Here is a 57,671-nt window from a genome sequence, read left to right as displayed (position 1 = left end):
GAATTTACTCGCAAAATTGGGCTGCTATTGCAAAAAGCCCGGAGGCCATTGGTTGACCTCCGGGTTTTTGATCTTTTTGAATCTTGTCTCACAAAAGGAGATAGTTGGCTCCTACTAGCCTTCTATCTTTTGGTCTCGAGGTTGTGGTTGGAGGATTCCTTATCTTCTTTTGGAGCAAATCGCGAGCGATGTGCTTTTTGCTTGGGGGCGGATTTTTGGGTTGTTTGGTTTGTTGGTCCACCCAATCTGAATCGTCCAACCAATTGAATCAGGCTATCTGAAAACCTAGAGAGGTCCTGAGCTGCTTCTTTTGTAGCCGAGGCATTGTCGGTATTTGAGCGTGCAATGCTTACGACTTCTTCAAGACGGTGGGCAATCTGACCGGAACCGTCTGCTGCAATAGAGACCGACCTTCCAATCTCTTGAGTTGTTGCCGATTGTTCTTCTACTGCTGATGCTATCGAGGTCTGTAGATCGTTTATCTTTGCGATCACGCCGGCGATAGCATTTATTGCTTCGATGGCTTGGTCAGTATCTTCTTGCATCTCAGAGATACGGTTTGCAATCTTGTGGGTTGCTTCAGAGGTCTCTTTGGCAAGATCCTTTACCTCGGAGGCGACGACAGCAAATCCCTTTCCAGCCTCACCGGCCCTAGCTGCTTCGATGGCAGCGTTCAAAGCGAGCAGGTTGGTCTGTTCGGCAATTGCATTGATAACTTTGACAACTTCATCAACCTTGGAAGAGCTCTCAGAGAGTTTGGACATTGAAGCTACGGCTACCTCGGCAGTTCCGACGGCTGTTCCTGCTACGCGAGCAGCTTCGGCGGCGCCTCGTGCGATTTCGTCAATCGAACTTCGAAGTTCTTCAGTGCTAGAAGCGACTTGGGTAACGTTAGTGGATACCTTCTCGGCGGCTCGGCTTACGTTGTTGGTTCGATCAAGCGTACCTTCGACCGACGTTGAGAGTTCGTCAGATGTTTTGGTAAGCCTTATGGAAGAGTTAGCCAAAGTGGATGAGGTGGCCGACATCTCCGTTATGGCACCCTTTACCTTCGTTATAAAGGTGTTGAGGGCAACCGATAAACTACCTATTTCGTCTTTGGATTGATAGTTTGCGCTGACAGTCAAATCGCCCTGTGCTGCCTTGCCGAGCGATCCTACGAGATCATTCAATGGAACTGTTATCGATCGAGCAGTCTTGCGCGAGATTAGGACTGAGGCCAAAAGTGCGATCGCAATGAGTGATATGAGTATCTCTTGCCGAAGGGTTGTCGAAGACGAGGCTCCATTTGACGCCGCTAGAAAGTTGTTGTCCACCGAGGTGACCACCTTATTTAGTGGAGTAGCCATGGATCCAAAGGCTAAGTTTGCAATTATCTTGCCCGCTTTATTAGTGTTCGCTGCGTTATGGGTGGATAAAAGAGAATTGATCTGGTTAGACATTGAGACGTAGGTGTCAAAGCCCGACGTTGCTTGAGTCAAAAGTTTCCTATTTGGATTCGATAGAGTGCTTGCGGTGAGAGCTTTATCCAATGCAGCGAATTGAGCAACTGCCTGCTTGTAGCTCGCGATGTCACCGCTAGCCACAGAGTTGGAGGCAAAGTCATATGCTACTGAGTTTTCCGCGAGAGCGATTTGGGTGGCAATCTGCTCTAGATCTGAGGTGGTCTTGCTGCTTATGGCTAGTTTTGTTAGTTGGTTTATGGTCGATGATCCACTTGACGTGGTATTTATTGCGAATCCCCCCACAACCAAGAAGAGTAAACCTAGAATTATTGAACCGATTGCGAGTCGTTGACCAACCCGCAATTCCTGAAATTGCCTCAAAATGGACCAACCCCTATTTTGTCATCCGTGAACTCGGCGATTCGAAAACCAACATCGATGGCTCACGAGCCCTTGATTTTCTAGTCGTCGTTTCTTATTGCGATCAAAACATGACTTTTATCCCGTTTGGGATCTTCAGTTCAGTATTGATCATCACCAGTTAGGAAGATAACTTTCTACCTTGTGTCTAGAGCATTTCGGCGCCATTTGAGCATAACTTGAGATCAACCAGATATTATTTTGCCAGCGTTGATTTTTGAGATGGTTACCAGCTAAATGGGATCCAAAGAAGACCTTTGAGATGACAGAGTTGGGCAAGAGGATAAAAAAAGAAAAAAAGTGGCCACTCCCATTGAGTTGGAAGAAGCCACTAATAAACAGTATATGACGGTTGGTAATGAAAATCGGCCAAAGGGCCAAAGTGCTTGGTTTGGCTAGAGTGCCATAGCGGCGTAAAGGGCTGCTCCTATGGCCATTGCATCTTCGTCGATGATCATTTTGTTTGAGTGATTCGGAGCCGGCATTGCCACTCCAGGAGGGGCTGCTCCTAAAAAGGCCATGGCACCTGGAAGGTTTTGAAGAACAAATGACCAATCTTCTGCTCCCATGACTGGTGTTGGCATCATTACCAGGGAATTTTGACCAAGTAGCTCTCTTGTTATTCCGGCAGTTCTCTGGGTTTCAACCTCGTTGTTTATCGTTACCGGGTAACTCCCGTGATGGAGTTGCAAGAGGGCTTCACATCCGTGTGCTTTGGCGATATTGATCACGACTCTTTCGATCAGTTCGATCGCACTTAGCCTCGTGTTTTCAGAGACCGCTCTCAGCGTCCCAAGAGCGGTTGCCTTCTCGGGTATTACGTTAGAGGTGGTTCCAGCTTCTATCTTGGATACCGTCAGAACTGCGGGATCGAATGCCGGAATGCGGCGAGTAACCATGGACTGAAGAGCTAAGACGATCTCGCACATCACAGGAATTGGGTCAACTGCATCCGAAGGCATTGATGCGTGGCCACCTTTTCCAATCACCTCTATCGAGAATTCATCCGCAGATGCCATCAAGGTACCTGATTTTATTGCGATAATCCCTCTAGGAATCACTGGCGTTATGTGGATTGCGAAGGCTCGATCGATAGTGCCAAAGTCGTTGATGAGCCCCTCTTCAATCATCACAGCCGCTCCACCGTAGCCTTCTTCTCCTGGTTGGAACATTAGAACCGCTCGTCCTCGTAACTCACTTTTTCGAAGAGCCAATATCTTTGCGGCTCCACAAAGCATTGCGACGTGTGCGTCATGGCCACAGGCGTGCATTCTATTGGGAATTTTAGAGGCATAGCCAAGGCCTGTATCCTCAGGCATGGGTAATGCATCCATATCTGCCCGTAGTAGGGTAGATGGTCCTGGCTGATCACCTTTTAGGATTGCAATAATAGAAGAACTATTTTTGCCAAGCGTTATATCGAAGCCAAGGTTCTCGAGATACTTCAAGATTAATTGCTGAGTTTCGGGCAGATGGAGTCCAAGTTCTGGATTGGAATGAATCGTTCTTCGGAGATCTATCATCTCCGTCGCGATGGACTTAGCGTCCTCTAGAATTCCGGTATTTGTTATTATTGACTCCATAATTTGCCTTTTAGTATCGTAATTATTGTAGTGATCGCTTCGGGGCACCTAATGCAACCTTTAGAATTTGGTTTCGGTATTCACCACTTCCAAGTTGGCCATAGCAGCCAATCAATAATATCTCTAAGCGAGGCGGCATCGGGGGTCAAATTTGATTTTGAGCTCATGGCTAGTGTCCCCTCTCATAATTTCCCTGAAACTGAGGAATTAATCCCTTCTAAGGTTGTTCTCCTTGGTAAGGACATAACCTTGCAAGGGAGAACGATGCAAAGTCACACCATTTCAGAGGAGCCAAACATTGATGCCAACCAGAGCAAGCCGCCCAAGAAGAGATCTGGACGACAAGCTTCGGTGGTTCCGCTCAGTCCCAAAGAACGTAGCGAATTAGAAGCAGTGGTAAGAAAGTCCACAGCTCCCATAGGACAGGTGGCAAGGGCCAGCATTGCCCTATGGAGTAACGAAGGGGTTGGAACCAACGAGATCGCGCAAAGACTTCAGATATCTACAGAGACGGTATGCAAATGGAAGCGGCGTTTTATCAACTACGGAGTGGAACTTCTCGATGACGCACCGAGAAGTGGAAAACCGAGAAGCATTGATGACGAAAAGATCGCCGAGATTCTAAGGATCACTTTGGAAGAAGAGCCCCCGCTTGCTACCCAGTGGTCGACGTCTTCAATGTCCAAGCGGATCGGGGTATCACCAGCGAGCATCTCACGTATCTGGAGAACCTTTGGCCTCAAGCCCCATGTCTTGGGATACTTCAACATCAGTACCGATCCGGCCTTTACCGAAAAGTCCGCGACATAACTGGGATCTATCTCAATCCCCCTGATGCTGCACTGGTACTATGTATTGACGAAAAGACACAGATCCAGGCGTTGGATAGAACCCAGCCACTGCTTCCCATGAGACCTTTTGTTCCAGAGCGGCAAACACATGACTACAAACGCAACGGCACAACAAATCTCTTTGCAGCACTTGATGTTGCCTCTGGCAAGGTGATCACCAACACCACAAAGGCTCATCGGGCGATCGAGTTCATAGCCTTTTTGGATCAGGTGAAAAAAGAAGTTCCAAAAGAACTCGAAGTCCACGTCATCCTGGACAATTATGCAACGCATAAAACCGATGCTGTACGGGCCTGGCTCATAAAAAACCCCAGATTCCACTTCCATTTTACACCCACCTACTCCTCGTGGATGAACCTGGTTGAGAGATGGTTCTCGGAACTGACTACCAAAATGCTCCACAGATCCACCCATAAGTCACAAAAGCAACTCGTTGCTTCGATCAACACCTGGGCAGAGCGCTGGAACCAAGACCCAACACCATTTAGGTGGGTAAAGACAGCTGACGAGATATTCGCATCGATGGCAAAGTATCTGGGGAACTAGAACTCAGGGAACTTATGAGAGGGGACACTAGGAGCCACTTTGACTTTCACGAGTCGATGTGGCTAATTTGACGTTTCAAATCAAAGGGCGAATCATGAAGGATAAATTGATTTGCACTTCGCCCTAAACATTAACTAAACGGCCCTCAGACCGATTATCCTCCACCCTAAATCATTGAATCCAACGGCTCTAGCGACGGCTGACGATGCGAGGTTTAGAGGGGAATGCAGATAGGTGGGAACGTATCCATCGTCGATAATTTTGCGTGCGCATTGGGATACCAATGCCTTAGCTAAGCCGCGACCTTGTGCTCTTTCTTCGGTTACTACTGAGATCTCACGGCCATAGTTTCCGTGGTGCTTGACCCCTACGCCAGCGATATAGTCTCCATCCTCGTCAAGGGCTAAAAGGACTTCACTCTTAAAAGGTTTCAGCCAGGTGGGAACTATCGGATCGAGATAGTCGAACCATCTCCCAGACGATGGAAATTCAATTGGAGAGTAGGTGAACCTAAAGATACCGCTAAAGTAAGTAATGTCACCAAGCTCAAGGTATTCGGGCAGGTGCTTTAGGGCATCAGGGGCACCGTGTCTTTCAACAGCAATATTGAGCGCATCTTTGAACCTCTCGAGTTGGGAAGGCGGTACCGACAACACTCCGGCCCCATTGCCTTGAACTACTCCAACGTATTTAGCGACGGTCCCGTCCCAACCTGGTAATGTTCTCATGGGCGAGCCTATTACCTCGATCCCTTCAGCCGAAGGTGGCCAAGCACCTAGAAATTCTTGAAGATGTGCGGTCAGACGGGCGATGCCTTGTGCCTGGGAGATCAAAATATTAGCCTTTCATACCACTTTGGGGGATATGGGTGTATCACTGTAAGTTAACAATTTCAAGGGCTATTAAAATTTCGAAGAGCTTGAACAATTTTGGATGGTCATGCCAAATTTCTAAAAGATCTTGTTATGGTTGGTAAAGTTGAAAACGTGGCTCTGCTCCAAGCAAGATAGCTACTGAGTTCGAGATTTGTGCATTTATCTCTACATGTAGGCCCAGGATCCAATGGCACGCTCAAGATCTAATGGCACGCTCAAGATCTAATGGCACGCTCAAGATCTAAAGACAGAATCATATGGAGCGCTGTTTTGATTGGATATTTTTTGGGGCTGAGATGGTTTTAAATCGCTACTTCAGCTGGATTTATCCTCTCTTTAGCCGTGACCTTTTCTGTCTTTATCTTCCTTTGTCCTCGGTTGGCCTGGCCCGGTGCTAATTTGATACCATTGGTCGACGAATTGTTTCCTAAAAGGTTTATCTAGACACCTTTGAGATGTTCCTGCGTTGGCCCATCTTTCGCAGATTTCCCGAAAAATCGCCCCAATTGGCCCCTTTTGAGTTGATTTTTGAGGATTTTCGGCTTGTGTCATTTATAGATGCCCTGGTAGATGGGTATTAGGTCTTTTTGGGTCGCGAATGTAGTGTCCTAATTTTTGAGTAGTTTTGATTATGACTTGCATTAGCTCTGACATGGTGCTATTGTCTTGTTGTGTTTATCCGTGAAACTCCAACAGTTAATAAAAAGACCGGCGTTAGCTACAGTAAGTACCAACTCGTTGAGTCCTACCGCTGTGAAAAAGGTCCCCGTCAACGTATAGTAATGACCTTGACCGAACTGGACCTGGATAAGTCATTGTGGCCAGCTCTGGCCAATGCAATTGCCAATGCTATTACCTGGGACTCTCTGGAGTAACCTCACTCTTTGAATCAGATCCTATTATTGCCAGATACGCAGATCTAGCAATCACTAAGTATGCAATTCGTTCCGAAGTTGCAGCCGCTAAAGAAACAAGAGCTACTGAGGCTGACCTTGAGATGGTGGATCTCTCTAGTGCTAAGACTATCAATAGTAGAAGTATCGGTCCAGAACTCATAGGAAACTCGTTCTATGAAGCTCTTAGCTTCGATAAGATCCTAGAGAGTGCAGGTCTATCGGGTGAATCCCTTGGTATTGCCAAGGCAACGATAATAGCTCGTCTTATTCATCCTGGATCTGATCGAAAGACCTATTCGTATATCAACTCCAACTCTTCACTACCTGAGATATGTGGTATCGATCTCTCTAAGTTTCACAAGGATAAGGTCTATGCAATTGCAGATAAGCTCTATGACGCTAAAGGCGTCATAGAGCCAGCACTCTATAGAGCTAGCTCTGATCTCTTTAGGACGAATACCAGGCTCTTTCTCTTTGATCTAACCAACACCTACTTCGAAGGTTCTACTAAGGGGAACTCCCTAGCTAAACATGGACATTCCAAAGAGAAGCGTTTTGATTGCACATTAGTTTCTCTAGCACTACTTGTTGATCACAGGGGACTACCCATCTACTCAGAGATACATGAGGGCAATACCTCTGAGCCTAGAACTCTCATTAGCGTACTTGATGCCTTGGAGTCTCTATCGGATGGATCTCTCTTTGGGGATGTTGTTCCTACCATTGTGATGGATAGGGGAATTGCTACCAAGGCAAACCTAGAACTTCTTATTAAGCGCAATCTCAACTACGTAGTAATTGAGAGAGCTAACAAAAAGAGCCTCTATCGAAGCCATTTCATGGAGATGGAAGGCTTCACCGAGATCTACGATGCCCAAGGATCCCCAGTACTGGTGAAAAAGCTACAAGTGGAACCACAAAAGCCACACGGGCGAGTGAGAACACAAGTACAAGGACAAGTGAAAACACAAGTACAAGGACAAGTGCAAACGCTAGAAGAAGACACCGGCACTGACGACAATAACAGTTACACCACCTCCGGCAACACTAGCAACAGTATCAGCAACAGCGACAGCAGCACCGGCACTGACGACTATATCCGTAATGGTGTCACCGGCAAGAATACCGGCACCGATGACACCAAAATCATCAAGAGCGACAGTAGCACCGACACTGACGACTATATCCGTAATGGTGCCACCGGCAACAATATCAGCGACAGCACCGACACTGATACTAACGCCACCTCCATCTCCTCCTCTTCCACCTCCATCTCCTCCTCTTCCTCCAACAACAACACCACAACCGTGGTGTTGTGTCGTTCTTTGGGGAGATCCAAGAAGGAATCAGCGATCTCTAGTCAAGCTAACGAGAGATTCTTAGTAGATATCACTTCGTTGAATACCTCAATCACAAAGGGTTCTATATCTAAGACCACAGTTGTCTCAGAGCGTATCGGACGCATCAAGGCCAAGTACCCAAGTATTGCTTCCAAATACGAGATATCCCTTGAATATCATCAAGACCATGGCAAGATCATCAAAAAGAGACGCTTTGACAAAGTAATCAATCTCACTATTACAGAAAAACCCACTAAAGCCAAAGATGATAATCTCCAAGGAGCCTACGTCATAGACACCAGCCATAGCGAGCTAGATGCAGGTGAGATCTGGAATATCTATACGACTCTCACTAAAGTAGAAGATGCCTTTAGATCCCTCAAGAGTGATCTTGGACTTCGACCGGTCTATCATCAACTAGCTAGCCGAACTGCTGCTCACCTCTTCATCTCAGTACTTGCCTATCACCTCCTTAGTGCTATTGAGCTGACCTTGAGGCAAAATAACGATAAGAGAAGATGGTCAACCATTAAAGAGCAACTCAACAGTCACCGCCGAGCCACCATAGTTCTTACATCAGATAAAGGCGTTGTCTATCACATCCGCACTAGTGGTGTTTCTGAGCCGGTTCACAAAGAGATCTACCGTCTCTTAGGAGTTAGTGATCCCCTTAAACGGATAAAGACCATTGCGACGCATTTGTAGTGTCCCAACGTAAGACCACATACTCAAATAGCTGGGAGAATGGTTTGATTTTTGGAAAGATGGGTTGGGGTCGATAGAACCATTTTGTCATATAGCTGCAAAGGTCAACGGTGCAAATTGTAGATATGGTCTATTTGAGGTGTCCGAGCTAGAAATCTAGAAATGAGGTCATCTATGGCTGTCGAATCGTGCCGAGCCATTGCAAACTTAGTTTGACCTCACTGCTCTATGGCACTTTTAAAAGGTCAAGGAACTTCCTCTGCCAAGGACTTTTACTTAGGAAATGTTGATAGTACCTTTGAGCCTTCTCCACTCAATTTTTTCAACTGGGCCTATGTGGCCCGCGACGATGATGAAATCGACCAAATCGGCATTTTTTGCAGTGCTTCAAATGTGAATTGAGTGCTTTTGGGTTAGCGAGACTGTTTTGGAGGTTATAGAAATCGAGCATTAAAAGGTAGCGTGACTAAATACCATTTATGCTGATTAGGTGATTTGATCGACTGCCATGGCTGTCGAGCTAGGTATCAGGGAGATCTTAGAAGATGTTTGATAATCTTTCCGAGCGTCTCGAGGGCGTAGTAACGAAGATGCGGCGCAAAGGCCGCCTTTCGGTTGTGGACATTGAAGCGGCACTCAAAGAGATTCGTTTAGCGCTTCTAGAGGCGGACGTCAACTTGGAGGTGGTTCGCAAGTTCACAAGTCGCATTCGCGAGGCTGCGGTCTCAGAGGCGACGTCCCGAGCACTTACTCCGGCACAGCAGATTGTGAAGTTGGTGAATGAGGAGCTGAAGGCGACTCTTGGTGGTGATGCCTTTAGACTCACCTTCGCATCGTCGCCTCCAACGGTAATTATGTTGGTCGGACTTCAGGGTTCTGGTAAGACCACTGCTGCTGCTAAGTTGGCACTTCATCTGCGCCGCCAAGGTAGACATCCACTTTTAGTGGGTGCGGACCTTGCTCGCCCTGCCGCTGTTGAGCAATTGCGAATCTTGTCCGAGAGCGCCAAGGTGGACTTTTTTTCTGAGACAACTTCACCCATTGAGGTGGCACGTGCGGGTCTAAACCGAGCTAAGTCCCTGGGCCGAGATATCCTGATAGTTGACACTGCTGGCCGCTTAGCGGTCGATGCAGATTTGATGGCTGAAATGGTGGCAATCGAAGACGCCGTCTCTCCGGATTATGTCTTTTTGGTGATCGATGCTATGACTGGTCAGGATGCGCTAAATACGGCAAACGCCTTTGCCGAGGCGGTAAATCTCTCGGGTACCATTTTGACCAAGTTAGATGGTGACGCTCGAGGTGGAGCTGCACTATCTGTAGTTGAAGTTACTGGTAAGAAGATCGCTTTTTCTTCTATAGGCGAGAAGCTGGAAGATTTCGACAGCTTTTATCCAGATCGGATGGCAAATCGAATCCTAGGTATGGGCGACGTCCTAACCCTTATCGAAAAGGCCGAACGAAATCTGGATAAAGATGTAGCCGAGCGCGGTGCTAAAAAGATTCAGGCGGGCAAGTTCGATCTTGAAGACTTTATGGAACAGATGCAGCAAGTCAAGAAGATGGGCCCTCTGAAGGGAATCATCTCTATGTTGCCGGGTATTCCAAAGGAGATCAAGGATGCTGATATCGACGAGGGCGAACTGACCAAGATTGAGGCGATCATTTCGTCGATGACCCATCAAGAGCGACGTGACCCCGGCCTAATTGATGCAAGCCGGCGCAATCGAATTGCCAAAGGATCTGGAAGTACCCCTACTGCGGTCTCCAATTTGTTGAAGCAGTTCAGAGATATGCAAAAGATGATGCGACAGATGGGCCTCGGCGGACCGAGTCCAACGAAAAAAAATATTGCCTCAAAGGGTGCCAAAAAGAGGCGCGCAAAGAGATAAAGAGATAAAGTGCACCAAAGTGTGCCGAAGGACTCTAGAATTTAGAGGCTGTAATTAGTCGACACTTCCAATTGCTCGAGGACAAAATTTCTCTCTCGTGTGTGTCGAATATTTTTTAGGAGATTTTGTGTCTGTAAAACTACGTCTAGTCCGTATGGGAAAAAAGAAGCGCCCAACTTACCGTGTAATTGCTGCCGATGCGAGGTCTCCTCGTGATGGTCGTTTCATCGAAGTGTTGGGTACTTACAATCCCGTTACCAAAGTCGTAGTCGAGGCTGATGGCACCGGTCCTAGCTCACCAGCAGATATAAAGATCGACTCTGAGAAGGCTCTCAAGTGGCTCCGACAAGGTGCCCAGCCTACCGAGCGCGTTCGCAAGCTTCTTGAAATTAGTGGAACTTGGGATCAGTTCAAGGGCGGTTCTAACTAGTGGTTGACTATGATTCAAGCTCGGAGTCGAATGAGACTATCCAGGCGGGCGAGGGTGATGGAGCCACTACAGGAGCTCCCACTGCTTTACGCGTTTTAGATTATCTTGGCGCTTCACTCACTCAAAGGAGCGATCGTGTTTCGGTTAGCGAGACGATCGAAGGGAGCGGAAAAGTTAAATTGACCCTCCACGTAGATAAGTCTGATATGGGACGCGTGATTGGTCGCCATGGTAAGATCGCCGGAGCAATAAGAGCAGTCGTTCGTGCCGCCGCTGCCAAAGACGGCTGTGACGCCTTTATAGAGATTGTTGAAGCGAGTAATTAGCTAGTCTTTGTTGGTCAAACAATGTAGCTAAGAGTTTTAATCAGCTAAGTGATTATAAAGTGATTATATATAGCCCGGTCGTTTCCTTACGGCCGGGCTATATATCTCTGGGAGCATGCTTGATTTTCATGGCGCCATGCATGCTCAACGAGAAAATTAATACTAAGGCCCTATTGTCGTATGGGTAGGAACGAGAAGTTGGTTATTCGTTGCTAGCCGTCGAGCTAGGTCTACGTCGAATGTGAAGGAGTTCAAAATTACTGATGACCTTTTAGAAATAGGTAGAATTCATCGCCCTCATGGGATAAAAGGTGAGGTTTCGGTATCGTTTGTCTCCAATCGGAAAGAACGTAGGCAAGTCGGTGCGCGACTCTTCGTTGGCGGACAATGGTTAATCGTGGCGTCGTCAAAGGTTCATCATGACCGTATCTTGATCGGCTTTGAGGGTTATAGCGACCGAAATCGCGCCGAATTACTTTCGGGGATGATGATTTACGGAGAGCCCATCGAAGACGATGAAGCGCTTTGGATTCATAAGTTGATTGGATCTAGCGTCTTAGACCAAGATGGCATAGATCGGGGTGTGGTGATTGAAGTTATCGAGAACCCCGCCAGCGATCTGCTCTCTCTTGCCAGTGGAGCGCTTGTGCCACTTGTATTTGTAAGTCGATTTGACGCTGCTTCATCAAAGATTTACATAGAGGCGCCAGAGGGGCTATTTGTGGATTACCCGTCTAGTTCTGAGCCCCAAGGTTGAACTAGGTTTTCTTTGCTTTTGGAAATGTTGGACTCTAATTATCTGATGTAGGCCAAAGATGGTTGCGGTCCAACAGATCGATCGTCGAGAGTGAATTAGAAGGAGCACGTTTGAAGGTAGTGGTATTTTCGATCTTTCCCAAAGTCATCGAGGACTATTGTTCAGTTTCGATCCTTGGTAGAGCTCAAGACTCTGGTGCGCTAGAGCTTTCATGTATAGATATTCGTGACTTTACCCATGATCGTCATAGGAGCGTTGACGATCTCCCATATGGCGGGGGAGCGGGAATGGTTATGCGACCGGAGCCGATCTTTGAGGCAATAGAAGAGACTAAACCTCCTAGGCCCCTATTTTTGATGGCTCCATGGGGAAGGCCGTTAGATCAAGGTTTTGCTCGTGAACTCAGCGAATTGGAAGGTTTCTCCTTGCTTTGTGGCCGCTATGAAGGGGTCGATGCTCGGGTTGAAGAGCATTTGGTGGATGGGGCGATCTCTTTGGGAAATTTTGTTTTGGCAGGGGGTGAAGTTGCAGCCATGGCAACCATCGAGGCTGCCGCGCGACTTCTTCCAAACGTCCTTGGAAACCATGAGTCTCTCTACGAAGAGAGCTTTTGTAATAATCAAGTTGAATATCCGCAATACACACGTCCGGAGCATTTTCGAGACCTTTCGGTTCCAGAGGTGCTCTTGGGTGGTAACCACGCCGAGGTTGCTAGGTGGCGCAAGGAGAGCGCTTTAGAGCGCACTCGGTCAAAGAGGCCGGATCTTCTACCCCATCTCGACTAGGATGTTTACTCTGTGTCGTTCACCGCATCATCGCTTGGTGGTGTTTTGGCGGTATAAAGTTTTTCGAGCGATTATGATTGATTGTCGCTAATTTAGTCAGGAGAGACGTAGTGAAGCCGACCGATTTAATCGATGTTGATAGCCTAAAGGCTGATAGGCCCAAATTTTCCCAAGGGGATACGGTCAAAGTACACGTTCGAGTTGTAGAGGGAAGCCGCGAGCGTGTTCAGGTCTTTCAAGGTGTTGTTATCTCCAAAAGAGGCGGAAGCGTCCATGAGACCTTCACGGTTCGTAAGGTAAGTTTCGGCGTGGGTGTCGAGAGGACTTTTCCTCTTCACTCTCCAATTATTGCTAAGATTGAGTTGGTTTCGAGAGGTGACGTTCGTCGCGCTAAGCTCTTTTACCTTCGTGATCGAATTGGTAAGGCTGCCAAGATCAAAGAGAAGCGCGATTAATATCCCTTGGGAGATATTGATGCTCCTAAAGGAAGACTCCTTTAATTCAAACGTCCAACTCGATGGCGCTATGGCGCTCAGTTGTGTTGGCGAGTCTCGATTGTCTTTTCATGAATTTTTGGAATGACACTAGGATCGCTAGTGAGCCAATCCGATCTGACATTGAGGAAGAGATATGAGTGCTGAGGAACTAGAAAAGTTTGAGTCTGAAGTAGAGCTAGCTCTGTACCAAGAGTACAGAGCTGTTTTGCCTATGTTTAAATATGTTGTAGAGACAGACAGACGGTTTTACCTAGCAAATGAAGTCTCGATTTTTCCGGTCGTATCTGGTTCGGCAATGCATATCGAGGTCAAATTGAAAGACGCTTGGGTGTGGGATATGTATAGGCCGGTTCGTTTCGTCGAGTCCGTTTCGGTAATTAGTTTTAAAGATGTCAATGTGGAAGAGCTTCCCAAGAAAGAGGCGATTCATTGAGGTCCGTTGCTTGACTTGTCGCCATTAAGCTCTTAGTCATAATTGCCATATGACGACTGATTCGGGGCTTTAATGGAACAGGCAAAGAACACCAAGAGCGTTCATTTGGGGCGCCCACAGCAATATCCCGGATCTCCCCTAAATGTCTCTCCCGTATTTTCAAGCACCTATATAGCTGGGGGAGAGCGAATCTACTCACGCTCTTCTCAAGAGGCCGTAGAGGCCCTTGAAGAGGTGGTAGGGGGATTAGAAGAGGGTAAGGCAGTCGCGTTTGCTTCCGGGCTGGCGGCCTGTAGCGGCGTCATCGATTCGCTTAGCTTTTTATTTCATCGCCCAATCAGCGTGCTTGCGTTGCTCGGCTCCTACACGGGAACTATTAATCAGTTCGAGGCCAGATTTCGATCAGGCCAGATTCTCTATAAGGGCGTTGACGCTTCCTCAACCAAGGGCTTCTGTGATGCTATTGAAGCTAGTAGTGGCGTTGATATTGTATGGATGGAGACGCCCACTAATCCTTTGATGTCGATCTATGACATTGAGGCCATCGCCTCTAGTACTCATTTAGTTGGCGGGCGCCTGTGTGTCGATAACACCTTTGCGACACCGATCTCCACAAATCCCCTTGAGTTAGGGGCGGACGTCGTGGTGCATTCCGCGACTAAATATCTCTCTGGCCATTCAGATGTCCTAGGTGGCGTGGTTGTCACCAAAGATCGAGAGTGGCACGGATCCTTGGTCACCCTTCGGACCCTAAATGGGGCAATCCTTGGCCCAATGGAGGCGTTTTTAATATTAAGGGGAGTCCGGACCCTAGGTCTGCGGATAGAGAGAGCTTCGGGCAATTCTCTATCGTTGGCCAGCTTTTTGGCCGCTCAAAGCCAGGTCATATCGGTGAACCACCCATTTCTGGGCGACGAATCGTCAATTGAGATCGCTAAGAGACAGATGCGATTTGGTGGTGGCATGTTCTCGTTTGACTTGGGTCCCAACCCATATAGGGCTGAGTTGTTTTGTGAGAGTTTAGAGATCGCTCTTAATTCCACGAGCTTGGGAGGGGTGGAGACTCAAGTGGAAAGACGAGCTAGACAAGATGGAAAACGAGTGAGTGAAGGATTGATTAGAGTAAGCGTCGGAATTGAATCTATTGATGATTTGATTGATGATTTTCGTCGTGGCCTTGGTCGTGCCTTTGCTTTTTAGTCTTTTTGCGCTTCCGCCCCTTTGACCTGTTTGAAGTGGCTATCTTTTGCGAAAGCGCCCGTTTGAGACAACTTTCGTGCCAGTGACGACGCTGTGTGGGATCAAAGTCGGGAACTACTACAAAGTGGCCGATGCCATGGCCAATCTCATAGCTACATGCGGGACAAAGGTAGATTTTGGACGCTTGAAAAGGCTGAACTTTGCGACACTGTGAGAGTTGATTTGTTGATGGATCAACTATCCTTCCGATCGGTCCGATGTTGCGTTCGAGCACTGAGGGAGGCCTTTCCTCTTTTGCCTAAGGTTCCTTAAGACAACTTCAACAGTCTAGGTCCAAGGGGGTTGAATTAAACGTTTTCTAGCTTCATCTCAGATTGCAACGTGTGGTTTTGGAGATTGCAACGTGTGGTTTAGGATTTGAGGAGGCGGGCGGTTGTTCTTGTTGTCGATAGTTGCCTTTGCGTGTGGTTTGGAGCTATCTAGGCAGATATCGAGGATTTAGATACCCACTTTAAAAAGTTCGCTTCTTGGATTTCGCTTTGTAATCTTGGCTTTGTTTTAAATTACCATTTAGGCAGGGATGGACTACGGACAAGCAATGGTATCCACATCTCAAACAGATAGATAGCGCTTGCATGATTGAATTGCGAGTCCATGATATCTGCTGTTCCTTGGTGAGATAAAAGGGGTGGTGACGGTCGATGATTTGGTATTTGAGGCAGAAAGCCAAATAATTTCGCATGTGTTTTGTTTGGAGTCTGCGTTAAGTCGAGGTGGTCACAACTCTTCGGTCCCGGTAGCTTCCTTGTTCTAGCTTCTAAATGAGAAGGTCGTGTTTTGGCCTTGGCGACGCTGGCGATTTAGAAATTCTTTAGCTTTATTGACGACTTGGTGTACCAGTGATCTATTTACTGCAAATATAAAAATACTGGTTGTTCTTTGAAACGTCCCAAGAAAAGCCCCGGCTTTTCTTGGGACGTTGCCCCCAAGGTGGATCGATTCCGCTCGTAGCTAAGCAAGGTCCCTCACGCCCAGCAATGGTGTAATTTTCAAGGTAGTTTTTTAGCGTACGGTTCGACTTCTTTTATTAGGGTTTTATTAGGGGTTATTGTCATTTATGACTGAGGCGGAGCTATATAGGGTTGCAGCGAATGGGCCAAGATTGGAAGTGGCATGGACTGTAACCAGATTTTGCCGGGTCCGGTCAGTGCTACTAGATGGTATCCGTCGCCACCGAAGAAGATGTTGGAGAGTCCTTGGATGGTTGTCATCTGGAAGGCGACTGTATCTTGAAACATCCCCACATGGCCAGGATGGACTAGCAGACTCTGTCCGGGTTGGAGGTCGTATGTGATTGTCTCCCCAGATAGCTCGATCCAAGCGGTACCGCTGCCCTCAAGACGTTGCAACACAAAGCCATCTCGCCCGTAGAGGCCCGCCCTAAAAGATTGTTGAAGGCCGATGGTCGGAGTGATTCCGGGTGTGGCGCAGAGCCAGCCATGTCGATGTACTAAGTATCCTGCCCCTTGGGTAATCTCGACTGGAAAGATATGGCCCGGCATTTTGGCCGCAAAGGCGACGCTTCCTGGGCCATTGGCGGCACTATATTTGGTTACAAAGAGGGATCCACCTCCGGCCACCCTCTTTATACCAGCAAGAAGTCCTTTTCCTCCTCCGCCTAGCCCGGATGTAGTGTTCATTGTCATGTTGGGAGTCATCCAGGAGAGCTCGCCGTGTGTTGAGATTATCGATTCGCCGGAATCAAGCCACATCTCGAGAACGGGCATCGTGGTTCCCTTTATTTCGCTTCGCATATAAGTGCTTTTCCTCCAAAAATTAGCTCACAAGGTCGATCACTAGTTCGGCCAACTTAAATCTAACAAAGTAATTTGTCGTTTTTGAGAATGAATGATATTTTTCTAGCTTCATCTCGGAAACGGCAGTTGATGGATTTATATCGCGTTGGTAATTAACTTTGGCGGTGACTGGGCGAGGTTTGAGGAAGGATTGATTTCCGGGTCTATTTGGGTGCGGGGGATAATTGGGTCTCATTTGATTAATTTTTAAGCCCTCGACGGTTCCTTGTGTTATCCTTTGTGGGTTATGGAAACTATTTTGACAAGCCGAGACAATGAAGGTGTGGTTGAGCTGATTCTCAACCGCCCTGAGAAGAAGAACGCGATCAACAATCAAATGTGGATGGAATTGCGTAAGACTCTTGTCGCCCTAGAATCAGATGTTACAGCCAAAGTCCTGGTGATAACAGGTGCGGGCGGTGCCTTTTGTTCCGGTGCTGATCTCTCTGGCGGCGAGCTCGTCGGTGGTGATGGAATGGCCCGAATGAGGGAGATTAACGATGTCGCCCTCATGCTACATCGTTTTTCTAAGCCCACTATCGCTAAAGTTACTGGAATAGCTGCGGGTGCGGGGTGCAATATGGCCCTCGGCTGCGACTTGATAGTAGCCTCCCCTCAAGCTCGCTTCTCGGAGATCTTTGTGAAGCGGGGGCTCTCGATTGATTTCGGCGGGTCTTTTTTGCTTCCTCGACTTATAGGACTGCATAAGGCGAAGGAGTTGGCCTTTTTCGGTGATATCCTGAGTGCCCAAGAGGCGTTTTCAATGGGGCTGTTGAACCAATTGATCGACGAAGACGAAATCGATTCTTTCGTTCGTGATTGGGCCCTTCGGCTGGCTCAGGGACCTCCTATTGCGCTCTCTTTGATCAAATCACTTTTGAACGATTCATTCGACTCAACCATGGTCGGCGCCCTTGATTCCGAGGCTAAATCCCAGGCCATTAATTTCAAAAGTTTAGATACCAAGGAAGCTATCACGGCTTTCGTTGAAAAGCGTTCGCCGAAATTTCAAGGTAGATAGTTACGCCAAGCTGGTTTTTTAATTAGCCCTTTTTCGATAGTATAAAAAGTTAACAAGGCTAATTGATTGCTCATGCTCTGATGGAAGTCGGATCGTTAATCATAGGCATGTTTGAGATATTTCTCTGGATTGGTAGTACTATCTTCGGTTTTTATTTCGGTAGTCCCGATTGATCGACTTTGCAATTACCGTCTTTAATATCTCGTTTGTTCCTTCTCCTATGGCTAATAAAGGGGCGTCGCGATAGAGTCTCTCTACTTCGAAGTCCGTGGAGTATCCATATCCACCGTGGATACGCATCGATTCGAGTGAGGTCGATAAAGCGAGTTCTGAGGCGAATAGCTTTGCCATTGCTGGTGGTTGGTCGAGTCGAAGGTCCCGATCGACTGCTTCGCTCGCCCAGTAGGTAAGTAATCTTCCGGCCTGAATGTTCATGGCCATTTCGGCGAGCTTAGCCCCAATAAGTTGGAAATCGGAGATGGGTGAGCCAAAGGCGCTTCTGTCGTTTGAGTATTTGAGGGCCTCGTCGTAAGCGCGTTGTGAAAGACCAATTCCGCGCGCCGCAACATTTATACGCCCAAGTTGTAACGCCCAAAGCGCTTGGCTCAGACCATGGCCAGTATCTTCACCTAGCAGTTGAGAGTCGCTTACAAAGAGATCTTCAATTGCAATTTCACAGGTTTCAGGGCCAATGTATCCCAGCTTGTCGATGTCTCTGACTATTGAGAATCCCTTGGCTGGTGTCTCTATGAGAAATATAGACATCCCGAGGTGCCTAGGTGTCGCTTTGGGGTCGGTCTTTACGAGGATTGGTAGGGGATTTGCGTGGCGCGCATTCGTTATCCACATCTTGGAGCCATTAATTATGTAGCCTCCGTCGACTTTTACCGCAGTTGTATTGATCGCTTGGAGGTCGGAGCCTGCATTCGCTTCGCTGAGTCCGATTCCTGTCCTTTTTTCACCGCTGGCTAGCTTGGGTAGGTATCTCTCTTTTTGCTTAGGCGTTCCAAATTTGGAGATCATTGCGCTCGATAGGCTATGGGTCCCTAGCACCCCAGCTAGTCCCATCCATCCACGTGAAAGTTCTTCAAAGACGATAGCCATCGACACACAGTCAAGGCCAAGTCCGCCATAGCTTTGGGGGATAGTCATTCCAAAGAGGCCCATCTCGGCCATCTCCAGAACGAGATCTTCAGGATATGTTCTACTCTGCTCAAGTTTTCGAGCGTTCGGAATTACCTTTTTGTCTACGAACGCTTTTACTCGAGAGCGAAAGAGAAGTTGAGATTCATTTAGATCGAAGTCCATCTAATGACTCTAGATTACCGGAGCTCTCGAATTTAATTTGTAGATCGATTTTGTCTAAATGATCTTTTTCAAGCAGTGCAACTCTAACTCTGGGATCAGATTGGGGTCATCTTCGAGTATCAAGACGACCTGCTTTTTAGCTCTTGATAAAGACTTGAGATTTTATGCAGCGACGGTGCGACGCAGCAAAGCTTGAATGACATTGTGCTCTCCATGGAAGTTCGATATGAGTATTTGGCGCAAATGTAGTCGGATCGATTCAGAGTAGTCACACTCTTCGAGAATGCTAATGGTCAACTCTTCAATCTCATCGGTTAGTTTAGGATGTCGACACAGTAATCCAGTTAAAGTAAATTTCACATGTAAGCTCGTTTTGTATTTATTGCGAGCAATTAATTCAGCAAAGAGAGCGATATTGCTCGGATGGCTATGGGAAAATTCATTAATAGCTACGTCGGTTTGGGGCACATTTGTGTTTCTTAATTGATGTCGAATTGATTCTGGAATTTGTTCATTTGAGAGAAAAGATACCCATGCATAGTTCGGTTGGTTCTCTATCGCATCAGCCATTTCTTCAGGTATGTAATAAAAAGGGGAGTGGCTATTTGTAGTCGATATCCTTCGCACTGAGGAATCGCGATCGTCAATGATTTTTGTAAATATTGGTAGAGGTAGAGCCGAGTTTTGGGCTAGACGGTACCGTACCACGTAATCCTCCTCCTCTAGCAATTGGAGCATTGTAGGATGTGGGGTGCGCGGGTTCAAGGCGATCGCGGATCTCACAGAGGCTAATGGATCGGTGGCGAGTTTGACAATGACCTCATTTTTTGCAAAGACCGATCTCCCTAAGGCATACCTAACTCTCCAGTCAGCATCTTCGGCGAGCTTAAATTGAAGTTGAAGTTCCGCGCCGGGGTTGTTTGCGATCGTTATTCTGGTGTCGGCTGTTTCGGTAGCAATAATCGCTTCTAGAATCTCGCCGGGAACAGAGGGGTTTTTTGCCAGTCGCCGTTCGGCTGAACCCTTGTCACGTTTGAAAATCTTCTCTAGATACTTTTTAGGAGTGGCTGGATTTTCAGCTAAAAAGCCACGCAGTTCGGGTGTTGATTCGAGATAAAGTTCCACTAGCGTTTCAGGTGGCGTGTTTGGGTTGCCTGCAACGGCTACTCGTACCGCGCGATGAGGTGATTGTGCCAGGAAATTGAGCGTTTCGACGGTGTTATAACGATTGGACGCTATTTCGCAAAGGTATTTAGCATTATTGATCCGAGCTAGTGCTTCTAGGTCTATCTCCTTCTTTTTTCTGGTGGATTCCAGCGCAGCCCGTCCTTGAGAGAACGTGGTGAGGAATTCATACACTCGGTTATCGGGAGGTATATCAGCATTGATTGAAAGTACTTCTTTTACTTCGTTTGGGGTAAAGCCAGCATCTAAGCAACGATTGATGACGTCATCGGTTGAATGGGCTTGCATTCGACACCGATAGTGGTGCTCTCGGGAGAGGTTAAGGTCGCAATCGGTGTCCCAGAGTTCGTAGCATTTCATAGTTTGTCGGTATCCACAACACTAGCTTTAAATTTCCGAGAGAGATTCGGCCCTTGGCTGTACCTTAAATGGCTCATCGAGCGTCTCTGTGATTGATCGGGTTCGTCGTCTTGGCGTTGGGATCTTGCGTATTGTTTCGATTGACGATTGGCGATCGAAGTTTCGATTGATATGTTTGAGTTTGAAAAGCGCATTGTTCGCAGTGATCGAAGCTCGTGAAGCTTGAAGAGTTCGATGTCAGCCGTTTCCGGGATTATGTTTGATCCGACAGCTCCATTCCTTGCTCGATTCAGCAGTGCTATCTGGGAGCGGCTTTGAAAATCTATAATCTCAGTGAGTAGTGGTGGACCCGGGGCCAAGTTGGGATCGTCTTTAGGCGGTGCTTTTTGTGGGAAGGGGAGTATCTTGGCTGTGGTGGGCTCGCTCGCAAAGGCTAAAAGATCGACTGCGCCTTTGATATCTGGAGCATGTCTCTCTAGTGAATTCTTGGCGATTTGGGTCTCTAGGTATACGAGATGCTGTGCCGTTTCCGTGGTCTGCGAATCATAGGCGGCCTTCTCTTTAATTAAGTCACTATTGGTGATGTGCTGATCTTTAGTGGAATGAAGTGCATTCTCTAGGTTCTTGCATTTTACCATTTCATTACCCGTTCCTGTAAAGATGATTTTAACGCCTAGTTGAATATCGTCACTAAGAGTGGTTTTCTTTAGTGTGACTACCACTGGATGGCCATTAATGACCACAGACAATATTTCTTCCGGTAGGGCGCGAATTATTCCATCAGGTATTAGGTCATCTTCTGATTTGGTCATTGCCTCCGATTTAACATCGCACGACCGGGAGTTTATAACGCGTTGGCCTGGATAAATGAACGGTGAATGTCACTGCACCTAGGCTTGGCAAAGCAATTGGTCATTTGTTCGGCAAGGGTTCGGGGACTTCAAATTGGTATTGGGAACGTCGGCCAAATCACCATTAGCTAACCATTTCGGTATTTTCCCTTGTGGGAGAGTAGTATTTCTATACTGACTTGCCAGGGGCATAGGACTAGTGAAAGTCCACTTGGGAATAGTTTTATTAAATGTGCATCCCGTTTTCGGCGATATCTATGTATCATGTAGATAATAAAAGATCTCCCTTCGAAGCATGGCACTGGGGGTGCAGGGTTCATGCAGTCGAAGGGAGAAACTTTATGATCACTTCCTTAGTCGAAGGTGATCTGATCTTTCATAAGGTAATTATTAAGATCTAGCTTTTTGATTGATTTTTCTTTCGTATTGGCATCCTCCCTGTTTTAGTATTGGGATGTAACGCGCGCCTCGTTGCTATTTTTTGCTAGCATGTGCTCTGATTGAAGCGCGTGCAGCTTCTCTTCCGGAAGCCATTGCCTCGACTACACTGGACGGCCCAACTAGGGCGTCTCCTACTACAAATACGTTTGCAGCATAGGGGCTTCGAGCGGCGGCAACGGCGACTTCTCGCTTCCAAGACAGATCGGCTATCGACCGATTGTGGTTATGGTTACCGGAGAAGATACCACTAGTGATCCAGTTGTCGTCAGGCTTTGTGGATTCGCTGGCTCTAAAAGGTGCCTGTGGTGCAAGTTGTCCGAATTCGCTTCCAAGACGATATCCAAGTGCCAGAACGACGATATCCGCATCGACGATCTCTTCGGTTCCCGGAATCAGCTTAGGTAGTACCTTTGGATCGCTCTGTTGGGTTGTCACCAAAGTAGCTTTTCCGTCGGTTATCAATGTAGCGGTAGTGTTGAACCGGACGGATACCCCTTCATGTCGTGCCTCTTCGAGCTCGTCACTTCTAACACGAGCGAACGATTCAGTTACCCATTCAACACAAGTCGGAATAGCTCCGAAGCGGATTGCAATTCGTCCAACATCCATTGCTGTGTTGCCAGCTCCGATGACGAGGATCTTCTTTCCTTCAATGGCATTGGTGTCGTTATGTGCGCCAAGCTTTTCGCCATAAGCTGCAAGAAAGGCCATAGCATCGATTACGTTCGGCCTGTCCAACCCTTGGACTGAGGGCCTTATCGGTGATGATGCTCCATTTGCTAGGACGATTGCATCTAGCTTTTCGGTAAAGTCTTGAAGATCGTCTTGGCTAACGCGGTGATTTAGTTCAACCTTCACGCCTGCGTCGCTTAGAGACTTCCAAACTTCACTAACTTTTTCACTTGGAAGAGTAAATTCCGGGATGCCATGGTTCAATAGTCCGCCTGGAATTGGGTCGGCCTCATAGACCGTAACTTCAGCTCCGGCTTCAACGAATTCCCATGCCGCAGACATTCCTGCAGGACCGGAACCAACTACTGCGACCTTCATCGAAGAGGAAGCTTCGATATGTGGAGCATGGATCTCGCTATTGTCGAAGACGAAACGTTCAAGAAGGCCAATTGCCACCGGCTCATTACCAGCTAGTTTCCACGAGCAAGCTCCCTCGCATTGGACAGCTTGATTGCAAACTCGTGAGCAGATCGATCCAAGATGGGTAGTGGCTTCGAATATTGATCTAGCTTGATCTAGGTTGCCCTCTCGGATCGAGGCAATCATTGCTGGAATATCATTGTGCGCTGGGCATCCGCGAACGCATGTTGGATCGGGACAGCTTAGGCATCGTGATGCCTCGGCGAGAACAGCTTCGAGGTTAGAGAAGCCGGATCTGGTCTCTTCCCAAGGGGCGATAGCGGGTATGGCTCGGTTCTGAAGGTAATGGCGCTCGCTTGGTGCAACCTTTGGCGTTCCGTCGATTGTAATTGCTGAAAACGGGCAAGTGCGCTCGCACTGTCCGCATCCTACGCAAAGTGCTGAATCGACAGTGACGATCCAGTTGTCGGTGTCTAGGCCAATGGCTCCCGTTGGGCAGCGAATAAGGCATTCCTGACAGCCCGCACATCGATCAGTTAGGACTTCGATGAGAAGTTCGCTTCCTAGTGTGGGGACCTCTGGGGCTTCGCTGTGGTTTTTTGAAATCTTAGTTGGATTGAAGGTAGTTGTCATCTTGTAGAACTCCTTGATGGCTCCGGCTTTTTATCTTTGTTAGCGTGGAGCAGATGTAAAATCGAATCAATTCTGTAGGGCTGATGTTGTTTGACCAAGAGGCGAACTCGATCAGCCCTGATGCATTTAGTTTGCGGCGTGCATTGGTATGTAGAGCAAGGTCATTGGGATGGACATTGCGAGGATTGCTACCGCAAAGTAGGCGTATGCGACCTTTGAACCCTTGTTGGTCAAGACGAGATCCCTCTTGGAGATCTTCGCGGCTGCATAAAGAGACGCTAGAGTTCCAATGATCATGATTGCGACTTGAACCATCACGATGTGGGAGTCCGAAAGAAGTCGGTAGTTGTAGAGTGCCTTTGCGGTGCCACCGAATGGGTGAGCAACTGCTGGGACGATTCTGGTTGCATGCTTGAAGAACTTTGGAAGCTGACGAGCGAAGTAGTCAGCACCAATGGCTGGGAGCAGGGCGTATGAGCCAGAGATGAACCAATTTCTGAATTCGCTTCTCTTGGTCATGAAGGTGCCGTCAGTAGTGGCGATCGTTCCCTTAGAGAAGAGAATTGCGCCTACTTTGTAGATTGCAACAGGAACCAAGGCGAAGAGAGCAATGAAGCCTACGTAATCGATTGGATTTGGATATTGTGGGAAGTGGGTTTGCTTATTTAGCCAATCGTCCAACGATGTGAACATGCTGAGTGCATTTACTTGCTGGAAGACGACGAGTCCCAGAAGAATAGCGCTTACAACGGCGATGTCCATTCTCTTTTTGTTCGGTTGGATTACTGAGGTGAGAGGAGCTTGTGCATAGAGGCCAATGTTGTCAGTTGGGCAAGACTTGTAGCATTCGGTGCAAAGACCACAAAGTGAGTTGGAGTCCGCGCTGCCGACCCAAGTGTACCATGGGCATCCGTATCCCTCTTCGCCGCCTCGCATGCAGGACTTGGTTGAGCAAGACTGGCAAGCGTTACGATCCTTTGTGCGGAAGCCTGCGATCGATCCCATCGATCCGACGGAACCAATTAGGGCTGATAGTGGGCAAAGATAGCGGCAGAAGGTACGACGTTCGAAGACCAGGAAGGTTATTGTTGCGAATGCTACGATGCCAAGGACCATGTATGCAGTGTCATGGGGTGCTCCTGGACCAGCTATATTGAAGAACTCTTCAATATAGGTTAGTACCAAGAAGCTGACCGCTGAGGAGACCAATCCGTAAGCAGCTAGCTTCTTTGGATACTTGAGGCCAAAGCCTAGTGATTTCTGGGTCTTCTTGAAGAAGGTCTTACGTTGTATCCATTCGCCGAAGCCGCCGAAGGGACACATAACACACCAAGCTCGTCCTACGACGACCATAAGGACGAATACGATGCAGAACCAGATGTACCATGTAATTGCGGTTGCGAAGTTTAATCCTGGTACTACGGTCCCGATCAAGCCGGAAAAGATAACCAACCAGAAGATGAGCTGGTTTGGAACGATCAGTGCGAATTGGAGCCAACGCTTCTTGAGGATAGCTTTGACTGGCTTTGTGCGACTGAGGTCTAGCTTTGGATCGCTAGGAGCGAAGTGAGATGCCATGTCGGTCTCGACCTTTGGTCGCAGCCGAATCGCGACTGCGACTGGGTCGAGCCGTCCCTCACTGGTAACGTTTTTTCGAGGATCATCCTCATCCTTGAAGGGCATAGCCTTCGTTTTTGGATCAGTGACGTAAGTCATCGATCTGCACCCCCTATTGTGCTTTTGTAATGTTATGTACCTTTAGTAAAGTACTAAACGTAAAGTTTGTCACTGTAGAATATAAATGTCAAGTCAGATTGTGAAAAATTGGGAGTTAATTTTGAATGTGACGCTATCGAGAAGGGGTGATTATGTACTGCGAGCTGCTATTTGTCTATCGCGAGCGTATGTCGATGGAACTCCAAAAAAAATTCGAGAAATTTCGGAATTTGCTGTTATTCCAGTGAGTTTTACTCCTCAAGTTCTTGCTGACCTAGTTAGAGCTGGCATTGCTATCTCAAGAGCTGGTCGAAGTGGAGGGTATTGGCTATCTCGGCCACCCACTGAGATCTCGCTTTTAGAGGTGATTGAAGCCGGCGAAGGCGATATTCACTCTGATCGGTGCGCGATGGGTGACGGACCTTGTTATTGGGAAAAAGTTTGTCCACTCCATGACTCTTGGAAGGGCGCATTGAGCTCCTTTAGGGATGGATTGGCCGCTTCGACTTTGGCAGAGGTTACAGAGCGCGATATAGCGATAGAGTCCGGGGAGTATTTGGCGCCGATCGATAGTCATCGGGGTGGACGTGTCGTCAAGCTTTGAAGTTTTTGATTTTGCTGTGAAACACCGAGAGCTCTGATGCTCTGAGATTTTTCTAAATTATTTGCTTGAATCTCGGCTATGCGGTTTCAAGTCGAGGCTATGCGCTATGAATTTTGTTGCAAATAGTATGAGAAATCTAATCAAAGATTGCGGTATTTGGGAAATAGGAGCCTAGTTTGTATCTTTGCGCGATCGGATTTTTCGACGTATCACTATGGCTACCTGAAAATAGCTGTGGTATTGTAGCTGCGGTTTTATAGCAGTTGAGATCAAGTTGTTTGTGATGTCATAGCCGTGCATCCAGTAACTTTGAGTCAAGGAGTTTCTATGAGTTTCGAAGTTGTGATTGAGGTTCCAAAGGGTTCCAAAAATAAGTATGAGATCGACCATGAAACCAATGCGGTTTGGTTGGATCGGGTTCTGTTCACGCCTATGGCATACCCTCTCAACTACGGATATATCGAGGGGACCTTGGGTGAAGATGGCGATCCCTTGGATGCGTTGTTAGTATTAGATGCGGAGTTGGTGCCAGGGTGTCACCTCAAGGCTAGAGCAGTCGGCACGTTTGTGATGTCCGATGAAAAAGGGCGCGACATCAAACTGATTTGTGTCATTGATGGTGATCCAAGGTTTGATCACATCCACGACATCGAAGATGTCTCTTCTTTTTTGAAGGACGAAATAAGCCACTTCTTTGCACACTATAAGGATTTGGAACCTAAAAAGTTTGCCACCATTGAGGGATTCTCAAACAAAGCAGCTGCTCAAGTTGAGTTAGATGGTGCGATAGAACGCCTGCACTCGGACCATTAGTCCCATCTTTGGATATGGAATCTCTTGGTCAATTACTCCTATAGCGATAGTAACAATTGCTCGGGTGGACTAAGATGTTTTCGTGACTATAGATCAAAGCACCTTTCAGGATAATGATAGAACTCGAGACGTCTTTGAACTCATAGAGATGATCCGCCCGGCTGTTCAAGCAGACGGTGGCGATTTAGCTCTAGTTAGTGTTGACGTTGAGGCGGGAGTCGTTGAGGTACAGCTCCAAGGTAGTTGCTCATCTTGTGCAATCTCATCTGTAACCCTACAGGCGGGAATAGAGCGAATAATCAAGGGTCGACTCGATTGGGTGACCGAGGTCCGTGGCGGCGTCGATGAGAGTTTAGATTTTGAATCTAGCTACTCGCTAGGACGTGGAGGCTACGTCCCTAGGGGAGATTATTAAAGTTTATAAATACGTTTGTAATACAAAAGGCGCCTTATGCTTGGCGCCTTTTGTATGTATTTAGATTCCGTCTTCTGCTGGCGATTTATAAGCGTTTCTTCTGGCCGTTGGTTTCTATATTTGGTTATTGAACCTGGTTGGACCTTGCCGTTGCCGCTCCGAAATACATATACATTCATATGCACCTCTTTTGTTTTCGCTCTCCAGACGCCTTTGCGTGTTCTGCCCCATCCACGGGGACAGAACTAGGGCGAGTCGGTGGTTGCACACCTCCCACGTCCAACTCGCGTTGTCGTGGTATCCTTGGAGTCCTGCCGTGAGCGCTATCCTTGGCATCTTCGAGGATGTTCCGGCTTTCCATTTAGCGTGGGAACCTCGCGTCAAGAATCTTTCTCACTTCCGTGTAGGGAGTGAACCGGTCGATCTGGTGATCTTGGATCCTTGATTTGATGTTCATGGAGGCTACGTGATCTGCATCGCCCTGCCAATTGCAATCCCAATAAGGGTTACGACAGTGAAACACATCCCCGCTTCGGTTGTCGAAAGAGACATACCCACACGTTGGATTAGGAGATGTTTGGCTGGTGTAGGCCGCGTTGACCGTTTTAATGCCGGAACCTCCGACATGCGCATGTACCATAATGCGTTCTTGGTTCTCGTCCCTTGCCCACGATGAGCAGAGTCGAGATATCTTCTTAGACTTAGCCTTACCCCCTAGGTGAGACAGATCTTCGGTGATGATTTCTTTTGGCCGTTGTGATGGATGTTGGGGAGCTCGTCCATTAGCTCTGGTGCGATTGCCCTCTCCGTAGACCACTTCTTTGATTGCAGCGCCCGAAATTGTCTGTAGTTGTGCCTTTGCACGCCTGAGTCGAGCTTTTTGTTTCTTGGTCCCTAGGTTATTTCGTGAGATGTGCTTGGTTCTTCTGGAGCCAGCATCTCTCTTTGATAGAGCGTGAAGTTTGTTCCTTGCCTTGGCGGTCTTATGCCTGCGCTTAGCCATGGAACTAAGCGCTCGGCCATACTCGTCGCCATGATGAACTCCCGAGTCATCAGTGCAGACCTCGGTGATTCCCCAGTCGAGCGATACAGCGGGGCCGGTGGCCTTGGCTAGAGCTGCAACGTCGTAGCTAACGTGAATGAAGGCCCGCTTGTTCTCTTCATCAAGTACGACCCTGACATTCCCCGACACACGAGAAATGCCAGACAGGGGTAGCGAGATGCGTTTGTTGCGAGTTGAGCTGACAACTTTGACATAGCGTCTGGTCTTGCCTTTAGCTGTGTCGTTGTCGACCACTGAATACAAGGTAGAGTCCAAAGACATAGAGTGAGACTTGATAACGGTTGGCCAGCTACCATCGAGTGCATCTCGAATGACGCGATGTAAGTACGAGGCTATCTTTGCACCCGTTTCGGGGGAGGTAGTCACAGTGGAGATCTCTGGCACGCCGCCACCCATGATTTGGCCAATAGCCGAGTATCTCGTTAGACAAGCATAGGCATAATGCCTCTCATCTTCGTCTGTGAAGCGTCTCCACACCCTTGCCTTGACGTTAGCTCTTACAAAGCAGGACTCGATGTGGCGAATACAGGTATCCACGGCGTCAAAGGCAGCTTGGTCTACCAAATGGACGTTGATGCCCTCTGGGTATAAGCCCTGTGCCTTTGCATAGTCACGAAAGCTTTTGCTTCTATCAAGCAGCCTCCATAGGCTAGTCTGGCGCAGATGAGCTACAAAGACGCGCTTTGCGTCGCTATAGTGCCCAATCACAGAGCGCGTCTCGTCATACTTGTTCTTGTTCAGTGGCAACGTGGCTAGACGTACCGTGCGCTTCATAATGCTAACCATAGAGTGAGGCTCGGAGATCGGATCATGGAGTTACCTCTTTGGCCACCTCTTGAAGCCGTTCCATAACCTTTTTGTTTTTATGGTTACGCGATCCATATAGCCAGCCCGAGAAGACGGTTACGATTTCAATGACATCGTTTGTCAGATCTTCTTCAAAGGTTGAATCCTCGCTAGCGTTGATAATGATTACTTCGACTCCAAAATGCTCACAAAGAGACAAAACAAGCTCTGACCCAAAACGAAGCAGTCTGTCCTTGTGACTGAGCACCAGCCGCCCAACCTCGCCGGAGCAAATCCAAGAGATAAGCACTTTTAGTCCACGCTTATGGTAGTTGAGTCCTGACCCTACATCGGAGATGATCTCATAGCTCCACCCGTTTGCGGCGCAATAGCTCTCTAGGAGAGCCACATGGCGAACCAAGTCGTCTTTTTGAGCGTTGGTTGACACGCGGGCATAGGCGATAGTAGCTCTGGTGGATGGAGCTTTATGAGGAGTAATAGCACGAAGCTTAGATAGGTCATAACGCCTTCTGTCTCCTTGTGTGCGTATAGGAGGATCGATACGTCCTTCTGCTTGTCATCTCCGTAGCGTCATGGGGTGTACCCCAAGCTCCTGTGCTGGCACCCCAATAGGCACTAACCTCGTCATATAGGCATTATAGTAAACTTCGTTCAAGAGTGCTCAGCTGGAGAGTAGCAGTAGCGAGCCCCAAGTGGTTGTCTTGATTCGGTGCGAGTAAGCTCGGATTGGTGTCCTTTGTTGGATGGTATTGCAATGAGCTAAGTCGCTCCTTCTAATTTGGTGCCTTCGCATCTAAATTCAAAACGAGGTTTTTACTGTTTTAGGGCTCGTGCGATTTGTTCATGGAACTTTGTCAGTTGAATCGTTTAATTGCCAAGATTGCTTTGCGTGATAGTTCCAATTGTGCCTGATTGAGCACGATCTTTTTCGGGTGTGGAAAGTCTATCTCGATGGTGAGAATCCGCTTTTTGTGAAGCTGTCGATTTGGTTTCTGAGAATGAGTCAAGAGAATTTGAGTATGAGCTGAGAACGGCGATGCCTATGATTTGCAATTTGGCGATATGATTGGTTTCGACCGTTCGGCTTAGATTTTAGCCCAACCTACCGACGAAGATGGGGCTCTGATCTCGAATCTCGCCTTTTCGTTGGTGTCAGCTATCTATTGGGGTTTAAAAGATTATATGGGCTTTAGGGTTCTCAAGTATATTTTCGCGCTGCTAGTCGGTGGTGTTTTGTTGGGTGCGGCAGCTGTTTTGCTAATTCCGGCAGTAGGTAACCTTTCGATCTTGAAAGAGCCAGGAACGTTTTCATCTCCGTTGGTCCTAAGACCTCTTTCTGTTCCCTCTAAGATTCTCGATTCAAAAGGGAATCTGCTTTATGAAGTTCAAAATGGGCAATATCGAACTCCGGTGACCTTGGCACAGGTACCGCCTTTGGTTCGCTCGGCAATTTTGGACGTTGAGGACCACACTTTTTACCAACACGGAGCGTTGGATATTCGCTCCATAGGACGGGCTTTGATTGCGGATTTTTCGGGTGGTGGAGGACTGCAAGGTGGGTCCACTATTACCCAGCAGCTAGTCAAAAATGCAATTTTGACTCCACAGCGTACACTTTCGCGGAAATTCCAAGAAGCAATACTCTCCTATCGTCTACAAGGCGTCATGTCTAAGAACCAGATCTTTCAGCGCTATCTCAACACCATCTATTTCGGTGAAGGTGCTTACGGGATATCAGCTGCATCTGAGACCTATTTCGGTCTGCCTATGAACAAGCTTGATATCGCTCAGTCGGCTTTACTTGCCGCTTTGATTGAAAATCCCAGTGGCTATGATCCGTTTTATTATCCTAAATATGCTCTTTTCCGACGTAACCTTGCGATTGATCAGATGCTTCAATATGGAACGATAACCAAGGCTCAGGATGTTGCTGCTAAGGCAGAGCCGCTTCCTACGGTTTCGCACCGTTTGGTCTTTAGTTCCCCATCTTCTTTTGTTACAGAAGTTATATACCGCATTGAGACCGGAGCTAAGTACAGTTTTCTAGGAAGCGATCCCACCCAAAGATATGCGGCACTTGCAAACGATGGCTACGTAATTAAAACAACACTTAATTCGACAGATCAAGCCGCTGCCAATAGTGCTGTTGCAAGAGTCCTACCGAATACAAATGGGAAGTTCACCTCTGCAATGATCTCGATGAATCCTTCAAATGGCAACGTGGTTGCTATGGTGAGCGGAAATCCCACTAAGGGAAGTGGAGGCTACAATGTTGCGACCGGACGCGGAGGGACTGGTCGGCAGCCAGGATCGTCATTTAAGATTTTTACTTTAGCTGCAGCTCTTGAGCAGGGCTATAGTCCTAATGATATTATTGACGGTACGGGTCCTTGTAAATTCACTGTTCCGAATACGAAGCCCTTTCCTTACATTGTCTCCAATGCCGAACCTGGATACGGCCTTATGACAATAACGGATGCGACAGCTAATTCAGTTAACTGTGCTTACGTTCGGCTTGGTGTCAAAATTGGCCTTCAAAATGTTATCAATACTGCAAAGGTGATGGGTGTAACCACTCCTCTCTCAGCAGTTCCTTCGGTTGTGATCGGCTCTGAAAATGTAACTCCGCTTGAAATGGCGACTGCCTATAGCGTCTTAGCAAATGGTGGATACCTGCATCCGGCAAGGTTTGTAACTTCGATAAAAGATTATTCCGGCGCCAATGTTTATAGCCCGGTGGTTTCCTCTCGACGAGTTCTTTCTGCGAGAATTGTCGCGGTTGAAGATCAAATTCTTCAGCAGGTCGTTATTAGAGGAACTGGAACTGCAGCACGCCTCTATGGGCGGCCGTCAGCGGGAAAGACTGGCACGACCGATAATTTTACCGACGGATGGTTTGATGGCTTTACGCCTCAGCTGGTTACGACGGTTTGGATGGGAGATCCTGCTGGGTCTGTGCCGATGTTTGATGTTGGTGGAGCACCTGTTTACGGAGGAACCTATCCAGCGCGGATTTGGCACGATTATATGACTTCAGCATTGGCTTCTTATCCTGTGGTTCAATTCCCATACGTCAACCCTGCTTGGATACCGCCTTCTAAGTTCATTGTACCGATTGATTCGCCAGGCGCGATTACCTCGCCAGTTGGCACTACAACGACTTTGCCAACCACTATTACAACTTCGCAACCCGTTTCGTCGACAACCACAAGCGCTGTTGTTCCCCCCACGACAACTGCGACAACTTCCACGACAACTGCGGTTACACCTCCGACAACTGCGACAACTGCGGTTACACCTCCGACAACTGCGACAACTGCGGTTACACCTCCGACAACTGCGACAACTGCGGTAAGTCCTTCGTCGTCGCAACCTGGTTAGTAATGATAACTTTTTGTAGCCTTTGAACTAGACGGAGTTTTAGCGTGGTTATCAGTGGTGTGGTTCTAGCGTTGCAATGGTTAGGGTGATAGGTAAGCGTATATTGATGAGGTCGCTAAAGTATGAGTTCAAAAAGTTTTTCTTTGAGTGCTGAGGATATCGAGGGTCTCTACCTTATTTCTGATTTGGCTAGCCGCGCCCATCGAAATAATTTGCGTATTTCCAACGGCCCAGAGGCTTCCGATTATAGATCTAAGGCTCAAAACTATAAAAAACTTAAAGTAAAAGCTGAGATTTTGGTTGAGGAAGAGAGTGCTCTCGAAGAGGAGCGAAAGATGCTCGAGAGGGAGTTGGACCGCTTTTCTACATCCCTAAAGGTCTCTCGTCAACGTCTTGACGGTGGACAGAACCTTGATTATAAATCCCTTCCTGCCCTTCGACTCGAGGTTGCCAACTTGGAAGCCAAAGTTCTTGAGTATACGGGTGCAGAACTGGGAATGATTGAGCGGCTCGAGGAGCTCGCGAGGGATCGATCAAAATTAGAAACTATGGTCAAGGAATTGGCTCAGGAGGCAATTGTTGCAAGAGATAAGCTAGAGGAGTTGCGACGGGATGTGGCTTTGCAGGATGGGCTCTTGCAGGAGGAGCTGACTCAGGCCAAGATTAAGGCTATGCCCGAGGTTATCGCATTGATCAATAGAGTGCCGTCTTCGGTCATAGACAAGGTTGCCTATGTCGTCGATGGAAGTTGCTCTGGATGTCGTCTCCGGCTATCTTCGAGTCTCGGTGATAGGATTCGGAGATTTAGCTCCGAAGTTCATTTTTGTGAGGATTGCGGTCGGATTCTGCTACCACCAAGAGGGTAATCCTTTTAGGTGGCGCGTTTTTTAGGCTTTAGAGGGCCCGGTTCCACCATTGGTAACACAAGCTCACCAGATTTGTAAAAAGAGGCCATTCGATGGCTGTTGGTGCAGAGTTAACCTGTAGGCGGGGTTCTGTTTGAATCGTGAGATTCGCGGTAGCCATCCATCTAAGCGATCTACCCGGAACTCGACGAAGTTTTTATTCATCGCGACGGGCCGCCACTAGTTCCAATATGATCTTGCTTCGGGTGGGGTTTACATAGCCGCTTTGATTGCTCAAAACGCTGGTGCGCTCTTACCGCACCGTTTCACCCTTACAGATCGATCGTTTAGTTTGTTGGTACAAGTTGCACGATCGATTGTGCGGTATACTTTCTGTTGCACTTTCCGTCAGGTCACCCTGCCTCTAATTGAGCACCTTGCCCTGTGAAGCCCCGACCTTCCTCAAGCATAACAATGCTCGCGACTACCCGGTTAACTCTGCCCTAGATACTCTAGTTCGGGATTTTCTTTATTTCGTCGAAGCACTGATTCTATATTTTTATCATTGGTACAAGGATTTAGAGAGATGCGAAGTTGATAGTTCGATAGATTTGTCGCAGAAGCAACTTTGGATATTTCTAGGTACCTAAACGATCGCGATAATGTGCCATTCGCTGTCTCAGTCATGCGAACGAAAGTTTCAACCTGAGTTTATGAAGCGCATTGAAATTGCTTTAAAGATTTCAAGTGATGGTTTTGCAAAGTATGGCTAGTTACGACTTGGATTTACCTCGCTAGTTACTTTCTGACTTGATTTGCAATCAGATGAGATGAAAGATTGAAAGGCGCCGAAAGCTTTAATCAATCATTCGTAAGTCCCTAGAGCCCGAGTTTTCGAGAGATCCAAAGGAGAGCACATTCAATTTTCAACCTTTTAGGCGTTTTATCAATGGCTGGCATCAATGGCTAAGAGATCCGGCTAAGGATAGCGCTTTGTCGTATCAGTAGTGTCATTGAATTTAGGCCGGAGTTTGACCGTAGCGCCTCTGGAAGGGCTGGTACTTTTGGGTCAGTTGATATTTCTCCGTAATGGGAAAGATGAGATACGTGTACGAGATTACTTAGAGTGATATTAGAACCTTCTTATCTTTGGCCTACCTAGCTTATCATCACGATAAGTAGTATTATAGTGATGATTAATGGTAACGGATTACGATTTCAGCCAAATATTGAGTGGCTCCAAAGAGGGTGATGTTGATTCATTAGCCCAACTTTGGAAGTGGTTTAATCCAATGCTAGTGAAATATTTAGCTGTAGTAGCCCCCACCTTGGCTGACGATATCTCTCAGGACGTTTGGATTTCAGTTTCCCGCTCGGTCAAGGGTTTTGAAGGTACCTCGAATTCTTTTAGAAACTATCTACTAACAGTTGCAAAGAACAAGGTGACCGACTACCGCAGAGCAGGTATTCGTGGGTCACGCCTCATCTCAAGGATTGAAACCCAGGTAGATACAATCTCTAATGATAGCTTAGAGATTGATCGGATTGGAGACGGCGAACTGATCCAGGTGCTCCAGCGGTTTCTTCCACCGGCACTTGCCGAAGTAGTTTTCATGCGCTATTTGATTGGTATGAGTGTTGACGAGGTGGCGGTTGTGATAGGCAGGTCTCCTGAAAATGTTCGGGTCATCTCTCACAGAGGTCTTTCGCGTTTGCGCGAACTTTACGGCGCGAGAGTTCCAGGCGTGGTTGCTATGGTTGGGGAGCCGCAGTAATTCATCTCATAATCTCTCAAGGGTTCTATGTTGATCCAAGTTGATGATTTGGCACCGCTTGCTCGCTTCCCCCCCCTCCTGATTTGTAGGTAGGACCAAATGGAGACCGAGAAGCATCCCATGGAACCTAGGGGAAAGGTAATGGTTATTAGGCACCTGTGAATTGATAATTTAATTGCTCGATATCTCCTACCTAAATGAAAGCAATTTCATGGTTTTCATAGGTCAAGGCATGTAGAAAATAGGATCCACGTCAGATATCGGTCAATTTTGAGATGAGGCGTTTGGGTAAGGGCCAAATCCAGCTTGGGTGCGCAGTCGGTAGTTCTCTCCTTAGCAGAGATCGATACCTTACTCAGATAGAGATTCTGGCCTCGAGGGCGACTTGTAACTGGTCTGCTTTAACCTGGATCCACCGAAAATTTAGCCGCTCAACTTTGATTTAGACATAGAAAGGGTGCTCTGAACTGGTGGAATGATGTTTGAATACAATTCAAATCCATCAGTTCAAGGAGCACCTTTTAGATGCAAGCATCTACTAGTGCTTTAGAGTGTTTGATAGTCACCTTTGACGATTCGAACGCAGTTTCCAACAGTGGGTTAATACTCCCTATCACCCTTGCTGAGAGACTTGGCCTTAGGGATCTCTTTGATTTACACATTGACCTAGAGGATCGTCCTGGACGAGCAAATGTTGGCAGAAAAGCTATGGCTATCGTCGCATCTATCTTGGCCGGTGGTGATTGCATTGATGACACTGCAATCCTTGAAAGCCCAAATGCACAAGTTATCCTTGGTCAGATAATGCCAGCACCATCTAGGTTTGGTGTCTTCTTGCGTAGTTTTGAGACCAGTGACATCGCAGATGTTGAACGAGTTGCGGCTTTGTTGCTAAAACGAGCCTGGCTAGCTGGAGCAGGTCCAGGTGATGAGCCGCTCACCATTGATGTTGATTCCACAATATGTCAGGTATATGGAAACAAAAAAGAAGGAGCTTACTTTGGTTATACCAAAGTAAGGGGGTATCACCCACACCTAGCAGCTGTTGGTAAAACAGGTGACATTCTTGGAATAGTGACACGTGAAGGCAACGCCAATACCGCTCGTGGTGCCGGGGAGTTTGTAACCCAGGTAATCAACAATGCCAGAGCCGCCGGAGCAACTGGTGAAATAACCATGCGTTTTGACTCTGGGTTCTTCTCAAGAGCCGTAAGAGACGCAGCTAGCGCGGGCAATGCTCGCTTTTGCATTACAACACGGATGTCAAAACGATTGAAGCAGGTTATTGCAGCCATACCAGAAGAAACATGGACTTCAATTCCTTATTGGCTTGAAGGTGGAGCTGATGTAGCAGAAGTGAAATACCGTCAAATACAGTAAATTGCGCATTTGCAAAAGATTTACAAGACGTTCGTCTTATCGTAGGAAGAACAAAGCCTACTCCCGGGTCTCAGCTGGCACTATTTAGAGACTATGACTATCACGCATTTATTACCGACCGACAAGGCGAAACGCTTTTCCTTGAGGCTGATCACCGAGCACATGCCCAGATCGAACTAGTCATCAAGGATCTCAAAGGAGGTTCTAGGTGGAATCATGTTCCATCCAGATACATGAACGCTAATGCCGTTTGGTTAGCTCTGGTCTGGTTGGCTCTGGTTTGGTTAGTTATTTGTGTAACTACATAACCTGGCGCGGTGCAACTGCACAACCTGGCGCGAATAGGTGCTATTACAGAAACTGTTATCACCACACCAAAGCTTCGACGGTGTTACTTTCAGATCGCAGGACATATCACTCGTTCAGCTATAAAAGTAATACTGCATCTTGAAGAACACTGGCACTATAAGGATAAGTTCTTAGAGGCTCTTGATCGGATCAGAAAGTTTGAGATCGCCATCACCTGAACATCTGGTTACCTAACACACTGAATATTACTTGAAGGAACTGCTCTAGAAGACAAGGGATTAGGTCACTATACCCAAAATGAGATTTCACAATCTCAAAAATGACCAAACAGGCTCAACCACAAAGGGATTAGGTCATATTTGGCACTCTGAAACCAGATTTAAACCATAGACCCTCCGTCAAACCTAAATCAGTTCCGAAAAACCGACTCAGAGTCACACCGAAGGGCTCAAGCTGGTCCATTTCTATGGATTCAGGTTTAGACAAAAGATGGCTCTTGATTCTGCACAGATAGAGAGTCAATACTGTGCTTCTGTTTGCATCTTACATGGGTGTTGTGAGGCCTTGCATGGTTCTTGCAGAGGTTAATTGGAGCTTTCGATCTGGTTATCTGAGTGCTGACCCTTTAGGAGTCGAAATGGAGTGATCGACCTGTGAATCTCAATAAATGTGTACCTTTGAGTCGATGGCAGCGATGGCTTTTGATTTGGCTTTGTAGCCATCGAGGTTCTGGTAGTTGTTTTCCCGGTTGTTTGATGTTCGACTTCGGTATTTGAGGGCAGTTGGTAAATGCTGCAGAGGAGTTAAATCTTTTAATTTCTGTAACGCCTCTATCGCAAGCATCGTTTCTATAAGCAGTTGTGAATGATGACTTTTTAGTAGCGAGGTTAGACAAAGGACTTTTGCTCCTTGTGGCGATGGTGAAGGATCGACGACATAACTCACTAGGCGTATCGCGCATTGATGGTGTGATGGTGGATCGATATGGCAATTAGATAGCCAGGGGAACACTTTTTTTGCGATGAACATGGAAATTAATGACGGGACGGACCTAATCAACGCTCCGTTTGAAGGGAAAATAAGATGAACTTGAAATTTTTAACGACTAAGGCTGTCTTGGCTGGGGCCTCAGCTGTTATGGTCACAGCGACCGCGGCCGCGGCCGCTACCGGTGCTTTGCCAGGACCAATTCAGGGTGCTATGTCGCTTACTGCAGCGAGCATAGGGATCTCATTGCCATCTGGCAGTACTACCTCAACCACCGCAGCACCGACTACCTCAACCACCGCAGCACCGACTACCTCAACTACCGCAGCACCGACTACCTCAACCACCACAGCATCGACTACCTCAACCACCGCAGCATCGACTACCTCAACCACCGCAGCACCGACTACCTCAACCACCGCAGCACCGACTACCTCAACCACCGCAGCATCGACTACCTCAACCACCGCAGCACCGACTACCTCAACCACCGCAGCACCGACTACCTCAACCACCGCAGCACCGACTACCTCAACCACCGCAGCACCGACTACCTCAACCACGATCCCTATCGTGTCGTGTGCTGGTTCTGGTAGTGGTGGTGCATTGACGACAACCAGCGGTTCAAGTGCTGGCTCGGTGTTAGTGGTGAATCCTGCCGGTAAAGAGGTTGAGTGTGACAATGCGCCCAAGGTTAGCGGTGGCGATGGTCATTCGAAACACCAACAGAAGGATTCGACTGATCACGGTAATTCGCCTTCGTCTACAACTACTACTGTTCCAACGAGTACGACAACATCGTCTGTCTCAACTTCAACTACATTAGGATCTGGTTCGTCCTCAAGTGATAACTAGTCCATGTAGAGAAGAGACTTAACCTTTGAGCTATGCCTGAATCACTTTCTTAGATTTTTAGATCGTGATTCAGGCATATTTTTGCTAGTTAGGGTCCAGTTGGGCGTCCTTGGCAAGTGAGGTTTGCCGATTGAATTGGGCGTATTCTATGAGCTTCGACTCGATTTTTTTGTCCCCAATAGATAGGATTCGAAGCGCTAGAATTGCCGCATTGGTTGCATTGTCAATTGCAACGGTAGCCACTGGGACACCTCTTGGCATTTGGACGATCGACAATAGAGAATCTAATCCATCGAGTCGTCTGAGTGAAACCGGAACGCCTATCACTGGTAATGTAGTAGCGGCTGCGATCATTCCAGGGAGGTGCGCTGCGCCACCAGCACCGGCAATTATCACCTTGACCCCCTTGGCTCGTGCATTTGTGGCAAAGTCGAGCATCTCAAATGGCGTGCGGTGGGCTGACAGAATTCTCAACGTTGAGGACACCTCGAAGGCCTCGAGTACATCCTTTGCAACTTTCATGATTTCAAGATCGCTGCCAGATCCCATTGCTATGACGACGTCACTAATTTGTTCGTTCACGTAATCGATCCTTATCTTGTAGTTTTTTTATTTGTCTATGGCAAAAATAATACGGCTAGGTTCGCAACATGTTACTCGCACAGAGCAAATTCATGATTTGGATTGAAACCCTCATATATTTAGGATCTTTTGGATGGTCATTTCTCCGTCAATTATTAAGGCTAGAACGATTGTCGCCGAAGGAAAGATTGCGGTATTCAAATTTGGTAGTTTGAATACGATACTGTTATCCGATTGTCGTATAGGTGGTCGTTGAATTGAAGTTGACTAGGAATATTGGCCTACTCTCGAAGATGGATCTTCCGACCCGCGAGCGGGCTGGCATCTTTGGGGCTCTTCAACTTATTGCATTGAATTTAATCGGACTTTGCCTCCTCCCGTCGGTGGATTATTTTGGTGCGAATGAGCCTTTCTCGCTAATTATTTTGCTAGTTGGTCTATTTGTGGGAAGCATTTTTTTGGGGCTACCGTGGCGCAAACTTGACCAAAGGGTTAATCTTTTGATTTCGATTGCAGCCTTTATCGAGATCGGACTCCTGGGACCGCTTTTTAGGGGTGGGTTTTTTGTTCTTCCACCACTTATTTTGATGATTTATGTATACATTGGACTGATGCAGGATCCGAGGTTGATCGTTGTAAACGCAGCGATTGCTTTTTTTGCTTCAATTCCATTACTTTCGGGATTGCAAGTCCAAAGATGGCTCGCCGTTGGCGTTATCTCTCAATTGGTTGGCCTCGAAGTTGCCCTCTCTCTAGTATTACTTCGTTCGCATGAGATTCAAAAGAAGCGGATCAACGATTGGCTTCTGAGCGGATTCTCTGATGTTGCTAAAACGGGGCGAACTATTGATACCATGACCTATGTTGCTAAACACATCGATGGATTGCTGTCAACTTTTGGCGTTGTCTTGGCGATCTGGCAGAAAGGCTCGAGGTTTGGTTCGATACAGTTTGCAACTTCCTTTCCTGAGCGGGAGACATCGAAGTCTGTAACCTCCAATTTAGTGAGTTCCGATGGTAGGTCGGGTTTTATTGAAGCCTCTAGAAGCAAAGAGACGATCTTTGTTCCTAATACTGCATTGTCGGATCTGGACCGAAGTGCGGTAGAGATCTTCGGCTATTCAAGTGCACTTTTTATGCCGCTCGCCACCGAGACTGTTCTTAGTGGAGCGGTTGGTATCTATTGGAAGCGAAGTGCTCCAAAGCCCGAGGCAGATTTAATTGCGGCGATCTCATCATTTTTGGGCGAGGCGGCCAGGGTGATTGCCACTCAATATGAAAATGAGGAGTTAGCCACTAAGATTCGATTTGATGAGCTTACCGCGCTCTATAGCAGGCGAGCGTTTTTTGGAGAGTTGAATAATCTCGGTGACAATGACTCACTCGCTTTTTTTGATCTTGACCACTTCAAAGTATTAAACGATACTTTGGGCCACGCCCAAGGCGATCTCGAGCTCTATGAATTTGGTCGCATATTGCTTGGCGAGGTTCGTAATGAGGACTTGCCATGTCGCTACGGAGGCGAAGAATTTGTTGTCATTTTGCGCAATTGCGACGAGTCGGACGCGAGACTATTTGTGGATAGAGTTCGAATTAGCTGGAAGGCCGTAGGCAGAGTAACCTTTTCTGCTGGTATAGCGTGCATGCAACCGGGTGCGGCGCCGCCAAGCGTTTTGCTCGCAGCCGACAGGGCAATGTATGGGGCTAAATCGCGTGGTCGTAATGCAACTGTTGTCGGCAGTATCTCAGCGATTGACCAAACAGGTTCGATTCCGTCAGAGATCTCATTTAGAGTTTGACCGCACGAAGTCTTTGTTAGATTCAATCATGCCATTGCGATCCAAATCTTCGAAAAGGCGAATAAATGGGGCCTAGATTTCCACCTTACTTAAGCTGAAATGACTGATTTGCATAAAGCGGTTTAGTTTTGTAGTGCGTCGGCAATAGCTTGATTTGCCTTTGCGAGTGCATCTGTGGCGGTAGAACCTAGAGCAGTAATGTGGCCCAGTTTACGTCCATCCCTGGGAGTTTTGCCGTAGAGATGCACTTTGATATCTGGAGTTTTAGTAAGTTTTCCCAAATCGACTTGATAAGGAAGGTCGTTTTGGTTGCCTATGATATTTACCATCGCCGCCCCTTGTCGTAGGTTGGTCGACCCAAGCGGCAGATCCAAGATGGCTCGCAGATGATTTTCAAATTGCGATGTCACGCAAGCTTCGATTGTAAGATGGCCACTATTGTGAGGCCTCGGAGCCATTTCGTTGATTAATATCTGATCGCCAACGACAAACATCTCGATGGCGAGTATTCCAACCGCACCAGTCATCTCTGCGATTTGGAACCCTAGATTAGAGGCTCTGTCGATAAGTTCTTCTGGGATTGAAGAAGGTGCGGATACATGGTGGCAAATTGAATTGATTTGAAAGGTATCTAAAACCGGGTATGAGACCATTTGGCCGCTTCTAGCTCGTACTATTAGTACAGCTATCTCCTGGGTTATATCGAGTCGTTCCTCAACGACTACTTCAAAGTCACGAGGTAGCTTCGAGGATAATGACTCTAATTCAGATCGATTATTTACATAGAAGATTCCGCGGCCATCGTAACCTCCATGAGAAGATTTTATGACGCAAATTCCGCCAAGATCTTCAATTGCGAGAGTTAATTCTTGGAGGTTATGAGCTATGTGAAATTTGGGGGTAGGCAGCTTGTGTTCGGCCATCATCCGTCGCGAAACTGATTTACGTGCAGCCAATTCTAAAGTATTTGCACTGGGGAAGAACTTGGTGTGATGGTCATCAATTTGTCGCAGCGTGCTAGCTGGCACTAATTCGTGGTCAAATGTAATCAAATCACAATCGGTGGAAAATTTTGAGAGCTCTTCGAAGGTAAATTCTTTCACTCTCGTCGTCCGCGGTACAAAGTTCGGTGCAGATTCATCTGATTCAAGTGCTAGGAGCCTGAAATCAAGACCAAGAGAAATGCCAGCTTGGACCATCATTTGAGCTAATTGGCCGCCTCCTATGATTCCTACGACAGTCATATCTCTCGATCTTTCCTTTTACACACGGGGTTATAGTTTATGCGAATAATTGTGCGTGTAATGAAGCGATTGCATTCCTAAACCTGAATCTTTATCTCGGCACGACAATGTAAGTGACGATCCAAGATAATTTAAAACGAGACGTCGCTTAGCTCTGGAACCGATCGTAGGCTCTTAGCCTTGGACTCCTTCCACCTCTCTCGTCGGTCGATCCATTCCTTGGATTCCCTTTCGATCTGTGGGCGTAACATCACTGAGCCTCGTTGTAATTGATGAGAGTAATCTTCAATTGCAACCTCATTTAATTGCGAGAGGGCGAGTATGGCCGAGCCAAGGGTCGTAGATTCGCGCATAGGAGAGATGTTCAATGTCAAACCCGTTGCATTGGCGACCAGCGCGAGAAAATTCTCATTGAGTGTCATCCCACCGTCAACTCGAAGGTCGTTGATTGGGAGGTTGGTATCTTTTTCGGTCGCTTGCACTAAGTCGGCGGCAATTTGAGCGATGCCATCGAGAGTGGCAGCTAGCAGTGCCGTGCGATCGGTCGATAATGTGAGTCCCTGAATTGAGGTGCGTGCTCCGAAGTCCCACTCCGGAGTGCCAAAGCCCGCGCTTGCTGGAACAACATAGGTCCTAGAGGTATCCCTAAAGTTTTTGTCAAAGTTATTTGCATCTTCAAGCGATTTAATTATTCCAGTTGAGACGAGCCAATTTATGATGGATCCTGAACCTAGTGCTATGGCCTCACTCGCCCAATTGACTTGATCCATATGGGTATATGCAACGACAGGGAAGGTGCCGTTTTCTAGGCGCCTGGTTGTTGGCGGGGGAGTCTTGCCTTGATTTTGGTCAAGCATCGTACCTGTCCCAAAGGTTATCTTTGTGTCGCCCGGTTTGAATCCACTTTGGCCAATTAGCGATGCTTGTTGATCTCCAATGGTTCCAAGTATTGGTAGAGTACGTGCATCAATAGTCGCATCCCCTAGGTGCGAAGCACTGGGAAGCATCTTGGGGAGACATTCAAGATTGATCCCGACGTTCGCAAGGACCTTGGTGCTCCAAGAAAGATCTGTCTCTTGGATGAAGCCGGTCATTGCAGCGTTTGTGTGATCGGTTACGAATGACTTTCCATTGGTTAGGTGCCATATCAAGTAGGAATCAAGTGTCCCGAAGCATAAGTCATCGTGTTCGGCTGGATCTACAAGCGAAAACAGATATGCCGCCTTGGTGACACTTTGATTTGGAGCAATTGGTAGACCATTTTGGGCTAGCGCAATGCAAAGGGGGGCAGTGCGTAGGTCCATCCATGAGAGGATGGGGCCAACGCACTGGCCGGTCGATCTGCGCCAAACGGCAGTCGTCGCTCTTTGATTGGCTATTGAGATGGCATCAATCGAATTAGAATGGGTAAGGCCCTTTGAGATGACAGCTTTGGCGCTCTCGATGAACTCTTTGCCATCATATTCAACAAAATTCGGTATTGGAGTCTTTGGCCATATGGGAGTTGACCAAGCGGCACCTACTTGAAGATCATCAAAGACAATGGAGGCTTTGATGCTGGACGATCCGATGTCCACGGCAAGAATTTCATGTCGATTCAACATCGCGTCTTTAGGAGTCCTTCCAATTGGTAAATTTCGGCGTTAATATATGCAATTTGTCGTTGCCCTAATTTTGCATAAGGATTCTAGGGCAATTTATGCTTTAGAACTATCGAGAATTTCAGGTGGTAACTCTCTTGCGAGATCGTTGGAAAAGGCCATCGATAGGTTATCTTTTTCCACTTTGGTCAATTCAAGGATTTCGCCAAGGATTTCTAGGACCGGTTTTGAAAGCTCCATTGCAGCGCGCTGGTCCAAAATTCCAACGCGAACACGCCTAAGAAGAATATCCGAGAGCGTCAGAGCATCAGTCTCGACTATCAGCGCGACTATATCTTCCCGAGAGATGTCCCATCCGATCCCTGGAACTAACGATTTTCTTGCAGAATCTGGCGTTGGACTCTGTGGATCGATATGGGCAGGTGATCTTAACTTTATTCGCTTTGAAATTGACTTTGTGGCACGTCCGTCTTTTGTATCCAAGGCATCGATAGCATCCGAAGCCATCTTTCGATAGGTTGTGAGTTTCCCCCCAGTAATAGAGATCATTCCCTCGGGTGATGTGACAACCTTGTGGCGTCTTGATAGATCTTTGGTTCTCTCACTGAGCGCCTTTGAATCTTTCGGTTGTGAGACCAGGGGCCTCACGCCGACCCAAGCGCCTGTGATGTCAGACTTTGAAAGTGGGGTGTCTAGTGAGTAGTTGACTGCCCCTAGGAGGTACTCAACGTCGTCCATGGTGGTTTCGACCCTCTCTTTCCCAAGGTCAGTGTCTGTCGTTCCAACGTAGGTATAATCGCCCCAAGGCAATAGAAAGATCGTTCGAGAGTCATTTGGAACCGGCAGGACGTAAGCGACCTTCGCAGGTAGGACCTTCTGCGAAAAGACTATGTGAACGCCTTTGGCCGGTCGTATCTCAAACGGTGGTTTCTCTTTTAGTTGCGCCATGATCTGGGTGGCCCATGCTCCCGAAGCGTTTATGATGGTCCGGGCGCTTATCTCAAACTCTTGGCCTTCATCCTTGGAGCCCGGTGAATTATCACGGACGCGGTAGCCTTTGATTTTGTTGTTTTCTCCAAAGATGGGACTTATCGCTTCGACGTAGTTTGCAGCAGTCGCGGAATATCGAGTCCTGGCGGTATTTATGGCCGCGAGGGTAAGGGCTACATCATCTGCCCAGGCGTCATGGTATAAAAATGCGCTCGAAAAATTGTCACTGCGAAGGCGAGGAAACATTGATTTCGCGATCGATTTGTCCATGCGCTTGTGGAACGCTCCGATGCGAAAGCCGCCGGTTAGGTCGTATCCCCATAGCGCTGCCATGTAGGCTGGGGCCCCAAAGGGACCAAAAGGGCTGGCGGTCTTTCTGATCGGCAAGACAAAATCAAGCTTTGAGACCAGTTCTGGGGCGTTCGAAAGTAGTCGCGATCGTTCGGCAAGATTTTCATAAACTAGGGCGATTTCGCCTTGAGCTAGGTAACGAAGGCCACCGTGAATCAGTTTTGAAGACGCTGATGAAGTGCCGGAGGCAAAATCTCTTGCCTCTATCAGTGCTGCGCTATATCCGCGCGAGGCTGCCTCCAAAAGTGCACCCGCACCAGTTATTCCGCCACCGATTATCAGGACGTCAAACTTCTTTTTCGACAATTCATCTAGTGATGCGCGCCTCTTTGGCGATGTGATAGACAATGTATCCTCTCCGATTTTTGATTTTGGCGCTAGCCTAAATTGTAAATCAATTTTGGTATAGATATGCCAAATCTTGAAAATGATGGTCGGTATCTTCCTGAGAAGGTACACGAAAACGAACGTGACGTTTTATTTACCTAAGTTGTAAAGTGTCATTTATTTTAGCCAATAGCCTATCTCGGTGGCGACGGCTCTCATTTTGGATAGATTGAGCGATGGCGAATCGGCCCCCCCCAAAAAAAAGGCCTACAAAGCATCTCTTTCCCGGAGCAATCGATATGGAAGTGTTTGTGCTTTTGGCGCATCGCTGTTTGTCTTCTTTGGAGTTGCTTCCAAATCGCTTAGGATTCTTTCCTAGCGGGAGCTAATTTCGGGATACCCCTTGGATGGATTAAATTGGAGTTGGCCCTGATTTGGATTTTCATCTTTTACCATCATGAGACGCCTTAGTTGCTTGATTCGATATGAAACTGCGATGAATCGACTTCGACTAGTTGGTCCAACATAGCACCTGTGGCTTTCATGTTGCTCAAATGGTCCCTACGTAACTGAGGTTATCAATGGCGATTATTCGTCGATGGACGACGGAACGAATGTCAATTCCAGATAGGTGCTAAGACCTTATTGTAGCTGAGTGGTTATTCAGTCACTTTGATTGCGGCTTGGCTCAACTGAATCTTTTGCTCTTTTGCCCTGTTCGTGTAATCCCACTCAGACTTTGTTGGTCATGGTTTTTTGCACTTTGGTCTTTTGCTTCTATGTGGTGTTCGCTTTAAAGTATGGGGAGAAGATAGAGTTGAGGACTGGTCCTTATATCTGTATGGATTATCGTTTGTGAAGTTGCGCACTCGGGTCTGGGCCGCATGATCGAGATATTTGGACGAGGGAATCTCAAGGGACTTAGGCCTTCGTAGCACGAAATGATTACATGGAGAATTAATTAAATTTCTATCCCAAGGAATCTTATCTCTTGTCGACAGGTTATAACAACGGTCATTTATTGACATTTGTTAGTGAACGTAAATGACTGTTGATTAGATGGAAAGACAACTTGATGAAGAGCCCATCCGAGCTGACAGATGCTTTTCGAGCTGCTGGAAAAAAAGTTACACCTCAAAGAGCCAAGATCTTCCAGATTCTTTTTGAGAACCCAAATCACCCAAGCGCGGAGAGTGTCTTTGGTGAATTGGTAACTGAGATGTCCACCGTCTCGCTAAAGACCGTCTATCAAACTCTTGGTGAGCTCGTTGAGATGGGTGAGCTGAATGCTATTGATTTAGGGATCGGAGCTTTACGTTTTGACCCGAACCTAGATCAAGAACATCAGCACATGGTATGTTCGGTGTGTAAAGGTGTCTTCGACGTTGCTATTGAAACTCCAAAAGACATCGGCGTCCTTTCCCACAGAGTCGGTTTCTCGGTGGAGAGCGTTGAAATTACGGTTCGTGGAGTTTGTAAAACTTGCCGTAGTAGTAATGCTTCGAGCAATTGAGCTATTGTTCATTAAACCATCTAATTTAAATATCGCAATAAAACTAACTACAGCTTTCGAGTTGTTTTGAACAAGATTAGGAGAACTGAGCAAATGGCTGAGCTAAAAGGGACAAAGACCTCAGAGAATTTGAAGGAGGCCTTTGCAGGCGAATCCCAAGCAAATAGGCGCTATCTCTATTTTGCACAAAAGGCAGATGTTGAAGGATATCCAGATGTTGCATCTCTCTTTCGCGCTGTCGCAGATGGCGAAACGGGTCATGCTTTTGGCCACTTTGACTTTCTTGCTGATGGTGTAGGTGACCCAGTTACTGGAGTCGCTGTTGGGGCTACCGAAGACAACTTAAAGTCTGCCATTGAGGGTGAGACCTATGAATATACCGAGATGTATCCAGGCTTTGCGCGTACCGCTCGTGAAGAGGGATTTGACGAGATTTCTGAGTGGTTTGAGACACTTGCAAGGGCAGAAAAGAGCCATGCGGGTCGTTTTACTCAGGGACTTGAGTCACTGGCTTAAATAAGCTTTATTTTTGTAAGTTCTTAAAGTAGCAGCTATTTGAAAGACCATTGGTCTAGCCGCCTTCGCGGCTAGACCTGGTCTGATTATCTTGGAGAATGTACTTGACCATCACCTATGATCCAAAGAATCCGAAATACCACGATGAAGTAGATTTTCGTGGTGAGCTCGAGAGGGTATTTGACCTCTGTCACGGTTGTCGCCTTTGTTTGCACCTGTGTCCTTCTTTCCCGACACTATTCAATTTCATAGATTCATACGACGGTGACGTGGCCGCGATGACTCGAGCGCAATCCGATCAGGTCGTAGATGAGTGTTATCAATGCAAGTTATGTTATGTCAAGTGTCCATATGTGCCTCCTCACGAATGGGCGCTCGACTTTCCTAGACTGATGTTGCGAGCTAAGACGATTCGCAAAGAACGTGGAGAACAGACATTCATCGAAAAAGTCTCCGATAAGGTCCTTGGAAATACAGACCTGATCGGAATCGCTTCAGTGGCATTCTCGCCACTTGTCAATAAGTTGACAGATGTCCATTCAACCGCCAGCCGAAATCTTATGGAGAAAGGTTCAGGTATTGCAGCCGCTAGGGTCTTGCCACCCTATGCGAAAGAGAGATTTACTACGTGGTTTCGCAAGAGGCCAAGACCCTTTGTCTCAAATCGACGTGCCGATGCATCAGTCTTTCCAACTTGCTTTATTGAGTATATGGATCCCAAAATAGGCAAAGCGGTGGTCTCGGTCTATGAGCACAATGGGATTGGCTGCACTGTTGCTGAGCGCGCTAAGTGTTGCGGGGCACCTTGGCTCCATAGCGGTGATGTTGAAAAGTTTACAGAAGTTGCAAAGGCGAATGTTGAGGTACTAGATGCTGAAGTTCGAGCTGGTCGGTCTGTCGTCGTTGCCCAACCGACCTGTTCATATGTGATCAAGAGGGATTATCCAATCTATGTGGATACCGAGGCAGCTAAGAGGGTCTCTGAGGCCACCTATGACACCTCTGAGTTCTTCATGAAACAGTATCGACAGGACAAAGAGTCCATTGACCTTGAATTTCCCGGTGAGATTGCCCCAGACATCACCTATCACGCTCCTTGTCACCTTCAGGCTCAAAATATCGGCCTCAAGAGTCGAGATATGTTGAAGCTGACTGGTGCAAAGATCTCCGTGGTTATGAAGTGCTCAGGGATCGATGGGACATGGGGATATCGTGCGAAGAACTACGAACTCGCTAAGAAGGTCGCAGGTGGGCTAGCGCGTGCGATAGAAAAGACGCCGGCCACATCGATTTCGGGCGACTGCCACCTGGCCAACTATGCAATCACCGAAGAACTTTCTAAAAAGGTCGACCACCCAATGGTCATAATGGCTCGGGCTTATGGAATGAAGATCGATTAGCAGGTGAATCTATCTTTTTTATTGGCACTATCTGCTTGGACCGCGATAATTCCATAATTTTATTTATTCAAGATAAGCGTCAAAAGATATCAACTGGAGAATAGATGCAGCTTTTAACATTGGACGACATCGCTGATTTACGCGAGTATGAGAGAGTTCGAGATCAATATCGAAAAGAGATTATCTCACTAAAGAAAGATCGCCGTGTCTCGGTTGGGCCACTTCTTACCTTGATTTTTGAGAACCGCGAGACTATGAGGTTCCAAATTCAAGAGATGGCTCGCGCGGAGAAGATGGTTAGTGATGATCAGATCGAAACCGAATTGGCAATTTACAATCCTTTGATCCCAGCTAAGAATGAGTTGTCGGCTACCTTATTTTTGGAGCTTAGAACTCAGGAGGAATTGATGGAGTGGTTGCCAAAGCTAGTCGGAATTGAGGAGTCGGTAAAGCTTCAGATAAGCTTCGATGGCCAAGAGTATGAAGTCAATGCCACTACCGATCCAAGTCACAAAGAGCAACTAACTCGACAAGAGATGACCGCGTCGGTACATTACATTAAATTCAATCTTTCCCAGGAACAAGCTGATGCCTTTGCTAAAGGCGACGTCAAAGTTTGCTCTGGTCACCATTTTTATGATTTCGAGACACACCTATCGCCCCAATGCGTATCTTCGCTAGTCAAGGATTGGCAATAATTACCCTTGGGGGATTTTTTATCAAATCACGATTTTTCATTGGCTAAACTACGCTATTTCGGCTTTGGATCTCCGATAGAGGGTCGCTAAAACAACTATGCCATTTGTCCATTACTGCTATCTCAGAGATCGTCACACCGACGATCTCTGAGATACTTAGTTTTAGGGCCGTTTGCTGAAGGTTATAGCTCTTTACGAATGCACACTTTGGCCTTTTTAGCCTTGGCTATTGGTTGTCTGTTAATCAAAACATTCTCAGCAGATAAATTTGGAGATCGGAGTCTTTTTTTATTTGATTCCAGAGATGTTTCTTGACCTTTGGGCGTTACCGGGTCCGCCGTATGGGTAATCGCTAGCGCCAGGATCACTTGCTAGATTGAGTTCTTCAATTGAATCGTTGTCAAGGAGAAGATCTCCTGCGCCTAGGTTGTCATTTAACTGTTCTACGTTTCGACAGCCAAGTATTACGGAGCTGACAGAGGGGCGATCTCTCAACCATGCCAATGAGACTTGTGCCATTGTTGCATTAAAGTTCTTTGACGCTTTCTCTACGGCGGACAATACATCCCAGGTTCGTTCTTGACTGGAGCGTCGATAGTATGATTCAACTCCTCGATTCGGATTTTCACCAAGGCGTGTTGACCCAGTTGGGATCTGGTCTCTCTTATATTTGCCCGTAAGCCATCCGCCACCTAGCGGGGACCAAGGAAGAAGACCAACTCCATTTTCGAGGCAGGCTGGGATGATTTCCCATTCGATCTCTCTCGCAAGCAAATTATATTGAGGCTGGAGGGTCACAGGTGTATCGAGATGTCGATTTAGAGATAGATCTACAGTCTTTTGAAGTTGCCAGCCGGTGAAGTTTGACAGGCCGAAGTATCTGATTTTCCCAGCTGATACTGCATCGTTGAGGCACGAAAGAGTCTCTTCCAATGGTGTCCATGGATCCCAGGCGTGAACTTGGTAAAGGTCTATTGTCTCCAATCCAAGGCGCATCAGCGATGCATCGATGGCCTTTGTCAAATGACGACGGGAGAGACCAGCATCATTTGGTCCGCTTCCCGTTGGGAACCGACCCTTAGTGGCAATTATCACCTGATCGCGTTGGAATGGCGTTGTCTTTTTCAGCCATCTGCCAATGATCGATTCGGATTGGCCCTGTGTGTAGACGTCGGCTGTATCTATAAAGTTTCCTCCGGCCTCCATAAAGGTATCCAACTGCGCAAAGCTCTCGTTTTCGTCGGTCTCGTTTCCAAAGGTCATGGTGCCCAAGCAGAGTACTGAAACTGAGCATCCACTCGATCCCAGGGTCCGGTAGTTCATCTTTAGAGTCTCCTTAAAGTGGCTTTCTTTTTCAACGAAACTAGCGCAATGGCAGGTCTCTTGAGCGGTTTTTCTCGTTTTATACGTAATTAATTTCACTCTTGGCGAAAAGGCGGCCTCGCTTGTTTGGCGATGGCAAATGTACGGACCTTTCACGTTTAGTGAAAACAATGCGTGCAAATAGTAAAAATCAACCATTTATCGTTAAAGATTTGTTTTAATTGCGATTGCCTCTTTACAATGAGTGAAATCTGTCACATAATCGTGTTAATGATGAATTGCGCTGTGCGATGCATTTTTCGCTAGTGGGTGCACAGTGGATCGTTTTTGGGGGTAGTTGATGCAAGTCCAAACGTGGCGAGAGAACGCCGCATGCAAAGGGGTACGGCCGAGTCTTTTTTATCCGGAAGACGAATTGGAAGAGCGCAAAGCCAAGGCTATTTGCAACCTTTGCAGGGTGAAAGATCGTTGCTTGGAGTTCGCTCTGGCTAGCGGGGAGTCAGAAGGGGTTTGGGGCGGTCTGAATACTCGTCAAAGGAGACGACTCGCAAGAGCCCGTCGCGAACTTAAGGTGTACGTTGGGCTTTGAGCGATGCTAGCTTCGGAGCGGTAATTTGCGAAATGGGTTGGCTCTTTGAAGCGCCGTTTTTTTTATCGATCGTATCCCAGTAGCAATATATCTTGTAGAGCTGTGAGGTTTCTACTATGTTATCTGAAGCTCCCTTATCTTGCTGATTGGTAACTGGGCTCTTAACCCAAGACCATGGCTGGAGAATTTTGCGAAGTCGGGGTTTTGGCGATTTTGGGGCCCTGCGATAGGGTATTTTGGATTTCATGGCGATGGCAGTTCGAGCCATTCGATTGCCATGGGGAGTTTGCTTTGAAATGTTTGTCTCTTGCACAATTGTCAAGGCCTCTTTGTTATCGCGCAATAGTCAGTCTGGCAACAGATTCGAAGCCCCCAAAGTGTTAGCCTAATTTGATGTTCTGCGAGAGTTAGCTCTATGTTGATCAGAGATTCTCCAGTAAAACTGGAAATGGGTTGTCCTTTTTGACCTAGCGTTCAAAAGGTCTGTGGTTTGATGAAAGGGATGGTAGGTAGATAGATGGTCGGATCCAAGCGTATATTGAACCGAGAGCATTTGAGGGGCTTGATCGCAGAACAAGAGGTTCAGTTCTACGATAGAACCGCAAATTCCAGGGCCCTTTTTGAAGAGTCATCCAAAGTGCTCCTTGGGGGAGTGCCAATGAGCTGGATGAATAAGTGGATCGGCGGATACCCGGTTTTTTTCAAATCTGCTACTGCCAATAGGATCTTTGACGTTGATTCCCGCGAATATATTGATTTTTGTCTTGGGGATACTGGGGCCATGGCAGGTCATTCCCCGTTATCCACGGTTAGCGCAATTACTCAGAGAATTGGCCTACTCGGCGGTATCACCACAATGCTTCCAAGTGCCGATTCCGTGCTCGTAGGCAAGAACCTCTCAGAGCGCTTTGGACTGGATTTGTGGCAGTTCACCCTCTCTGCTACGGATGCAAATAGATTTGTAGTGCGTTTGGCGCGGCAGATTACAGGCCGAGGCAAGGTGATGGTCTTTTCCTATTGCTATCACGGTACCGTTGATGAAACCTTTGTGGTCTTAGAAGACGGGGTTACTAGATCGCGGGCCGGGAATGTTGGACCAAGTGTTGATCCATCTTCGACAACTGTCGCTGTTGAGTTCAACGATTTAGATGGCGTGAAAAAGGCGTTGGCAACTGGCGAGATTGCATGCATTTTGATGGAACCCGCCATGACTAATATAGGCATTGTCCTACCAGAAGATGGTTTTGTAAAAAGCGTGATCGAGGCGGCCCACGAAGTTGGTTCGTTGGTTGTAATTGACGAGACCCACACCTTTTCTGCTGGTTGGGGCGGCTGTACCCGAGAATGGGATCTGCATCCTGATTTTTTGACGATTGGCAAATCTCTAGGAGGTGGCGTTCCCTTTGGTGCTTTTGGGATTACTACAGAGGTTGCTGAGCGAATTAATTCTCAAACTGGTGTGGACTATGTAGACACCGGGGGAATAGGAGGCACTTTGGCGGGGAATGCCCTATCTCTGGCCGCAGCGAGAGCGACTTTGCTTGAAGTCTTTACCAAGGAAACCCAGGAGGCAATGAATGCGCTCTCAGCACAGTTTGCATCCGGGGTACAGCGCGTCATAGACGGGGCCGATCTTCCTTGGACAATTTCTACTTTGGGTGCTCGTAGCGAGTATCGATTTACTCCAGTGCTTCCAGTAAGTGGTGGTGAGTCAGCTGCTTCAGCCGATGAGGATCTTGATACCTACATGCATCTATTTATGGCAAATCGAGGGATTTTGATGACTCCTTTTCACAACATGGCACTCATGTCCCCTAAGACGACTCTTGAAGATGTTTTGTTCCATGGCCAAGTCTTTGAAGAAGCAGTAAGTGCAATCGCATGGATTTGAAGGATCTGGTATCTCGGTTTTCGTATTTGTGGATTGATTGGTCCAGAGTCCTTTTTTGGACGTCTCGTCGTTCGAGAAAGCCTTTTCGAACTTCGTTTCTCAACTCTTGGATGTACCAAGGTGAAACTGTTTGTGAGTGGCTAGCTAGTTACCTCTTACTTGATACGCGACTAAGGTTATTACATAACCGTATACAGATAATTATATCTGTATACGGTTATTCGCGGAGATGACTCAATGAGACCCGACACATTTTCATTACCGAGCAAGCTTAAGGAGCTTCCTTGGTTCACCTACGCCGATGCCAAGAAAAGTGGCTTACCACGGCAGTCGCTTTACCATTTACGAGATAAAGGAGAAATCGCGCAGTTGGCCCGTGGTATTTACCAAGCAACGGAAGCTAGTGACACAGATCCTTCCCTCATCGCTGCTGCAGCGTTACGTCCCGAAGCGATGCTATGCCTCCAGTCAGCTCTCGCTAGACACGACTTGACAGACGAGATTCCGAGGACGATTGACCTGGCGCTGCCTCGAAGCAAGAGACACCCGGCAATCAACGGACCAATCCGGTGGCACTCGTTCGATGTGGGTACCTTCGAGATCGGACGAACAGAGATTGAGATTTTCCGAGGAATTTTGATGGGCATCTATACGCCTGAGCGCTGCATTATCGATGCGTTCCGGCTGCGCGGAAAAGAAGGATACGAGACGGCGAACGAGGTTCTAAAGTGATGGCTTAAGACGTCTGGTTCGCAACCATCAACGCTATTGCGTATGGCGCAGACGTTCCCGAGGACCATCGGGCCACTTCGACATGCGCTTGAAATACTACTATGACCTTTGACCCGACGACAATATCAAAACTAAAAGCGTTCCGGGTGTGAAACTGGTCCTCCACTTCTTTGGGGGCTCACGCTACCCCAAATCCACACCGACTAGCGAGGAGACCTTATCTTGTGTAACTCCCGGATTCTCCCTAATACCTGAATCCGCTAGCGCGTTTTTTTTTCAAGCGTCGGTAGCGAAAGCAGTCTTGCCTTGAAGCGCTTGGTCATAATTGTCAGCCCAATCTCCGCCGTGCGTCATGAATGAAAGAGGTTGTAAATCACCTACAAGCTGATAACAATCACACTGCAATGCTACATAGATGATGGAACTACGCCCTCCGGGATCGCCTTTTGGGAGGAGATTCCAAACCACCTTATCGATAATGGCACGGGGCATTAGCTAAAGAGCGTTGTTCAAAGAGCGTTGTCCAAAGCGGTACTAAAAAAGTTAGAGCAATGACTCTTTCAGGTATGAGTTAAGAAGACGAGTGAAAACAAACCACTGACGAAGCGTTCGAAATTGGTATGGATGATGTCGAAACCGAGGGACGTCGAACTTTCGGGACAACTTGGAGACTAACCCAATTAGTGCTCCCCTTGGCTATATGGGGGCATCCGGCGTGTAGGTGGCGTGAGCTTAACATCAGGCGTTTATGTGGAACATGAGAACCCAGTCCTAGACGTTCTTGGCTAAGCCCACATGGGCTAAGCCCAAAGATGAGGAAAAACCTACAAGTTGCAGATCAACAAGAGGGAAAGTACCAAATGCCTATGGATTGGGGGCGGACCATCCCGTAGTAGCTACGAAGTCCTTGTAATGAGGATGTAAGCCAAAGAGATGGAGTAAACAGCAGATCTAGTTGTAATTGGCAAATGAACAACTTCTCAAGGTAAAAGTTGAGGGGGAGGGATCAAATGTCAAGACCACGACAAGAAAAAGCTTTTGACAAAAGACAAGTACGTCGTACTTAAAGCATACAAAGAGGCAAAAGCCAATCACAATAGACACAAAGCGAGCACCAGGGATTGATAAGCAGTCCATCTCAGTCTTTGAGATGGATCTAAAGAACAATCTCTACCAACTCTGGAATCGAATGGCTTCTGGAAGTTATTTTCCAGCGGCAACTAGATATGTCGAGATAGACAAGTCAGATGGCGGTAAAAGAATCCTAGGTATTCCAACCGTCAAAGATCGCATCGCCCAAGGGGTAGCTAAAGCCTACATAGAGCCAAGATTGGAAGAGGTCTTCCACGAAGACTCCTATGGTTACAGGCCGAATCGCTCAGCCCATGATGCCATTGAAAAAGCACGCAAGAGATGTTGGAAGTACGATTGGGTCATTGATCTAGATATCAAGGCCTTCTTCGACACAATAGATCATGAACTGCTGCTAAAAGCTGTCTCTATGCACGTATCAGAGCCATGGATAATTCTCTACATCAAACGTTGGTTGAAAGCTCCAATGCAAAACAAAGATGGACAACTAATAGATCGAGAGCAAGGATTACCCCAAGGAGGCTTATGCGAAGCTTCGCATAAGCCTCCCTATGTGAAGTAAACGATTATGCGAAGTTGAAAGACATACCCGCATTTCACGGTGGTATTTGGGTCTGATTTACTTCGCATAACGCCATGGTGTTCCAAAATGGAGTGGCAGATCTTTATGATCCCATAGTCCATTGAGGAGGCACTAAATTGATTCCTGAATCATTTTCACAATTGACAACTGACTTGGAAGCCGAGCTATATCGGCTGCACTATACCCAGGCGACTACCAACTACTATCGCCGCATGTGGAACCATGTGGGCGGCAACGTTTCTTGAAAGTAAAGAGCCGAGCAGTTCACTGAGGAATTAGGTCTTCGATTCTTGGGGCATGTAGATATTTCCACTACCGAGATTTATGCCCGAGCCGATACCGAGTTGAAACGCTAAGCTCTCGAAAAGGCGTATCCCAACATGATCTCGCCAGATTTGCTCGAATGGAAGGACGATGCTGACCTCCTTGCCTCCTTGACAGGTCTTTGAGGAATTGATACCCGATTATGCGAAGCTAGTGCACCGGTAGATACCCTGTGAAATGCGGGTATGTTTTTCAACTTCGCATAATCGTTTACTTCACATAAGGCGGGGCGATTTCTCCGATTTTGGCGAATCTGTTCTTACATTACGCTTTTGACAAATGGATGGTAAAGAACTTACCCTATGCCCCGTTTGAACGATACGCGGATGACCTTTTGGTACATGTGAAAACAAAGAAACGAGCCGAAGAGATCCTAGAGGCTATAGGTCAGAGAATGACGCAGGTCAAGTTGGAGTTACATCCACAAAAGACCAAAATCGTCTATTGTAAGGACTCCAACCGTAAAGGAGAGTTCGAACAAATACGCTTTGACTTTCTAGGATTTACCTTTGCACCACGCTACGCCCGCAATAAGTTCAAGCAGCAGTTTAACAACTTCCTGCCAGCGGCTTCAGATAAAGCGGTAGAAGAAATGGGCAGAGAACTTAGGCGGTTTCGTATTCACCTCCAAACAGGCCAAACCATAGCCGAACTCGCCAGGCTTTACAACCCGGTGATCTTAGGCTGGATCAACTACTATGGACGCTTCTACAAATCCAGATTAGGCCAACTCCTCCGACGTATCAATATCTATTTGATTAGATGGGCACGCAAAAAGTACAGGCGACTTAGCATACGAGCAAATGCTTGGAAATACCTATCTCAAATAGCCGAACGTGAACCCAATCTTTGGGCTCACTGGTCATTTGGGGTAATACCAAAAGTCGGTTCGCTAGGAGCCGTGTGAATTGAGAGGTTCACGCACGGTTCTGTGAGAGCGGGGAGGGGAAGTTCCTCCCCGCCACTCGACAAATTCCCGGAAAATCGCACCAATTGGCTGCTTTAGCCATTGGCCAAAGGCCCTCTGGGGCAACTGGGAGCCTTCCACGTTGGTTTTCATGGCACAAATAAGCCATGGCGTGAAAGTTTGGATGAACAACTTGCATAAAACCGTTAGTCTGGATTCATGTCCCAGGGTTCAAAAATTAGTAGTTCTGCTTCCAGTCCTTCAATTGATTGGAAAAATATCCTCGGAACCTTGATGGCGGGTCAATCTTTGACCTATGAAGAGTCATACAGTGCGATGATTTCGTTGCTTGATGGAGAGCTCAGTCCGATTATTGCATCAGCGTTTTTGGTGGCGATTCGAGCCAAGGGAGAGACCGTCCAAGAGATGACAGCCATGGCGAATGCCATGGTTGATGAGGCAGTCATGTTGGACTATCCTCATGACTTGATAGATACCTGCGGTACCGGTGGTGATCAAAAACACACAGTC

General features: G+C 47.3%; 49 protein-coding genes, 1 other RNA gene and 2 pseudogenes (1 of these 52 cut by a window edge). 31 read left to right on the top strand and 21 right to left on the bottom strand.

Annotated elements, in window-relative coordinates; genetic code table 11:
• Nucleotides 1-122: 122 nt before the first annotated feature.
• Together ACIDITHRIX25_RS93010 and ACIDITHRIX25_RS93005 are read right to left on the bottom strand one after the other, a co-directional pair.
• Nucleotides 123-1,826 carry a methyl-accepting chemotaxis protein gene (locus tag ACIDITHRIX25_RS93010; protein ID WP_201732897.1) on the bottom strand — a complete coding sequence of 568 codons (1,704 nt, stop codon included), beginning with the start codon at nucleotides 1,824-1,826 and terminating at the stop codon, nucleotides 123-125.
• Nucleotides 1,827-2,260: 434 nt separating this feature from the next.
• Complete coding sequence (locus ACIDITHRIX25_RS93005) at nucleotides 2,261-3,448, bottom strand: M20 metallopeptidase family protein (RefSeq protein WP_201732896.1); 1,188 nt, start codon at nucleotides 3,446-3,448, stop codon at nucleotides 2,261-2,263.
• A 297-nt stretch (nucleotides 3,449-3,745) separates the two neighbouring features.
• Here ACIDITHRIX25_RS93005 and ACIDITHRIX25_RS93000 point away from each other — a divergent pair.
• Nucleotides 3,746-4,845 (top strand): annotated as a pseudogene (locus ACIDITHRIX25_RS93000) (IS630 family transposase).
• Between the two features lie 134 nt (nucleotides 4,846-4,979).
• Here the strand turns inward: ACIDITHRIX25_RS93000 and ACIDITHRIX25_RS92995 are convergent.
• Nucleotides 4,980-5,678 carry a GNAT family N-acetyltransferase gene (locus ACIDITHRIX25_RS92995; RefSeq protein ID WP_201732895.1) on the bottom strand — a complete coding sequence of 233 codons (699 nt, stop codon included), beginning with the start codon at nucleotides 5,676-5,678 and terminating at the stop codon, nucleotides 4,980-4,982.
• Between the two features lie 713 nt (nucleotides 5,679-6,391).
• Here ACIDITHRIX25_RS92995 and ACIDITHRIX25_RS92990 point away from each other — a divergent pair.
• The 10 genes from ACIDITHRIX25_RS92990 (at nucleotide 6,392) to ACIDITHRIX25_RS92945 (ending at nucleotide 14,981) form a co-directional block, all read left to right on the top strand.
• Nucleotides 6,392-6,595 (top strand): IS1634 family transposase N-terminal domain-related protein, encoded by a 204-nt coding sequence (locus ACIDITHRIX25_RS92990; RefSeq protein ID WP_201732276.1) that lies wholly within the window; start codon nucleotides 6,392-6,394, stop codon nucleotides 6,593-6,595.
• The gene (locus tag ACIDITHRIX25_RS92985; RefSeq protein WP_201732894.1) at nucleotides 6,538-8,661 is read left to right on the top strand and encodes an IS1634 family transposase; all 2,124 of its coding nucleotides are present in this window, start codon (nucleotides 6,538-6,540) and stop codon (nucleotides 8,659-8,661) included. Before ACIDITHRIX25_RS92990 ends, ACIDITHRIX25_RS92985 begins: the two co-directional genes overlap by 58 nt.
• Before the next feature lie 545 nt (nucleotides 8,662-9,206).
• Nucleotides 9,207-10,553: a signal recognition particle protein gene (gene ffh, locus ACIDITHRIX25_RS92980; protein WP_201732893.1), complete on the top strand. Its 1,347-nt coding sequence runs from the start codon at nucleotides 9,207-9,209 to the stop codon at nucleotides 10,551-10,553.
• A gap of 127 nt (nucleotides 10,554-10,680) precedes the next feature.
• Complete coding sequence (rpsP, locus tag ACIDITHRIX25_RS92975) at nucleotides 10,681-10,983, top strand: 30S ribosomal protein S16 (protein ID WP_052606411.1); 303 nt, start codon at nucleotides 10,681-10,683, stop codon at nucleotides 10,981-10,983.
• On the top strand, nucleotides 10,983-11,309 hold the full coding sequence (locus ACIDITHRIX25_RS92970; protein ID WP_052606412.1) for a KH domain-containing protein: 327 nt from the start codon (nucleotides 10,983-10,985) through the stop codon (nucleotides 11,307-11,309). The genes rpsP and ACIDITHRIX25_RS92970 overlap by 1 nt, the downstream gene beginning before the upstream one ends.
• A 241-nt stretch (nucleotides 11,310-11,550) precedes the next feature.
• Nucleotides 11,551-12,066, top strand: coding sequence for a ribosome maturation factor RimM (gene rimM / locus ACIDITHRIX25_RS92965; protein ID WP_052606413.1), 516 nt, complete (start codon nucleotides 11,551-11,553; stop codon nucleotides 12,064-12,066).
• Between the two features lie 110 nt (nucleotides 12,067-12,176).
• Nucleotides 12,177-12,851 (top strand): tRNA (guanosine(37)-N1)-methyltransferase TrmD, encoded by a 675-nt coding sequence (gene trmD / locus ACIDITHRIX25_RS92960; protein WP_201732892.1) that lies wholly within the window; start codon nucleotides 12,177-12,179, stop codon nucleotides 12,849-12,851.
• Nucleotides 12,852-12,961: 110 nt separating this feature from the next.
• Complete coding sequence (gene rplS / locus ACIDITHRIX25_RS92955) at nucleotides 12,962-13,306, top strand: 50S ribosomal protein L19 (protein ID WP_052606414.1); 345 nt, start codon at nucleotides 12,962-12,964, stop codon at nucleotides 13,304-13,306.
• A gap of 175 nt (nucleotides 13,307-13,481) precedes the next feature.
• The gene (locus ACIDITHRIX25_RS92950) at nucleotides 13,482-13,781 is read left to right on the top strand and encodes a DUF2469 family protein (RefSeq protein ID WP_201732891.1); all 300 of its coding nucleotides are present in this window, start codon (nucleotides 13,482-13,484) and stop codon (nucleotides 13,779-13,781) included.
• A 72-nt stretch (nucleotides 13,782-13,853) separates the two neighbouring features.
• A complete protein-coding gene (locus ACIDITHRIX25_RS92945) occupies nucleotides 13,854-14,981 on the top strand; it encodes a trans-sulfuration enzyme family protein (protein ID WP_201732890.1) in 1,128 nt (375 codons plus the stop codon).
• Here the strand turns inward: ACIDITHRIX25_RS92945 and ACIDITHRIX25_RS92940 are convergent.
• Together ACIDITHRIX25_RS92940 and ACIDITHRIX25_RS92935 are read right to left on the bottom strand one after the other, a co-directional pair.
• A complete protein-coding gene (locus ACIDITHRIX25_RS92940) occupies nucleotides 14,923-15,255 on the bottom strand; it encodes an Rv1322 family protein (RefSeq protein WP_502756202.1) in 333 nt (110 codons plus the stop codon). The two genes, ACIDITHRIX25_RS92945 and ACIDITHRIX25_RS92940, sit on opposite strands and share 59 nt — an antisense overlap.
• Before the next feature lie 841 nt (nucleotides 15,256-16,096).
• On the bottom strand, nucleotides 16,097-16,795 hold the full coding sequence (locus ACIDITHRIX25_RS92935; RefSeq protein ID WP_052606417.1) for an AIM24 family protein: 699 nt from the start codon (nucleotides 16,793-16,795) through the stop codon (nucleotides 16,097-16,099).
• A gap of 289 nt (nucleotides 16,796-17,084) precedes the next feature.
• On the opposite strand from ACIDITHRIX25_RS92935, the gene ACIDITHRIX25_RS92930 reads away from it, so the two are divergent.
• Complete coding sequence (locus ACIDITHRIX25_RS92930; protein ID WP_052606419.1) at nucleotides 17,085-17,858, top strand: enoyl-CoA hydratase/isomerase family protein; 774 nt, start codon at nucleotides 17,085-17,087, stop codon at nucleotides 17,856-17,858.
• A 138-nt stretch (nucleotides 17,859-17,996) separates the two neighbouring features.
• On the opposite strand, the gene ACIDITHRIX25_RS92925 is transcribed toward ACIDITHRIX25_RS92930, so the two are convergent.
• The 5 genes from ACIDITHRIX25_RS92925 to ACIDITHRIX25_RS92905 all read right to left on the bottom strand — a co-directional run bounded on the left by ACIDITHRIX25_RS92925 (nucleotide 17,997) and on the right by ACIDITHRIX25_RS92905 (nucleotide 25,444).
• Nucleotides 17,997-19,166: an acyl-CoA dehydrogenase family protein gene (locus ACIDITHRIX25_RS92925; protein WP_201732889.1), complete on the bottom strand. Its 1,170-nt coding sequence runs from the start codon at nucleotides 19,164-19,166 to the stop codon at nucleotides 17,997-17,999.
• A gap of 162 nt (nucleotides 19,167-19,328) precedes the next feature.
• Entirely contained in the window at nucleotides 19,329-20,711 is a 1,383-nt protein-coding gene (locus ACIDITHRIX25_RS92920; RefSeq protein ID WP_201732888.1) for a hypothetical protein, read from the bottom strand.
• Nucleotides 20,708-21,523, bottom strand: coding sequence for a hypothetical protein (locus tag ACIDITHRIX25_RS92915; protein ID WP_201732887.1), 816 nt, complete (start codon nucleotides 21,521-21,523; stop codon nucleotides 20,708-20,710). Before ACIDITHRIX25_RS92915 ends, ACIDITHRIX25_RS92920 begins: the two co-directional genes overlap by 4 nt.
• A gap of 513 nt (nucleotides 21,524-22,036) precedes the next feature.
• Entirely contained in the window at nucleotides 22,037-23,728 is a 1,692-nt protein-coding gene (locus ACIDITHRIX25_RS92910) for an FAD-dependent oxidoreductase (protein WP_201732886.1), read from the bottom strand.
• Between the two features lie 126 nt (nucleotides 23,729-23,854).
• Nucleotides 23,855-25,444 carry a 4Fe-4S binding protein gene (locus ACIDITHRIX25_RS92905; protein WP_201732885.1) on the bottom strand — a complete coding sequence of 530 codons (1,590 nt, stop codon included), beginning with the start codon at nucleotides 25,442-25,444 and terminating at the stop codon, nucleotides 23,855-23,857.
• An 85-nt stretch (nucleotides 25,445-25,529) separates the two neighbouring features.
• On the opposite strand from ACIDITHRIX25_RS92905, the gene ACIDITHRIX25_RS92900 reads away from it, so the two are divergent.
• The 3 genes from ACIDITHRIX25_RS92900 (at nucleotide 25,530) to ACIDITHRIX25_RS92890 (ending at nucleotide 27,276) form a co-directional block, all read left to right on the top strand.
• Nucleotides 25,530-26,048, top strand: coding sequence for an RrF2 family transcriptional regulator (locus ACIDITHRIX25_RS92900; protein ID WP_052606425.1), 519 nt, complete (start codon nucleotides 25,530-25,532; stop codon nucleotides 26,046-26,048).
• Between the two features lie 327 nt (nucleotides 26,049-26,375).
• On the top strand, nucleotides 26,376-26,861 hold the full coding sequence (locus ACIDITHRIX25_RS92895; protein WP_052606426.1) for an inorganic diphosphatase: 486 nt from the start codon (nucleotides 26,376-26,378) through the stop codon (nucleotides 26,859-26,861).
• A gap of 82 nt (nucleotides 26,862-26,943) precedes the next feature.
• Nucleotides 26,944-27,276 carry a NifU family protein gene (locus ACIDITHRIX25_RS92890; RefSeq protein WP_349632138.1) on the top strand — a complete coding sequence of 111 codons (333 nt, stop codon included), beginning with the start codon at nucleotides 26,944-26,946 and terminating at the stop codon, nucleotides 27,274-27,276.
• Between the two features lie 175 nt (nucleotides 27,277-27,451).
• On the opposite strand, the gene ACIDITHRIX25_RS92885 is transcribed toward ACIDITHRIX25_RS92890, so the two are convergent.
• The 3 genes and pseudogenes from ACIDITHRIX25_RS92885 to ACIDITHRIX25_RS92875 all read right to left on the bottom strand — a co-directional run bounded on the left by ACIDITHRIX25_RS92885 (nucleotide 27,452) and on the right by ACIDITHRIX25_RS92875 (nucleotide 29,774).
• Entirely contained in the window at nucleotides 27,452-27,637 is a 186-nt protein-coding gene (locus ACIDITHRIX25_RS92885) for a hypothetical protein (protein ID WP_201731836.1), read from the bottom strand.
• Nucleotides 27,638-29,113, bottom strand: coding sequence for a zinc ribbon domain-containing protein (locus ACIDITHRIX25_RS92880; protein ID WP_201732884.1), 1,476 nt, complete (start codon nucleotides 29,111-29,113; stop codon nucleotides 27,638-27,640).
• Between the two features lie 34 nt (nucleotides 29,114-29,147).
• A pseudogene (locus ACIDITHRIX25_RS92875) lies at nucleotides 29,148-29,774 on the bottom strand (IS607 family transposase).
• 554 nt (nucleotides 29,775-30,328) lie between these two features.
• Between ACIDITHRIX25_RS92875 and ACIDITHRIX25_RS92870 the strand changes: the two are divergent.
• A complete protein-coding gene (locus tag ACIDITHRIX25_RS92870; protein WP_201732883.1) occupies nucleotides 30,329-32,527 on the top strand; it encodes a transglycosylase domain-containing protein in 2,199 nt (732 codons plus the stop codon).
• Nucleotides 32,528-32,649: 122 nt separating this feature from the next.
• The gene (locus tag ACIDITHRIX25_RS92865; RefSeq protein WP_201732882.1) at nucleotides 32,650-33,393 is read left to right on the top strand and encodes a C4-type zinc ribbon domain-containing protein; all 744 of its coding nucleotides are present in this window, start codon (nucleotides 32,650-32,652) and stop codon (nucleotides 33,391-33,393) included.
• Between the two features lie 102 nt (nucleotides 33,394-33,495).
• Here the strand turns inward: ACIDITHRIX25_RS92865 and rnpB are convergent.
• Nucleotides 33,496-33,872, bottom strand: an RNA gene (rnpB, locus tag ACIDITHRIX25_RS92860) — RNase P RNA component class A.
• Between the two features lie 699 nt (nucleotides 33,873-34,571).
• On the opposite strand from rnpB, the gene ACIDITHRIX25_RS92855 reads away from it, so the two are divergent.
• The 3 genes from ACIDITHRIX25_RS92855 to ACIDITHRIX25_RS92845 all read left to right on the top strand — a co-directional run bounded on the left by ACIDITHRIX25_RS92855 (nucleotide 34,572) and on the right by ACIDITHRIX25_RS92845 (nucleotide 37,054).
• On the top strand, nucleotides 34,572-35,147 hold the full coding sequence (locus ACIDITHRIX25_RS92855; protein ID WP_201732881.1) for an RNA polymerase sigma factor: 576 nt from the start codon (nucleotides 34,572-34,574) through the stop codon (nucleotides 35,145-35,147).
• Nucleotides 35,148-35,672: 525 nt separating this feature from the next.
• Nucleotides 35,673-36,527: a transposase gene (locus ACIDITHRIX25_RS92850; RefSeq protein WP_201732880.1), complete on the top strand. Its 855-nt coding sequence runs from the start codon at nucleotides 35,673-35,675 to the stop codon at nucleotides 36,525-36,527.
• Nucleotides 36,528-36,844: 317 nt separating this feature from the next.
• Entirely contained in the window at nucleotides 36,845-37,054 is a 210-nt protein-coding gene (locus ACIDITHRIX25_RS92845) for a hypothetical protein (protein WP_201732879.1), read from the top strand.
• 442 nt (nucleotides 37,055-37,496) lie between these two features.
• Here the strand turns inward: ACIDITHRIX25_RS92845 and ACIDITHRIX25_RS92840 are convergent, their stop codons facing one another.
• The 3 genes from ACIDITHRIX25_RS92840 to purE all read right to left on the bottom strand — a co-directional run bounded on the left by ACIDITHRIX25_RS92840 (nucleotide 37,497) and on the right by purE (nucleotide 39,227).
• Complete coding sequence (locus tag ACIDITHRIX25_RS92840; RefSeq protein WP_152626125.1) at nucleotides 37,497-37,781, bottom strand: hypothetical protein; 285 nt, start codon at nucleotides 37,779-37,781, stop codon at nucleotides 37,497-37,499.
• 245 nt (nucleotides 37,782-38,026) lie between these two features.
• Nucleotides 38,027-38,506, bottom strand: coding sequence for a hypothetical protein (locus tag ACIDITHRIX25_RS92835; RefSeq protein ID WP_249685660.1), 480 nt, complete (start codon nucleotides 38,504-38,506; stop codon nucleotides 38,027-38,029).
• 256 nt (nucleotides 38,507-38,762) lie between these two features.
• Complete coding sequence (gene purE / locus ACIDITHRIX25_RS92830) at nucleotides 38,763-39,227, bottom strand: 5-(carboxyamino)imidazole ribonucleotide mutase (protein WP_201732966.1); 465 nt, start codon at nucleotides 39,225-39,227, stop codon at nucleotides 38,763-38,765.
• A 290-nt stretch (nucleotides 39,228-39,517) separates the two neighbouring features.
• On the opposite strand from purE, the gene ACIDITHRIX25_RS92825 reads away from it, so the two are divergent.
• Complete coding sequence (locus tag ACIDITHRIX25_RS92825) at nucleotides 39,518-41,059, top strand: GGDEF domain-containing protein (RefSeq protein ID WP_201732877.1); 1,542 nt, start codon at nucleotides 39,518-39,520, stop codon at nucleotides 41,057-41,059.
• Nucleotides 41,060-41,181: 122 nt separating this feature from the next.
• Here the strand turns inward: ACIDITHRIX25_RS92825 and ACIDITHRIX25_RS92820 are convergent, their stop codons facing one another.
• The 3 genes from ACIDITHRIX25_RS92820 to ACIDITHRIX25_RS92810 all read right to left on the bottom strand — a co-directional run bounded on the left by ACIDITHRIX25_RS92820 (nucleotide 41,182) and on the right by ACIDITHRIX25_RS92810 (nucleotide 45,593).
• Nucleotides 41,182-42,303: a 5-(carboxyamino)imidazole ribonucleotide synthase gene (locus tag ACIDITHRIX25_RS92820; protein WP_201732876.1), complete on the bottom strand. Its 1,122-nt coding sequence runs from the start codon at nucleotides 42,301-42,303 to the stop codon at nucleotides 41,182-41,184.
• Nucleotides 42,304-42,434: 131 nt separating this feature from the next.
• Nucleotides 42,435-43,907: an FGGY family carbohydrate kinase gene (locus ACIDITHRIX25_RS92815; protein WP_052606703.1), complete on the bottom strand. Its 1,473-nt coding sequence runs from the start codon at nucleotides 43,905-43,907 to the stop codon at nucleotides 42,435-42,437.
• 93 nt (nucleotides 43,908-44,000) lie between these two features.
• Nucleotides 44,001-45,593 carry a glycerol-3-phosphate dehydrogenase/oxidase gene (locus ACIDITHRIX25_RS92810; protein WP_160291886.1) on the bottom strand — a complete coding sequence of 531 codons (1,593 nt, stop codon included), beginning with the start codon at nucleotides 45,591-45,593 and terminating at the stop codon, nucleotides 44,001-44,003.
• A 1,054-nt stretch (nucleotides 45,594-46,647) separates the two neighbouring features.
• Between ACIDITHRIX25_RS92810 and ACIDITHRIX25_RS92805 the strand changes: the two genes are divergently transcribed.
• The 4 genes from ACIDITHRIX25_RS92805 to ACIDITHRIX25_RS92790 all read left to right on the top strand — a co-directional run bounded on the left by ACIDITHRIX25_RS92805 (nucleotide 46,648) and on the right by ACIDITHRIX25_RS92790 (nucleotide 49,699).
• A complete protein-coding gene (locus ACIDITHRIX25_RS92805; protein WP_052606701.1) occupies nucleotides 46,648-47,085 on the top strand; it encodes a Fur family transcriptional regulator in 438 nt (145 codons plus the stop codon).
• Between the two features lie 93 nt (nucleotides 47,086-47,178).
• Complete coding sequence (locus tag ACIDITHRIX25_RS92800; protein WP_052606700.1) at nucleotides 47,179-47,601, top strand: rubrerythrin family protein; 423 nt, start codon at nucleotides 47,179-47,181, stop codon at nucleotides 47,599-47,601.
• Nucleotides 47,602-47,705: 104 nt separating this feature from the next.
• Nucleotides 47,706-49,001, top strand: coding sequence for a heterodisulfide reductase-related iron-sulfur binding cluster (locus tag ACIDITHRIX25_RS92795; RefSeq protein WP_052606699.1), 1,296 nt, complete (start codon nucleotides 47,706-47,708; stop codon nucleotides 48,999-49,001).
• Nucleotides 49,002-49,105: 104 nt separating this feature from the next.
• A complete protein-coding gene (locus ACIDITHRIX25_RS92790) occupies nucleotides 49,106-49,699 on the top strand; it encodes a DUF3501 family protein (protein ID WP_052606698.1) in 594 nt (197 codons plus the stop codon).
• 288 nt (nucleotides 49,700-49,987) lie between these two features.
• On the opposite strand, the gene ACIDITHRIX25_RS92785 is transcribed toward ACIDITHRIX25_RS92790, so the two are convergent.
• On the bottom strand, nucleotides 49,988-51,022 hold the full coding sequence (locus tag ACIDITHRIX25_RS92785; RefSeq protein ID WP_052606697.1) for an aldo/keto reductase: 1,035 nt from the start codon (nucleotides 51,020-51,022) through the stop codon (nucleotides 49,988-49,990).
• A gap of 340 nt (nucleotides 51,023-51,362) precedes the next feature.
• Between ACIDITHRIX25_RS92785 and ACIDITHRIX25_RS92780 the strand changes: the two genes are divergently transcribed.
• From ACIDITHRIX25_RS92780 to trpD, 6 genes are all read left to right on the top strand, one after another.
• On the top strand, nucleotides 51,363-51,611 hold the full coding sequence (locus ACIDITHRIX25_RS92780) for a WhiB family transcriptional regulator (protein ID WP_082058797.1): 249 nt from the start codon (nucleotides 51,363-51,365) through the stop codon (nucleotides 51,609-51,611).
• A 517-nt stretch (nucleotides 51,612-52,128) separates the two neighbouring features.
• On the top strand, nucleotides 52,129-53,502 hold the full coding sequence (locus tag ACIDITHRIX25_RS92775) for a transaminase (RefSeq protein ID WP_082058796.1): 1,374 nt from the start codon (nucleotides 52,129-52,131) through the stop codon (nucleotides 53,500-53,502).
• Between the two features lie 237 nt (nucleotides 53,503-53,739).
• Nucleotides 53,740-54,234 carry a type IV toxin-antitoxin system AbiEi family antitoxin domain-containing protein gene (locus ACIDITHRIX25_RS92770; RefSeq protein ID WP_052606695.1) on the top strand — a complete coding sequence of 165 codons (495 nt, stop codon included), beginning with the start codon at nucleotides 53,740-53,742 and terminating at the stop codon, nucleotides 54,232-54,234.
• A 1,150-nt stretch (nucleotides 54,235-55,384) separates the two neighbouring features.
• The gene (locus tag ACIDITHRIX25_RS92765; protein WP_201732875.1) at nucleotides 55,385-55,888 is read left to right on the top strand and encodes a reverse transcriptase domain-containing protein; all 504 of its coding nucleotides are present in this window, start codon (nucleotides 55,385-55,387) and stop codon (nucleotides 55,886-55,888) included.
• A 577-nt stretch (nucleotides 55,889-56,465) separates the two neighbouring features.
• A complete protein-coding gene (locus tag ACIDITHRIX25_RS92760; RefSeq protein ID WP_349632151.1) occupies nucleotides 56,466-57,140 on the top strand; it encodes a group II intron maturase-specific domain-containing protein in 675 nt (224 codons plus the stop codon).
• Between the two features lie 219 nt (nucleotides 57,141-57,359).
• Nucleotides 57,360-57,671, top strand: partial view of an anthranilate phosphoribosyltransferase gene (gene trpD / locus ACIDITHRIX25_RS92755; protein WP_052605603.1) — the beginning only. It continues 762 nt past the right edge of the window; the window shows 312 of its 1,074 coding nt (coding positions 1-312); it begins with the start codon at nucleotides 57,360-57,362; its stop codon lies off the right edge, out of view.

It is taken from the genome of Acidithrix sp. C25, assembly GCF_904848545.2.
Note: the sequence above shows the minus strand (reverse complement) of the source record. Positions and strands in the feature narration are given on the sequence as shown.

What these genes read in the sequence shown, in the direction of transcription:
- ACIDITHRIX25_RS93005 (WP_201732896.1), bottom strand. Translation starts at nt 3,448, where the DNA reads ATGGAGTCAATAATAACAAATACCGGAATTCTAGAGGACGCTAAGTCC.
- ffh (WP_201732893.1), top strand. Translation starts at nt 9,207, where the DNA reads ATGTTTGATAATCTTTCCGAGCGTCTCGAGGGCGTAGTAACGAAGATG.
- ACIDITHRIX25_RS92950 (WP_201732891.1), top strand. Translation starts at nt 13,482, where the DNA reads ATGAGTGCTGAGGAACTAGAAAAGTTTGAGTCTGAAGTAGAGCTAGCT.
- ACIDITHRIX25_RS92945 (WP_201732890.1), top strand. Translation starts at nt 13,854, where the DNA reads ATGGAACAGGCAAAGAACACCAAGAGCGTTCATTTGGGGCGCCCACAG.
- ACIDITHRIX25_RS92935 (WP_052606417.1), bottom strand. Translation starts at nt 16,795, where the DNA reads ATGCGAAGCGAAATAAAGGGAACCACGATGCCCGTTCTCGAGATGTGG.
- ACIDITHRIX25_RS92930 (WP_052606419.1), top strand. Translation starts at nt 17,085, where the DNA reads ATGGAAACTATTTTGACAAGCCGAGACAATGAAGGTGTGGTTGAGCTG.
- ACIDITHRIX25_RS92925 (WP_201732889.1), bottom strand. Translation starts at nt 19,166, where the DNA reads ATGGACTTCGATCTAAATGAATCTCAACTTCTCTTTCGCTCTCGAGTA.
- ACIDITHRIX25_RS92920 (WP_201732888.1), bottom strand. Translation starts at nt 20,711, where the DNA reads ATGAAATGCTACGAACTCTGGGACACCGATTGCGACCTTAACCTCTCC.
- ACIDITHRIX25_RS92915 (WP_201732887.1), bottom strand. Translation starts at nt 21,523, where the DNA reads ATGACCAAATCAGAAGATGACCTAATACCTGATGGAATAATTCGCGCC.
- ACIDITHRIX25_RS92910 (WP_201732886.1), bottom strand. Translation starts at nt 23,728, where the DNA reads ATGACAACTACCTTCAATCCAACTAAGATTTCAAAAAACCACAGCGAA.
- ACIDITHRIX25_RS92905 (WP_201732885.1), bottom strand. Translation starts at nt 25,444, where the DNA reads ATGACTTACGTCACTGATCCAAAAACGAAGGCTATGCCCTTCAAGGAT.
- ACIDITHRIX25_RS92900 (WP_052606425.1), top strand. Translation starts at nt 25,530, where the DNA reads ATGTCAAGTCAGATTGTGAAAAATTGGGAGTTAATTTTGAATGTGACG.
- ACIDITHRIX25_RS92895 (WP_052606426.1), top strand. Translation starts at nt 26,376, where the DNA reads ATGAGTTTCGAAGTTGTGATTGAGGTTCCAAAGGGTTCCAAAAATAAG.
- ACIDITHRIX25_RS92885 (WP_201731836.1), bottom strand. Translation starts at nt 27,637, where the DNA reads ATGGAAAGCCGGAACATCCTCGAAGATGCCAAGGATAGCGCTCACGGC.
- ACIDITHRIX25_RS92880 (WP_201732884.1), bottom strand. Translation starts at nt 29,113, where the DNA reads ATGAAGCGCACGGTACGTCTAGCCACGTTGCCACTGAACAAGAACAAG.
- ACIDITHRIX25_RS92870 (WP_201732883.1), top strand. Translation starts at nt 30,329, where the DNA reads ATGGGCTTTAGGGTTCTCAAGTATATTTTCGCGCTGCTAGTCGGTGGT.
- ACIDITHRIX25_RS92865 (WP_201732882.1), top strand. Translation starts at nt 32,650, where the DNA reads ATGAGTTCAAAAAGTTTTTCTTTGAGTGCTGAGGATATCGAGGGTCTC.
- ACIDITHRIX25_RS92855 (WP_201732881.1), top strand. Translation starts at nt 34,572, where the DNA reads ATGGTAACGGATTACGATTTCAGCCAAATATTGAGTGGCTCCAAAGAG.
- ACIDITHRIX25_RS92850 (WP_201732880.1), top strand. Translation starts at nt 35,673, where the DNA reads ATGCAAGCATCTACTAGTGCTTTAGAGTGTTTGATAGTCACCTTTGAC.
- purE (WP_201732966.1), bottom strand. Translation starts at nt 39,227, where the DNA reads ATGGGATCTGGCAGCGATCTTGAAATCATGAAAGTTGCAAAGGATGTA.
- ACIDITHRIX25_RS92820 (WP_201732876.1), bottom strand. Translation starts at nt 42,303, where the DNA reads ATGACTGTCGTAGGAATCATAGGAGGCGGCCAATTAGCTCAAATGATG.
- ACIDITHRIX25_RS92815 (WP_052606703.1), bottom strand. Translation starts at nt 43,907, where the DNA reads ATGTTGAATCGACATGAAATTCTTGCCGTGGACATCGGATCGTCCAGC.
- ACIDITHRIX25_RS92805 (WP_052606701.1), top strand. Translation starts at nt 46,648, where the DNA reads ATGAAGAGCCCATCCGAGCTGACAGATGCTTTTCGAGCTGCTGGAAAA.
- ACIDITHRIX25_RS92800 (WP_052606700.1), top strand. Translation starts at nt 47,179, where the DNA reads ATGGCTGAGCTAAAAGGGACAAAGACCTCAGAGAATTTGAAGGAGGCC.
- ACIDITHRIX25_RS92790 (WP_052606698.1), top strand. Translation starts at nt 49,106, where the DNA reads ATGCAGCTTTTAACATTGGACGACATCGCTGATTTACGCGAGTATGAG.
- ACIDITHRIX25_RS92785 (WP_052606697.1), bottom strand. Translation starts at nt 51,022, where the DNA reads ATGAACTACCGGACCCTGGGATCGAGTGGATGCTCAGTTTCAGTACTC.
- ACIDITHRIX25_RS92780 (WP_082058797.1), top strand. Translation starts at nt 51,363, where the DNA reads ATGCAAGTCCAAACGTGGCGAGAGAACGCCGCATGCAAAGGGGTACGG.
- ACIDITHRIX25_RS92775 (WP_082058796.1), top strand. Translation starts at nt 52,129, where the DNA reads ATGGTCGGATCCAAGCGTATATTGAACCGAGAGCATTTGAGGGGCTTG.
- ACIDITHRIX25_RS92770 (WP_052606695.1), top strand. Translation starts at nt 53,740, where the DNA reads ATGAGACCCGACACATTTTCATTACCGAGCAAGCTTAAGGAGCTTCCT.
- ACIDITHRIX25_RS92765 (WP_201732875.1), top strand. Translation starts at nt 55,385, where the DNA reads ATGGATCTAAAGAACAATCTCTACCAACTCTGGAATCGAATGGCTTCT.